Raw genomic sequence first — 57671 nt, forward strand, 5'->3', positions numbered from 1 at the left:
GTTAGGAACGAATAATCTGTTAACCATCATGCAGAAACCGGACGAACATCCGGAAATTATGAAACTGGTTGACGAATGGGGAAAATCGGTTCAGGCTTTCTTTAGAGAACACGGCGACGGAATTGTGGTAGGTGTTGTATGGGGCGGTATGGGAACTGTTTCTTTGGAGATGATAAGTTCATCCGGAGAAAGCAGCTGGAAATACGGCAGCAAAGGTAATTTTACCTATTCGGGAATAGGGAAAGCGATAACGGTAGAAGCAGCTTATGACGGAAGTAATTCCAAAAGAGAATCAAAAGTAGATGTATCAACCAGTTCGTGGTCAAGCGGTAAATGTGTAGAAGAACAGGTTAAGGAATGGAGTAAGGTTGTAGAAGGAAAGGCATTCGAGGCCATCAGTTCGATCAGTCTGCTCGAAAAAGCACCTCAGGTTAGTGCCGTGAAAGATCCTCCAAAAATACCTGAATTTAAAACACCGGCAAAAGATCCTCAGGTTACCGATAAAATAAAAGAAATAACAAATCTGGATAGTCTGGAAGCATTTGCCAAAGCATCTGCTTATGAACAGGCCAAGAAAACAGAAAAAGATCTGACATTAGATGAATTCTTAAAACGTTCTGAGAAAAAGGCTGATCCAAAACCTGTTGATGATCTTAAAAAAGACGTTGCAGCCAATAACCTGGATGTATTGAAAGATCCTGTACAGCCAAAGTCCGAGTTTATTGCCAATCTTAAAACAACAGTGGATCCGGAAATGCAAAAAAACGAAAAACTTGAAGGCTTAAAAAAAGACGAAAGTTATACCGTTCTTGGTGTATGGATCAGTAACTGGCCGGATTTGTTCCCGTGGATGGCTACCGGATACTTAAATGCCATCGACGATCTGAGTTCGACACAAGTACTGCTGAAAAAACAATCTATGATACAGGATTTTCTGACTCTTGGAAAAACGTATTATATGCTGGATGCCAGCGGTATTTCGAACACTGACTTTAAAATGTCTCCATTTAATCAGGTCGCAGCTTCTTTCAGCCAGCAGGCAGGATATATCAGAGATAATTTTGATGATGCAGATGTTATTCAGGCAGCCTATGATCTTTTAAGTAATGATGCACAGAAAATTTATAAAAGATGGAACGATATTAAATTTTTGCGCAGCGCAGAGCTGGGATTGGGTGTGATGTATAAAGGCGAAAAATCGATAACGCATACTATTTCAAAAACGGAACATAGCGGCGGTTATACAAAGGTTTGGTATAAGACAGAAGATTGTTCTTTTCTTCCTAAAAATTACAGCGCTTTCAGTACCTTTTTAAAAGTGCTTCCATTTATTACGCCAAACGGTGATGTTTATGGTTTTGGACCTTCTCAAATGCTTTTAAATCAGTTTAACAGCGAAGGGGCGATATTTTCGAAAAATCCGTTAATAGCAGCAAAACTGGAAGTAGATATTGAAAAACGCATTCTGAAAAAAGGGGATATGATTCTGTATCCTGTTCAGTTTTCTGCAGCTAAAGATATTGCGTCGACATGGCAGGGACAAAGCATAAGCACCAATATTGCTTCTATTAAAAACATTAACGAACATCTTGACAATGCCATAAAAAAGATGAGGGACTTAAATGTTTACAGTTTTAGCAGCAGCAGCTGGAAACCAAACTGGAAACCGGAAAGTTATTACAGCATTAACTCGATTAAAAAACAATATATTGGAATTGTAGAGGAACTGCACAATGTTTTTGGCGGTTAACCCCAATTTCTTTATCTAAAATTATCCCGTCAAAAACAGTATACCTGATTTTTTGGCGGGATTTTTTAGTTTGTTTTCAGCATATCGTTTATTTTCAGCACGACTTCCGGTTCCTGCTGTTCGTATTTTTTATTAAGTATTAAATAAGAGTTTTGTGCGGTGGAATAGGAGTGTATGAAATCTTGTGCATTGAAGAAAAACTCGGCGAAATGTCTGTAAATAAAAAGACGTTTGGTTTCTGTAAGATCTGTTTTGTTTAATTCAGCAATAGTAGGACTTGCCGTAAAAACAAACGAAGCAAGCGGATTTCTTTTATAAATAGATAATCCGATATAAACACAGGTTGCTATGACTTTTTTTGCTTTAGCAGGACCAATATTGGCAAGTACATTAAATTTATCATCATTATCCCGATGTTCTTCCAGGCAAAAGTGAAGGATATAAAGATTATGCTGATACTCCTCAAAAGTTACTAGATAGCGATTTTCATCGGCATTAAATTTGTAGACATGCACGGCTTTAAAATAATGGTCGGGATCATTCGCTTTAAGTACTTCACAATATTCAAACGGATAGGTTTGTAATTCAGATAATGACATAATGGGTAAATTTCAATATTTAAAATTGCTTCGCCTGTTCGCTGCGGCTCGGGTTCTTTTATAAAATTACATTCCACCGGAGCTCAACCATAGCCCAAGTTTTCAATTTTGAGGACACAATATTTTCAGAAATAGTAACCTCAGGGTTGAAACCTTAGACTATTTTATTTCTCATGAATGTTCAAAGAACCGCAATCTTTCCGGTTTGTACCCCGCCCGAATTGGTTATTATTTTATAAAGGTAAATTCCTGCAGAAGTAATCTTGAGATTAATGGTATTGTTTTTTGAAAGCAGTGGAGAAGTTACAATATTTTGTCCGTTGATATCGTACAGATAAAAAACAGCACTTTCCTCTTTGTGAGTTTCAATATTTAATTCTTCATTTTGATGAATCAGTGTTGGATAGACAAAAAATAATTCATCGCCAGAATAATTCGTATCAAGAATTGAAGAACTAACCACATTATCGTTTTCCAGGATTATATTTATTTTATAAGTATTTTTGCCTTTTACAGGAGTTTCATCCGAAAAAGAGAATGTTTTCGAATTGACATCTTGTATTGTTCCAATAACAGCTTCGGAGCCATTATTTAACTTTACCAGTTCGATTCTTTTGATATTGTACAAACTAAAAAGACTGGTCGTAATTTTTACTTTATCGTCTAAAATTTCTGCAAAAGCCAGTTCGAAATAACAATTCGAGTTTTGAGCATATTCTAAAGTTGATTCACTTTTAATTCCCTCGTTACTGTCAAATACAGCTGCGACAGTATAAATTTTTCCATCTGTGTATGTATAAACTGAATTTGTTATCTGTTCCTTAAACTCAAAACTATTTCCTGTGAGCTGATAAATATTAAAAGTTTCAACACCTGCAGGTTTATCCCAGTTAATTTCTGTTGCACCGCTGCAGACCAGACTGTTTCTGATGTTTAAATCGTACGAAATCGTAAAACTGTCAGAGATGTAATCAATACCTTGAATATTCATTTTTAATTTTGCTTTTGCGAATTTTTGTTCCGATGGCATATAAGTAAATTGTTCGCTTTTCAGCTGTATATTATCTGAAAGAATTTCCCAGGTTGTGCCATTGTTAAAGCTTATAGATAATTGTGCCGAAGCATCTGAGAAAGAAGACTGCCATTTAAAAGGCGAAATGGTTTTACCATCATAAGGGAAATTATCATGACTGACAGGATAATTCCATTCAAACTGATTTTCCAGTTCATATTCGTAGGCAATACTGTAATCCTGCGGCATATTAAAAATGTATGTGCCGGCTGTTTTTATAGTGTACAATCCTGATGATGGATTTTCAATAGTTACCTGTTCAATTGTATTTATCTTATCTTTTCCTCGTACCGCCGGCTGTTCAGGAATGTCAGGATTTAGGATCCACGGTAAAAAAGTATTGTTTTCAGGCGAAAGCACTTCCAGATCTAAATCATTTATCAGACAGATATTGCTGTTGATGGGAGCAGGAAGATCGTTCCAGACCAGGGTGATTTTTAAGTTTTTGGCATTTGGCGGAACTGTAATCTGATGTAAATTAGTCTGACCAGATGCTGCAGTTCCAGATGTAATTCGGTTTTCACTGATGGTTTTCAGGCATTTATCAGCATTAACATTTCCATAACCATAGATAAAATCCGGTCCGGATGTTCCTAAATCTTTGGCGCTGTTAACTAAAATCGCTTTTGTCAGCGCATTTGTCAAAGCAGTATGATTTATAATTTCATAATGCTGTTTCATGAGTGCGATAATTCCCGAAGTTAGTGCCGTAGAATTTGATGTTCCCTGCGAACTAAATGCTACCAGTTCCGGTTTTATACGACCGTCATAAGCCGGACCTCTTGATGAGAACGGCATAATTATTTCATTTTGGTCAATACAGCCCAATACAATACTATTTTTAGACTGTTTAAAATTGCCTGTAATAGATTTATAGCCTTCAAGTCCGTTGTTGCCGGAAGAAAAACAATGCGTCAAGTTTGGATTTAAAGATAATTGAGTATCATATGCATTGGCAAGCGAGCCGTAAAAGTTTTCGATGACGGTGCCGTAAGAATGATTCTGAGTCGATACGCCTTGTAAATCTGCTGTTTCATCAGGATAAATATTCATAAAATCAGAAGACTGTATTTTAGCATCTGGCGCGGCTCCTTTTCCTAATACCGAACTATTTCCCAGCCCGGAAACTATAGTAGCCATATCTGTTGCATGACTTGATACGATCGATGATTGTGTCTGTGAAGGAATGTGTTTGTTTAACAGATCTACATCCTTTACATTAAAAAAATCATCTTTTACAGATACAATCTGATTTTCGCCTTTTACAGAAGGAAAATTAATATGCGCTTTAGTAACAGAATTGATACTGAAATTTTGATCGATTATTTTAGAATCCCCTTTAGGCTGCAGTGATTCCTGCGAAACAGCCGATATACTGTTTAAACCGATAACCTCATTGATGATTTTCGCTGAACTGCTTTTTATGACTACAAAGTGATGGTCGAGTACTTTAAGAGCAGGAATGTTTAACAATTTTAAATCGGCGAGGAGTGTTTTAATTGTATCAGCTGCCAGAATGTACTGTCTGTTTTCTTTATGACTGGAAAAATCTGCCGGCAGTTTCCATAAATTGTTTACAGGAAGTATTGGGTTTAGGCGTTTATTGTTTTTTGAGCTGTTATTTTCGACAATGCAAAAGGAATTGTCAAGTTTCTTTATAATCTTCAATTGGTTTTGATGCGCATTTTCTAAAGAAGTGAAATAGTATTTTTCAAATTTCCTTTCGTTATCATTTTTTATGTATTTCTTCCATCGATCCGAATTTTGAGCCAGACTAACGGTTGTTATCATCAAAAATAGAAAAGTAATTTGTTTCTTCATTTATCCGGGGATTAGGGCAGTTGAAAACATCTATATAAAAGGATATTGTTTTTTCTTTTTGAAAGTTGGTAAATACTTTCTTTTCTGAAATAGTATGACGCATACAAATCAAAGTTATTAAATTGTTTGTAATAATTTTAGTATTTTTTTAGCAGCTGACTCAAATCTTCCGGCGAAGTCCTGCTAATTTGTAATTCACTTTCTGTTATTAACATAAATAAGTTAAATCTTGTATTTTTTGTAAAATATTAAGTTGTTAAGAATGTTTTGTTAATAATTTTTTATTTATTAAGTTAATATGTAGTGAATTATTGATTTTACTGGGCTTAACGAGGATAAATAGCTCAGTTTTGTTTAAAAATGAACGTAAATTAATACATAAAATATGTTAAATATTTAGTTTATAAGTATTTTAAGATTAATTTTTTCTAAATTTAAATCAGAAATATTACTAATATTTTGTAAAGACCCCTTTTTAGCAAACTTACTTTTTAACAACAAAAAAAATTATTATGGAAAACATTAAATCATTTTTAGCGCTTTCGTGTATAGCGCTTACATTACTTTCCTGTAACAAAGAAGATGAAGCAGTTCAAACCAATGCTGATACAGCATCTCTTAAAGTGACGCAGGATGTGTTAAATAAAATAAGTTCACTTTCACTAAATAACAAGGATGTTCAGGTAATTAAGAACACAAAGTTAGATGGTACTACAGAGGATGCATTTCTTATTGAAGGATGTATCGTTATGACAGAAGACCAATTAAAAAAAGCGGATCTTCATGGAGGTATCACAACAGAACAATACCGGACGACCAATTTAGTATCGGCACCAAGAACGATTCGCGTTGTTGGATTAACAGGAACCGGTACATCAGCCCTGAGTACCAATATGCGCAACGGGCTTCAGGCGGCAATTAACAGATACAATAATCTGGGATTGTCTATCAATTTTACACTGACATTTAGTTCCAGTACTTCCGGTGCCAATATCGTGGTAAGAAGACAAACCGGATCTGCCGGCGGTGTAGCTGGTTTTCCTTCGGGAGGAAATCCTTATAATTCAGTTACCTTATATTCTGGATTAGATTCGTATTCAACTAATGTAAATGCACACGTGGCTGCGCATGAAATTGGGCACTGTATTGGTTTACGTCATACAGACTGGTTCAGCCGTCAAAGCTGCGGGCAGAATTCAAATGAAGGAACTGCCGGTGTAGGAGCGGTACATATTCCTGGAACACCTACAGGATATGATGCTACTTCGTATATGCGCGCATGTTTCAGTTCAAGCGAAACCGGAGCATTCAATGCTAACGATATTACTGCCCTGAATTATTTATATTAATAGTTGAATAGGATCTCTTTACAAAATATAAAAGAGGCTGCTTCATTATATGGAGCAGCCTCTCTTTTATTTCATACCTTTTTAAACAGTTTCTGTTAATTTATTATACCATCTAAAAAACGTTTAGGTTCAATGGAAAGTTTTTCTTTAGTTATATCCAAAAAAAATAAACCACTCTTTACTTTGCAGTTTAGAGTGGTTTAAAAATGATTTTTTTATTGTTATTATTTACCGCTTGAAGCTGTAATTTTTCCTATTTGAAGTCTGTAATCCGGTCTTCTAGGGTTGTTTATATCAACAAAAGTTTCTTTGTTATCAGTATGTGAATACACATTAAAGAAAACGCTGTTTCCGTACCAGTTTTCTAAATCAGCATTGTCTGTATTGTTTGCTGAAAAGATGTTTCCGTTACATTGGTTAAAAAACATTTCTTCAAATTTGATTTTTTTCAGATTAGCCGCATTGATTTCTGTCTGGCTGTCTAATAAAACAGCAGGATTGAAACCAGAAACTACACTTCTTTTTAATTCTAAAGAAGCATTTTCTGCTACATAGACCGCCTCTTTTACCAAACCTGCCTGAATATCAGCTTTGATATTTTCACTGTCATTCAGCATTGTTATGTTTGTAGCAGCAACCCATGTAGATTTTTTAGTAAAATCAGTTTCGTTTTTCTTTTCGTATGCTTTTACCTCAATACATCTTGAACCGTCTTTGTTACTTGATAAGTAAGAAGATCTTACAGCAAGTGAGTTATATAGACGACACTGTGTGCCTTGTGTAAATTTAAAGTCATCGTTTATCGATTTGTAAGAAACTAACTGAGCAGCATTGACATCACCGCCATAAAAAGCAAACGAATCGCCTCCAGAGTAGCTTACCATGATGTTTTCTAAAACAGTTTTGTTTCCAACTCCTGCAATAGTAACTGCGTTAAAGGTATCTGATCCTTTTACTTTTTTACCAGCAAATTCAATTCTTACGAATTTTAAAACTCCTGAATTGGCAGCCACATTGTCTCCGCCATATAAAGTAAGAGCAGGATCAAGATCTAAGTTATAAGAACCCGCATTACCAAATTTGTTTATTGGAGCATCACCAAGAATTACTAGACCTCCCCAGTCACCTGCTTTTTTCATGCTGCGGTTAGAAGTAAAAACAATAGGGTCTGTTTCCTGGCCCTGCGCCATGATCTGAGCTCCTTTTGTAATTACAAGAGTTCCTTTTGACTCAGCATCTCCAATAATAACCGTACCGGGTTCAATTGTTAAAACTGCATTATTAGTCACATATACATTTCCCTGAAGGATGTATACATTTCTTTTTAGCAATTTTGTATTTTCGGTAATGTTTCCGGCTAAAATTTGATTTGCTTCTTTGGAATCAGCCTTATGAGGTTTAAATTCCGTCCAGTTGTCCAGCCAGTTGCTGTAGCCGATAATTCCTTTTTCTTGTTGTGCATTTACGCCGGCAGCTGTCAGCAGTAAACAAATCATTAAAGTAATTTTTTTCATAGTCTTGGGGGCTATTAGGTATTATACATATAAACACGTGAGGAACGAAGCGATAGTCAAAACAGCTGTTTTTGATCTTCGATGCCGCAACTGGGGAACATTTTACTTCAGGATTAATTAAAATAAAATACCAGTGGCAATTTCCTGCAGTGCCTTTTTACAAATCTAAGCAAATTGTTTGGAGTTTTAAGGGCTTTTACTGAGTTTTAACATTTAAAATAATTACGAATTTAACATTTTTATTTGTAAGTTGTTGATAATTAGTTTAAATCGGTTTTTTCTTTACAATAAAATATTTTTCAGGAAACTTAAAAGATACATTAATACCTTGTTTTTATGGCTCTGACGGTGAAAAATTGCAGATAAAAATGTGCGATATGTGTCATTCCAGCTTTGATTAAAGTGTTTTCATGTAAAATAAAGATTCGGAAACGTAACTTTTGATGATAAAGCAGTGAATTAGAAAGCGCAATTTTAAATCTATTTACGCAGCTTATATAAAAGGTCTTTGTTAGGAAACCGGAAAATAATCAGCTAATAGATTTAAAGTAGTATCATAAATGGGTTTCTGACGTACTTTCGCAAGAAGCCAGGCTATAAAGCTCATGATTAAAATATCCTTAGGTCCGTTCTGCGATGCGATTATAAAAGCTTCTATGTTTTTTTGAAATTTTTCTGTTTTTATAATTTCGGGTTTCATTGCATATTGTTCTACAAACATCAAATATTCTACAACCCGTTCTTCATTAACCGTTAAAAGATATTTTTTATAACGACGCTTAAAACTTTTTATTCGGGATATGGCCAGTTCTGTGTTTTCTTCCTGTACATGAAGCAGAATTTCTACAAGACATTTTTTTATAGCCCAGTCCATGCCCATTTTTTTCTCGTACCAGCTGTCGGTATGGTTTAATTTCGCCATTTCTTTTACGGCATTGCGTCCTGCATTTTGCTGTATATAAAAAACGATCAGCATAAGATGAATGTCATTGCTGTCGTTAGGATCTGCCTTTTTAGTCAGAGACAAAGCTTTTTGTGCAGTTTCGATTGCATTTTGAAAATTTCCTAGAAAATTTTCGTTGAAAGACAGTAATAAAAAATACCGCAGGCAAAATCGCTGATAATATTTACCGGATTGTTTCTGCATTTCTGTTGACATCGAATTTAGATAACTCAAAGATTCTGTAAACCGTCCGTTTCGAAAATAGAAATTCGATATAAAATACAATATATGAATGTGATAATATAAATGTTTATCAGTCAGATCTGCTCTTTTACTGATGAACCTATAGCTTTTAATAACAAAAGATTCTATAGGCGCGTAATTGTTGTTTATAGACGCATATTCATTGGCAATAAACAATATCTGATACAGCGATTTAAAAGTTAAGCCCTGTTTTAATGAGATTCCGTATGTTTCTATCGTGTTTTTAATCAGCGCTTCAAAATCTACAATTCGGCCTTCATGATAAATAGCGGTCAATTCACGACGCAGAACAGCATATCCCAGATTGAGCTGTTCCTCATATTCCAGTTGTTTTTTATTGACTTTGAATTTTTGTATTATTTTGTCAATTGGAAGGGAAAGATTAAAATGGGCAAACTGAATCTGAATCAGGTAAATTTCGTTTAACAGATTAAAATGTTCAATGTTTATTGCCAGTTCTTCGGCTTTAGCCAGACATTTAAAAGCTGTTTTTTCGAGTTTATGTTCAAAAAACAAACGACTTACCACTATAAGACGAAGTATTGCATTTTCCTGCGAGGTATCGTTTTCAAAACTTCGGTTTGCCATAAAGTCAATCATGTTGTCATAAAGCCTTTTTCTCAGGGCATGATATGCATCGGCGCTTTTTTTATCTTTTGAAATGTTTTTTTTGAAATTTATATCGTCAGTTTTTAAAGAATTGAATAATTCGATATTACCGGTGTCTTTTCTTTTGTTTTTCTTTGATAAATAATGAATAAAAGCTTTTGAATCATTTTCATTCATCATTTCAGCTATTTCCTGAAGCGCGTTCATAACTACGATTTTATGTTGATAAAAGTAATAAAAAATTACCCTTAACAATTAAAAATGTGTATTTATATCGTCAGTTATTCTGTTAAATTGATTTTTACATCTCGTGTTACATCCTGAAATTTGCTTCATAATTATAAAACATAAAAAATTATGGAACCGCTAAAATCAAATGAATCAAACAACAATTCAGAATCAAAAAATGCAAGATTACATATAGGACAGAGTCCTTTAAAACCAAGTGCCGCCTTTATTGGCGCTTCATGGATGACGTTACTTATAGGTATGACTTCATATTGTATTGGTCTTTACAATTCAGATATGGCTTACAACGAAAAAGGATATTATTTTACTGTTCTTCTTTTTGGACTTTTCTCGGTTATATCAGTACAAAAAAGTGTGCGTGATAAACTCGAAGGCATACCCGTAACCGATTTGTACTATAGTATAAGCTGGTTTAGTACAATTGCTTCTATAGTACTGCTGGTAATTGGTTTGTGGAATGCCGATTTACTGCTTAGTGAAAAAGGGTTCTTCGGAATGTCTTTTGTATTAGGATTATTTTCGGCACTTGCAGTACAGAAGAATACCCGAGACCTTAAACAATTTGAATCAAACGCTGTATAATATTTTAGCGGAGCCTCATTACTGTCACAACATTGTGCAGTTTTGAGGTTTTCTTTTTTTAATTGGATGATCATGAAAATGAAATACAAATCTTTTGTTTATAGTATTGCAGTCTCACTGCTTGCTATGAGTGTCCTGAATAAAATCTATTGGATTTATATGTGCGGACAATATACTGATTTTGAAGAAACCAAAACGGCTTATCTGAATCTGTTTCCTGATTTTCTTCAAGATGCTTTTATCTTAACTGTCATTGAAATAACGGCATTGGCAGCAGCGATAATTTTGTTTTTAGAATCTATAATGACAGGATATTTAAAAAAGACGTCTCAAATTTTAGTAATATTTTCTATAATTCTCTGCTGGTGGAATCTTTTTTCCCTGATGTAAAACAGGTATAACTACTGGTATAATTCTGATTTTAATTGTCTTAATTTACTTATAATTTTTAATTTAAAACAATTAAAAAATGGAAAACCCAAATCAATTTAACGGTCTGGACACATTTGACCATATCGTAGTACTAATGCTTGAAAACCGATCTTTCGATAATCTGTTAGGTTATCTTTATGCTAAAGAGGAAGTACCAGAGGGTAAAACCTTTGAAGGACTTTACAATCCTGCCGTTGATTATGCGAACCCTATTCCGGAGAGAGCCGTTAATGATTCCGGCGAAAAGACTATTTCGCCTTCACGCGCTGCAGATTATTCAATGCCATATCCGGATCCGGGAGAAGAATATCCTCATGTAAATACACAGCTTTTTAATACCATTATTCCTGATTCTAATATGGGCTTGTCGGATTATCTCATGACAGAACCATACAACCTGCCTGATCCCTTACCGGTGCCGGTTATGAACGGATTTGTCAACGATTACGAAAGCAACCTGAGATCAACTTATAAGATTGATAATCCCGCATACCAACAGTATCAGGTAATTATGCAGTGTTTTGAACCCGACCAGATTCCAACAATGGCTGCTCTGGCTAAGCAGTTTGCCGTTTTTGATCATTGGCATTGTTCGGTTCCCAGTCAAACTTATTGCAATCGCGCATTTTGGCATGCAGGCAGTTCGGGAGGCAAAGTCATTAATCCTATTGAAGAGGATGGACCCGGTGTTCCCGGTTTTGATGGTGATTTCAGAGATATGGATTCGTGGATAAAAAATGTCTGGTCACTGCCTACTATTTTTGACCGAATGAATGACAAAAATATTTCATGGAAAGTCTATGCACCTATTGCACCTTTGAGCATTACGAATATAGTGAATGGATTTGGAGAGGGCAGGGACCATACGCATAGCCATCTTGACTTTTTTGCCGATCTTGAATTGGGAATTCTCCCTCAATATTCATTTGTAGAACCGCAGTTTCTTCATAAGCACAACGATCAGCATCCATCGGCAGTGAATCACGAATTAGCTGTGGGCACTGTAAAATTAGGAGACGAATTAATTCTCGAATTGTATAACGCTATAAAAAGAAGTTCTCAAAGAGATAAAATTCTTTTTATTATCACACATGATGAACATGGCGGTTGTTTTGATCATGTACCGCCTCCGCAAGCCGTACCGCCTGCTGCCGGAATGAAAGGGCAGTGCGATTTTACCTTTGATCGTGCTGGAGTTCGTGTTCCTATGATTATGGTATCGTCTTATATTCAGCCGAATACTATAATTAACACGCAGTTTGATCATACTTCATTTATAAAAACCGTCTGTCAGAAATGGAATCTGGATCCACTGACTGACAGAGATAAAGATCCTGGTGTATTACCCTTTACAGAAGTCTTCTCTGATCAAAAAAGGACAGACTGGCCTGATCTGGGGTCGCACTTAGGTATAGAACAGCTGTTTCCTGATTTTGATACAAGCACAGATCCTTTAAACGGATTACAAAAGGCTATGTTAAACAGTTTATTGCATATCGAAAAAATGAGAGTTCTTGGTAACACCAAGAAAGAAGAAATACAAACAATTGGCGATATGATGGAGTTTATTAAAAGATTTCTTTGACGACAGTCCCTACTAAATAAATTCTATTATAGTTTCAATAAAATTGTAGTTAGATGTTTCAAATTTAGAATTTTACGTTTCCGGACTGTTTAAATTAATTTAGTCAATATTGATATTAAAAATTCGGATAAGAATAAATAGTTCTTCATTCTGAAACAGGTTTATATTTATGATTGTTATTTTTGAGTTAATTTCGCGGTCGGGATTTATTCACTGCTGTTAAATCTCTATTTTTAAAACCATAAACTATACACATAAATGATGATCAGGAAGTTCTTGAAAAAAGCGGCAATTTTTATTCTAACCTTATTTTTATTATTAATAATTACCCTGACAGTTGTTCCGTATGTTTTTAAAGATCAGATACGTGATAAAATAGAAAGTCTCGCCGATGAAAAGCTCAATGCAGAGGTACGTTTTGATGAAATCGGACTTTCTGTTTTCAAACATTTTCCCGCGTTAATTCTTTATACGAAGAACGTCAGCGTAGTGAACAAAAAATTCCAATCTGCTTCATCAAAAGTTGTGAATGCCAAAACCGCTGCAGTTGGAGTAAATTTTTATAGTTTACTAAAAGGTAAAATCGTTTTAGATGCGGTTTATCTGGATGAAGCAAATTTAAACCTTGAAATTGATCCTAAAGGAAAAGCCAATTTTGATATTGTAAAACCTACTGAGGATACTGCAGATACAACCCAGACCGAATTTAAAATCAAACGAGTTGTTATAAACAAAACCAACATATCGTATAATGATAAAAGTGCTGTTTTAAAATTTAAAGTTCAGGATCTTAATTATAAAGGTACAGGAGATTTAAGTGCAGATTACTTTGATCTTAATTCAGATGTAAAAATAAAAACATTTGATTTTAGTGTAGATGGTGTTGATTATGTACGTCATAAACCCATAAATGCAGAAATTGTTACCTACATAGATACTAAAGCGCTTAAATTTAAATTCGAACGAAATACAGTTCGTATTAAAAATTTTCCTTTCTCATTTAATGGTCATTTTGCGTTTATAAAAGGCGGCTATGATTTTGATTTGCGTATGCAGTCAAAAAACTCAACATTAGAAGAAATGCTGTCTATTATTCCGCCGGCCTATGACCAGTGGCGCGAACAGATGGATATTACGGGTAATATAGATTTTAAAATTTTCGCACGCGGTAAATACATGCAGGATCAGTCAGAAAAACCTATAGTTTCAGCCGATCTGGAGATCAATAAAGGAACCATTGCATATAAAAAAATAAAGGAACCTGTAAAAGATATCAATATAAGTGCTAAAGCTTTAATTAGGGATTTAGACATCAATAAATTAAAATTTGATTTAGATAACCTGTCATTTAATCTTGATAACAAGAAAACAGTACTTAATTTTCATTCAGAAGGTTTTAAAAAACTGAAAATTAAAACCGCTGTCAATGCTCATTTAGATGCCGCAAAATTTAAAGAAGCCTTAAATTTAAACGAGCATGATGTTCGCGGTGAAATCGCGGTCGACTTAAAAGCCGATGGTGTTTTTTTACGTGATTTAGGCTTTAGTGTCCGTTTAAATAAAACAGATACCATCATTAAGAGTATTCCAAAGTTTGACCTGAGAGTTAGCCTGAAAAACGGATACTTAAAGAATGTAAATAAAAACGAAGCGATAAGAAACGTTAATTTGGATTTGAGTTTAACGGCTAAAGACAGTATTTTGCGTAATGTTTCCGGTAAAATAACCAATCTGAATGCAGAGGCTCTGGATAATTTTGTCCGAGGACGCTTCGAACTTCACAAACTATATCCTTTTACAGTTGATACAGAATTAGATTCTAAAATTAATCTGGCCTCTATTCATAAATTTTATCCTTTGGACAGTTTAGAGGTTAAGGGAGATTTGAATCTAAAAGTAAGCATGCACGGGGTTTTAAACCGTAAACAGAAGAAATACCCTTCATCGAAATCAGAAATACATATTAAAAACGGGTATGTAAAATCGTTAAAATTTCCAAATATCCCTATAGAGAATATAAATGTAAACGCCGCTGTTACCAGTATGAAAGGTACAGGAGAGGATTTAAATATAAAATTACAGCCGGCAGAATTTCTGTTGGCAGGCTCGCCATTTAAAGTGCAGGGAGAAATTAATAATTTTTACGATTTAGTATATAATATCAGAACTCAGGGAACATTAGATATTGGTAAATTGACTAAAATATTCCCAATTAAAGATGTCAGCGTTTCCGGAATAATTCAGACCAATCTTATAGCCAAAGGTTCTAAAAAAGATTTAGATGCCAAAAACTATGACAATATCAAAAACGGCGGAAAACTCGAAGCCAAAAATATAGTAATCAAAAGCGTTTTGTTTCCGGAACCGTTTCAAATTTCTAAAGGAACATTTAAGTTTTTTAAAGATAAAATGCGTTTCGAGGATTTTAATGCCTCTTATGGTAAATCAGATCTTGTATTAAACGGTTCAATTCATAACGCTTTAAGGTATTTTTTTAACAGAAAGCACTTATACCAAAACAATGAAAAGCTTAAAGCAGATATTGATCTTGTTAGTAATCACATCAATGCGAAGGAGTTTTTCGACATGATTGCGGTTTATACAGACCAAAAAGCAGAACAGGAAGAAGGGCAGAAGGAAGGACAGAAAGCAGATTCTATAGTGGTTAATACTGCTTCAAAAAACGGCAGGGATGCAAATAAAAACTACGTAATCAGAATTCCAAGAACGGCTGATTTAAAAATTTCAGCCAAAGTGAACCTGCTTCAGTTTGATACTTATAAAATCAATGATTTTGTTGGAAATCTGGTTGTGAACGAACGAAAAGTTCAGGTTACTCAGGCTGCTTTTAATATGGCGGGAACCAAAATAGAAATGACTGGAGATTATAAAGCCCAGCATCGATTGTTGGCAAAATACAATGCGAATTTTAAAGCGAGTAATTTTGATATTCAGCGCGCTTACGCCGAGATTCCAATTTTTGCCGAAATGGTTACGATGGCTAAAGATGCCTACGGTTTAGTATCGGTTGACTATCAGTTTGCCGGAAGTATCGATCAGAATATGGATATTGATTTTAAATCGATTGACGGGGAAGGAACACTGACTTTGGAAGATATTAAATTTAAAAACTTCAAACTTTTAAATCACGTAGCCAAAAAAGCAGATGCCGCCGATTTAGAAAAAGCGTCATTTAATAAAATCGCCATTCACTCTGTTATAAAAAATAATGTAATGACCATTACCCCAACAACTATGAAAATGGCTGGTTTTAGAGGCAAGCTTGAAGGTCAGGTTACTATGGATGGTAAACTGAATATAGGTTTCCGATTAGGATTGCCGCCAATGGGACTTATTAATATCCCGATGAAAATTACGGGTACCGCAGATAATTTTGAAATTTCTACCGGCAAATTTAAAGAAGACGTTACTTTTGCAGAAGAAAGTGAACTTAAAAATCTGAAACCGGAATATCGCAGGTCGAGACAGAGAGACAGTTTAAGTGCATCTCGAGGAAATGTACGAATAAAAGATACGGTTAAATCCAGATAAAGAAAGAGAAAAATAAAACGGGATAAAATATTGATAGTATTTTATCCCGTTTTTTAATATGAAAAAATGTAAAGAAAGAACCGAAGGGCATTATTTCAACACATCACTATAATTAATTGAAAGCAGAGCATAATTAGTTTTATAATCGCAAAACTTATTTTTCAAGAACTACGGTTTTACCTGTAAAGTTTATTCTTCCTGTTTGAATATCCTTAGAGCCGTCAGGTTGTTTTCCTCCTGTAGAAATGGTAAACCAGCCCGGTTCTATAACACGCTCTTTTTTCTTGTTGATCATAGAAAGCTGTCTTGGCGTGATAGTAAAAGAAACAGTTTTAGTTTCGCCTTTTTTAAGATGGATTCTTTCAAAACCCTCTAATTGCCAGATCGGGCGTGGAGTAGAGGCTTTCTCATCTTTTAAATACAATTGGGCAACTTCATCTCCGTCACGTTCTCCGGTATTGGTTACATCAACAGTAACTTTAAAATCGCTTTGAGAATTTATATCTTTTGGAAGCTGTAAATTAGAATATTGAAAACTAGTATAACTCAGGCCAAAACCAAAAGGATACAAAGGTGTTTTACGAAAGTAACGGTACGTTCTGCCCTGCATATCATAATTCTCAAATTCAGGAAGCTGATCTGTAGATTTGTAATACGTAACAGGAAGTCTTCCAGCCGGATTGTAATCTCCAAAAAGAACATCTGCAATGGCATTTCCGCCCTGCTGTCCCGGATATCCCGCAGTAAGAATGGCAGGCAGGTTATCATTGGCCCAGTTAACAGAAATCGCACTTCCATTAATTAAAACCAAAATAACAGGTTTTCCTGCCGCATAAACGGCTTTCATAAGTTCCTCCTGATTAGATGGCAGATCCAGGCTGGTTCGGTCTCCGCCATCAAAACCAGCTGCTTCAACTTTCATTTCTTCTCCTTCCAGACGCTCGTTTAATCCCAATACCAGTATGACAGCATCGGCCTCACGGGCTGTATCAACCGCTTCTTGTACTAAGTTTTCCTGTGGTTCAGCCCATAACAACTGTGCAATGGCATCTCCGTAGAAATTTTGGTATTTAATTTCTATTTTATATTTTTTTCCTGCTTCTAAATCTATATTCTGTGGACGAAAGCGTGGATGGTGGTTGTTTTTTCCGCCTGTACTTTTTCCTCCTTCAATCTCAACAGTCATGAAAGGTTTTGACCATTCTGAAATAGTATAAGTTCCTGTTTTTGGAACCGTAAGATAACCAGTCCATTTTACGCTGTATCGGCCCATTTTCAAACGAGGATCTGGTGTATTGATATCCCATTGAAAATCAACATTATCATCTATACGCGTAAAAAGAGGTTTTCCATTCCATTCGGTATTATCATAATATTCTCCGGTAAGTCCCTGTCTGCCGTTTTCATTCTGAAAATAAACAGACGGTATAATTTTCATTGCCGGAACTCCTTTTGCCAGATCGGTTCCTTTGGCATACAGCACTTTGGTATTGGGTTCGAGTTTGTTTTGAATTCCCTTTAAAACAGTTACGGGATTAATTGGCACACCGCTGTAATTTCCCCATAAGGATTGAATGTCATCTGCATTTGGACCTATTACGGCAATTGTTTTGATATTTTTAGAAAGAGGCAGTGTATTGTGCTGGTTTTTCAAAAGAACGATACTTTTTTGCGAAGCTGTTCTGGCAAGCCAGTCGTGCGCCGGATTGTTGTTTACAGAATATGGAATTTGAGCGAAAGGGACGATCTGGTCCGGATCAAACATTCCCAGTTTAAAGCGTGCTGTAAATAAACGCTTGACTGCAATATCAATATCTGCTTCGGTAATTAATTTACGGTCAACAGCTTCTTTTAAAGATTTAAAACTGCTGCCGCATTCCAGATCCAAACCGTTTTTTACCGCTAAAGCAGAAGCACTTGCAGCATCATTTGTAATTTTATGATATTTCCAGATATCAGTTACGGCACCGCAGTCAGAAACAATGTAACCGTTAAATCCCCAGACATTTCTAAGAATATTAAAAAGAAACGGACTTGCGCTGCAGGATTCTCCCCTAAAACGGTTGTAAGCACCCATTACAGAGTAAACATGTCCCTCTTTTACCAGTGTTCTAAAGGCAGGGAGATAGGTTTCATAAAGGTCGATTTCACTTGTATTGGCATCAAAAAAATGACGTGAAGGCTCTGGTCCGGAATGCACTGCATAGTGTTTGGCGGTAGCAATTGTTTTTAAATATTTTTCATTTTTGCCCTGAAGCCCGTTTACGTAGTTAAGACCTAACTGGCTGGTAAGATACGGATCTTCTCCATAAGTTTCGTGACCTCGTCCCCAGCGCGGATCGCGAAAAATATTCACATTTGGCGACCAGAATGTCAAGCCCTGGTACATACCGTGCTGGCCTCTTCGCAAATATTCATGATGTTTGGCACGGGCTTCATCAGAAATTACATTGGCAGCATCAAATACTAATTGGCGGTCCCAGGAAGAGGCAATTGAAATAGATTGTGGAAAAACAGTCGCATATCCCGCGCGGGCAACACCGTGAAGAGATTCGTTCCACCAGTTGTACTCAGGAATTCCTAAGCGGTCAATTGCCGGTGCTGCATCCATCAGCTGGTTAATTTTTTCGTCTAATGACATTCTTGAAACGAGATCATTGACACGTTGATCTGTTGACAGATTCGGATTTTTAAACGGAAAATTTTCTTGCGCAGAGGTGGTTAAAGCAAAAAAATGAAGTGCAATGATAATGGAAATTTTTTTCATGGTTTTTTGGCAGTGTTAGATATATTCTGTCCTAAAACAGAACTTTTTAAGTTGTAGGAGTTTAGAGTTCTAAATGTAAGATAAATTGTTGTATAAAGTGAGCAACAGCGTTTTTTATTAATTATCGTGCAAGACAGTTTGTAAAGAACGAAAAAGAGTTTGCAAAATTTTTAATACCAGATATGTCATATCCCGGCAGGTTTGTCTGGAAAAAAAGCGAAACAATTTCTCCCATAAAAAATAAATACTACAAAGGCAGGGTTATTGTTTTGGTCGATGAAGATACACAAAGTGCTTCCGAATTTGCGTCTATGATGTTTCAGGCTGGTGATAAAGCAACTACCATAGGTTCTCAAACTTCTGGAGCAGACGGAAATGTCTCGCACAATGAATTTCTGGGATATCAATCGCTGATTACAGGAATAGGCGTGTTTTATCCGGATAAAACTGAAACGCAGCGAGTAGGAATTAAAATAGATCTTGTAATACGTCCAACCATAAAAGGAATGGTGGAGGGGAGAGATGAGATTTTGGAAAAAGCTGTAGAGTTTGCCGCCCTTAATCCTTAAAATATTTGGTAAATTAAGCAGAAGTACTCAAAAACTGCTGCTTATTTAAGGTCTCTTTTTTGGGTGACATTTAGTTCCTTATTAAAAGAATTTCTGTATTTTTTGATGTATTCTGAAGGTTTCATGCCAAACAGTTTTACAAACTGCTGACGGAAATACCGCTGATCTTCGATACCAACCTGAGGGCCAACCTGTGCTATATTGATGTTTTCGGTAAGCATAATTACAGCGGCTCTTCGGATTCTTATCGACCTGATAAAAACATTTACCGTTTGTCCTGAAATGGCTTTGATTTTTTTGTAAAGGCTGGAATGACTCATACCCATCGCAGTAGAGAAGCTCTTTAAGTTGAATTCTGTGTTTTCAAGATTAGCTTCGACGATTTCGATGCATTTATCAAGAAACTCTTTGTATTCAAGAGGAACTTTATTGACGTTTTCACGAAGTGTTATGCTGTCCAGGAAATACCTGCGCAGCTGCCCTCTGTTTCGAAGGACAGAATCAACCCTTGCCAGAAGCAAATCACTGTCAAAAGGTTTGGTAACATAATCATCGGCGCCTTCTGTAATACTTTGCAGATGAATGTCATTACTGCTCGCAGCTGTGAGCAGTATAACCGTAATATGACTCAGATCATCATTCTGCTTGATTTTTTTGCACAAATCCAAACCGTTCATGCCCTCCATAGAAATATCACTCAGAACAATATCCGGCATATGTTTTTCTACAAGTTTTAATCCGTCAAGGCCATTAAAAGCGGTATATACAATATAGTTTTTGGAGAAAAGCTTCACGAGATACTGGTTCATCTCAGGATTATCTTCAACAATTAACAAAACCCTTTTTGCAGTAACTAACTCTTCCTGTAGATTTTCCGGAAATGAAGATTCTGTTGTTTCAAATGTGTTTTGCTGTGCGGCAGGCATTCCTTCAAGAAGTTCTCCCACAAGCGTTGACATCTGCGGATTCTCATTTATACTCAGTTCTTCAAAATGACTGTTCCCTTTTGGAAGTATAATGCTGAAAGAAGTTCCTTCTCCAACTTTACTTTTACAGGTTAACGAGCCATGATGTTTGGTCACGAAATATTTGGCAATGTAAAGCCCTATTCCAAAACCATTACTGCTTTTGGATTGAAGCTGCTTGAATTTTTCAAAAATAGTGTCAATATCATTTTCATTAATACCGCTTCCGGTATCCGATATAATTATGGAAACATCAAAGTCGTTCTCAATTATTTCAATGGTTATCGATCCCTCAGAAGGAGTGAATTTGAATGCATTTGAAATTAGATTGAAAAGTGTGATTTCTATTTTTTCATAATCGCCGTATATTTCAGCCGGTGTTTCTTTTTCAATAAACCTATAGTCTAACTGTTTAGCTGCCGCCATTTGTGTAAAGCTTTCATAAATTTCACGGCATAGTGTATTTAGGTTAATCTTCGAAATTTTGAGTTGATCGAGATCTGTCTCTGCTTTTCTAAACAGCAGCAACTGATCTGTAAGACTCAGTAAACGTTTCGCATTTTTATAAGCCAGATTAAGGTCAAGATCGTCTTTTGAATGTTTTTTTCTTTGAATTGCACTTTTAAGCGGATTTATAATTAAAGACAAAGGCGTACGCAGTTCATGCGCCATATAGGTAAACATCGAGAATTGTTTCTCGGCATGTTCTTTGTCTTTTTTATGTTCCATTCGGGCAAGTTTTATCTCATAGCGAAGTCTTTCCTTATTTTTATGATAGCCTACATAGACATAGATTGCTGCCACAGCTGCGATTAAATAAAATGTATAAGCCCACCATGTTCTGTACCAGGGCGGCAGGATTTTTACTGCAGCCAGTGCCACCTCGTTTGTCCAATTGCCAAAAACATCCGTTGTCTTTACTTTAAAAACATAAGTTCCTTCAGTCAGCCTTGAATAATTTGCTCTGTTTTCTTTTGATGTATAATTCCAGTTTTTATCCCAGCCTTCCAGAAAGTAAGCCGTATTTATTTTTTCAGAATTGACATAATCAAGATAAACAAAATCAAAACTTAATGCCGATTTTTCATAAGGAAGTTCGACACCGCTTATCATTTCGAGATTTTTTTCTGTAATATACGGGCTGTTCAATTTTAGAGACTCATTGTTTACCAGCAGATCGTTTAATAAAAACCGTCCCGTATTTTTTTTGTCTTTTATACTGTCAGGATGAAAAACATTGAATCCGTTTATGCCGCCAAAAATAAACTCGCCTGTAGAAAGTTTCGTACCGGCATTCCAGCTGAATTGACTTCCCTGGAGCCCATCTGTGACGCCAAAATTTCTGAAAGTTTTGTTTTTAGGATTAAATCGTGAAATTCCATGGTACGTACTCATCCATAAATTCCCGTTTTTGTCTTCCAGCAGCCGAAGGATTGTATTACTTGAAAGACCATTCTCGGTTGTGAATTTTTTATAAGTTCTTGTTTTTCTGTTAAATAAAAGCAGACCGCCTTCGACTGTACCAATCCAGAGATTATTATTTTGATCTTCTGTAATACAGCGAATGTTATAATCAGAATGATAGTGTTTTACTTTTTTTGTTTTTGAATCTATTTCGAAAAAAGAATTGAATGTACCGCCCCAGATTTTTCCGTCTTTGGTTTCATACAAACAAGTTACATCACGCAGTGTATTGCTGTAGCAGACGAATTTGTTTTGTTTCCGGTCAAACTGATATAAAGCTCCTGCATTTGTTACAGCGAGCCACAGCGTTTTTTTCGAATCCAAAAAGAGCAGCCATGATTCTTGTTCTGCTTTTTTAGTGTATTGGTTATAGATTGAAAAATTTTGAATTGCTTTTGATTTTGGATCAATGCGGCACACACCGCCTTTCCACATAGCCACCCAAATCGCATTATCAGAATCCCTGACGATGCTGGTCACAAAATTGCTCTGAATTTTTCTGCCCGAGGGCGATGAAGCAGAGTAAACATCGTAAGTATTTTGTTTTCTGTTCCAGTATCGTATTCCCGATCCATCTGTGCCAATCCATATATTTTTCTTTTCATCTTCACAAAACGAAAGCATAAAGTTTGCAGCAGGATCTTCGTCTTCTTTATTCGTAAGCGGGTCCCTGCTTTTAAAATGATTAAAATAAAGTGGTTTTTTCCCCATCATGCTTACACCGCCGCGCAGGGTTCCAAACCACATTTCTCCGTTTCTGCTTTCGAAAATATCATATATGGATTTACTTTTAAGCAATGCAGCAGGACCGCTGGCAATATATAAAACAGGAGCAGTCTGATTTTTTTTAAGCGTATAAAGACCCGCACCGTCAGTGGCAATCCAGAGTCTGTTTTCCTGCTGAAAAAAATCTCTTACCACTGTTTTTTCCAGAAAGTAATTTTTAGAATACGTATTTAGCTTTTCATTATATAAGTAAGCCCCTTCGTCTGATCCAATCCAGAGGCCTTCATTTGTCAGTTTAATACAATTTGCCCCTGTTATGGCAGTGTTAAGAAGCGTTAGTTTTTTCGATTTGATGTCGTACTGGCACAGACCGGTTCCTGTTATAAAAACATAAAAAGTTTGTTTTTGAGCATTATAAGCTATTGATCTTGCAATATATTTTAGTTTTCCATTAAAAGGCACCGCAGTTCCGGTTTTTTCGCCTTCTTTAAAAATTACTACGGCTTCTTTTGTCGCAACGACAATGATGTGCAGGGAATGTACAGCAATTATTTCGTAGGCAGTAACGTTTAAAGGCTTGATTTTTTTGTTAATATCATAATATTGCAGCGGTTTAAAGGAGGATCGTTCTGCATTAAAAACAACAGGACCGGCAGTGGTGCCTATCCAGAGATTATTTTCAAAGTCACCTTCAATACAGCTTATGGCATTCCCCTGAATCGAATTGGGATCTGTGTGAATATGACGGTAAATTTTAAAATCGTTTCCATCATATCGGTTCAGCCCATCAAAAGTTCCAAACCACATATACCCATTTTGATCCTGATATATTGATGCAGCAGAATTATTAGAAAGTCCCGATGAAATATCAAGATGCTTTATTGGATAATTCTGCCCCAATGCACTTATAGAAAGAAGAATAATAAGAAAGGACTTTAGATTAACCATAGATTTTTTTTTAAACGCCTGCTTTGATATGAAAATAGAAAATCTAATCTCAAAACTCAATCAATTTTTAGATGGATGCCAAATCAGTATATTTTGCGAAAATAATGATTTAGTATATAAGGTGTAAAAGTAACATTTGTTTTTCAGATAAATTTCAGGCTCCTGTTTCGAACTGTTTTTTCTCATATAAAAATTAAGATTTTGATCTTTTTTAAATAAATTTTAGAAAAAAATGCACCAATTAAAAATTTCAATTTAAAGGATTATTAAATATAATATTTTAACGGCGATTCTTTTAGAGAGTCGTTTTTTTTGCTGTAAAAAATTGACAAATATGTTTTTATTCAGCTTTATAAATATGCTTTTACGAAATTGTCCCCTTTTATAAATGAATTTTTCCCTGTCTTAAAAACTTGTTGCAGCCTTAATTTGCAGTCTGAGTTGATAACTATAACGTTTGAATAATGCTATTCTAAATTTTGTTCAAAAAAAGTCAGCGAAAGAAACTAACACATTATGCTAACCTAAAACCAATTTTAAAAATGATCAGTACTTCAATTAAAACCTAAAGCAGAAATCCTTTTTCTCATTTTAAACGATAGTGTAAACCTTATCGAATACGCGCATTTATAATCTTAAGAATTGATTTCTGAAAAAAAACATCTGTAAAAGAAAGTCTCATTTTTTTACAGGTTATATTTCGGTGCAGTTATTTTGATAACCGTCACTAATTCACAAAAACTAACTTAAACCAGCCCAATTAAAAAAGTATGAAAAGAATTAAAACCAAATTTTTACTTTTATTACTCTTACTTCCTTTTTGTGTTTTCGCTCAAACCACAATCAGCGGAGTTGTCCTGGAAAATGGCTCTAAACAACCCATTCCGGGAGTAAACGTAAAAGTCTCCGGTGCAAATATCAGCACGACTACGGACTTTGATGGAAAATTTCAATTATCCGGCGTAAAATCAGACAGCCAGATAACGTTTTCCTTTACCGGTTATGTCAATAAAACTATTACAGTTGGAGGACAAAAAAATGTAAGTATATATCTTGCAGAAGATACCAATGAACTAAAAGAAGTAGTGGTTCAGGTAGGTTACGGAAGCGTTAAAAAGAAAGATGCTACAGGATCTGTTACCGCACTTTCTACAAAAGACTTTAACAAAGGAAATAATATTACGACAGAAAATCTGCTTAACGGAAGGGTGGCAGGTTTAACCGTAAACTCAACGGGTGCTCCGGGTTCCAGTTCTCAAATTAGAATTCGAGGAGGAAGTTCCCTTTTTGCAAGCAATGATCCTCTTATTGTTATCGATGGACTGCCCCTTGATAATGCTACAAATACAGGATCTTCTTCATTTTTGGCATCATTAAATCCGGCAACTGTCGAGTCGATTACAGTTTTAAAAGATGCATCGGCTTCTGCAATTTATGGTTCACGTGCGGCTAACGGTGTTATTATTATAACGACCAAAAAAGGAAGCAAAACATTATCTGTAGATTATAATGTGCAATATGCTGCAGGTACACTGACTAAAACGGTTGATGTTTTTAGTGCAGATGAATTTAGAAGTGTTATCGCTGACAGAAGAAGCGATGACCTTGACAAACTTGGAACTGCGAATACAGACTGGCAGAAAGCAATTTACAGAAATACAGGTACAATAGATCAGAGTTTAGCCATTAGAGGAAACTTATTTGATATTATTCCAACAAGTCTGACACTTGGAAATACAGATCAGCAGGGACTTCGTTTGACGAATAATTTTAAAAGAAACACTGTTGGTTTAGTAATGAATCCGGCCTTTTTGGATAATCATTTAAAATTGAGACTTTCGGCGAATTATACAGATGAGATAAACAGATTTACAGATGCTGTTGAAGGAGCAGCCATTGGTTTTGATCCAACGCAGCCTATAAGAGTCGAGGGAGCACCTTATGGCGGTTATTTTGAATATACAACAGGTGTAGATGCAAACGGAAATTATCCTTTGGTAGCTACTGCTGCAAGAAATCCTGTTTCGCAGTTGTTGAATACAAATGACAGAGGGACGAACAGCAGAATTTTTGGAAATTTTGAGATAGATTATAAATTTCATTTTTTACCTGCTTTAAGAGCCGTTGTAAATGTTGGTTTTGATGAATCGAATGGAGAAAGAAGAAGACTGGTTGGTGCAGATGCCGGATCAGCTCCTTCAAACAATAACATTCCGTACGGTACAAATGAATATACAGAACAAACCAGAAGAAATAAATTATTAGATACGTATTTAGTTTATAACAAAACTTTTAACTCATTGAATTTTGAAATGACAGGTGGTTATTCGTATCAAAAATTTCAAAGTTCAAAATTTGAAACCGGAAATGTTTTAAACCCGGATCTGCCATCAACATTTCCTGAAACAACTCTTGATACAGATGTTGTATTGTTAGGATTTTTTGCCAGAACAAATTTAAACTTTAGAGACAAATATTTATTAACGCTGTCTTACAGAAGAGATGGTTCTTCACGATTCGAAGAAGCAAATCGCTGGGGGAATTTCCCTTCTGCAGCCTTTGCATGGAAAATTAAAGAAGATTTTTTTAAAGACAACAACACGTTATCTGACTTAAAATTACGATTAAGTTACGGAATTACAGGACAGCAGGATATTCCGGAACCAAACGGATATTTACAAAAATATCAGGTTGGAAGCGGAAACTCTGAATACTATTTTGGAGACAGTCCGGTTCCGGTTGCACTTCCTTCAAAAAGAACAAACAACCTGAAATGGGAAGAAACGACTTCGTATAACGCAGGTATGGATTTTGGTTTCTTAAATAATCGCTTATCAGCCGGACTAGACGTTTATTATAAAGAATCGAAAGATTTATTGGTAAACGCAGCCATATCAGACGGAAGTAATTTTTCGAACCGTGTATATCAAAACGTAGGAAGCTTTACCACAAAAGGTATCGAGTTTACCATTAATGCAAATGCAGTTAAAACAGAAAATTTTAACTGGAATATGAATTTTAATATTGCAAAATTCGAAAGAAGAATCAAAAATCTGGTTGGCGGAACAGACATCTTTTTAGGAGATAATATAGCAGGAACAGGAACTCCTGGACAAATCTTTAGAGAAGGCTATACACCGTATTCTTTCTACGTGTACAAACAATTGTACAATAACGAAGGAAAACCAATAGACGGCGCTTTTGCCGATTTAAACGGCGACAACATCAAAAATGATTCAGATAAATACATTTATAACAATCCGGATCCGGATTTTACATTAGGATTTGCATCTAATATGAATTATAAAAAATTTGATTTTTCATTTAATTTAAGAGCCAGTATTGGTAACCGTATTTTTAATGCCGTTGATGCCAGCAGAGCACAATATGATGCTATGGAAAATGGAGGTGTTTTAAGTAATATTCCATCCCAGATAAGAGAAACTAATTTTCAGACTACTTCAAATGTTTTATTGTCAGATATTTATATAGAAGATGCATCGTTTTTAAAATTAGACAACATTACGTTGGGGTATACATTAAACAACTGGCTGAACAGCAAAGCCTCATTGAGAGTATCAACAGGAGTTCAGAATGTTTTTGTACTGACAAAATACAGTGGTCTGGATCCTGAAATTACAAATAATGGTGTAGATAAAACGATTTACCCTAGACAGCGCTCCATTTTATTTGGTGTTAATCTTAAATTTTAATAACGAAATCATGAAAAAATATATAGTAACAGCAGTAGTTGCATTGACTTTGGTTTTTCAGTCATGTACAGATGATTTAAATGTGGTTTCGAAAGATGACGACGTTTTGTCTTCTGATGTATTATTTTCTACACCGGACGGATATAAAAAAGCATTTGCAGGAGTGTACGGAAATTTAACTTTAACAGGTGTACTTGGTCCTGATAATTCTTCGCTTGAAGGTGTTGATGCAGGAACCAGTCAGTTTACAAGATGTTTATTGTACATGCAGGAATTAACGACAGACGAATTGGTCTGGAGTTACGAAAATGACGGAGGAACGGCAGAATTGCAGCGCAATATCTGGACAGCGGCCAATCCGGTTATTTTAGGAATGTTCAGCAGAACGATGGTTTCTGTTTCGTATGCAAACGAGTTTCTGCGTCAAAGTACGCCGGAAAAATTAAGTTCAAGAGGAATTAATGATGCTGCAACTTTGGCAGATATAGCGCTTTACCGTCAGGAAGTTCGTGTGTTAAGAGCGTATGCTTATTACAATATGATGGATTTATTTGGAAAAGCGCCAATGTATACCGAAAATGATCCTGTAAATTTTACCGGACCGGAATTTAACAGAAAACAGTTGTTTGATTTTATTGAAACGGAATTGAAAACCGTTTTACCTGATTTAAAAGCTGCCAGAACCAATGAATATGGAAGATTAGACCAGTCAATGGCACGTATGATTCTGGCTAAAATGTATTTGAATGCTCAGGTGTACATTCAGGCCGATCGTTTTGATGACTGTATTACAATGTGTAACGCGATTATTGACGGCGGATATATTTTAAAACCAAAATATCTGGATAATTTTAAAGCAGATAACAACACTTCTCAGGAAATTATTTTCGGAATCCAGTCAGATGGAGCGGTTTCTCAAAACTGGGGAGCAACAACAGTACTGACAAACGGACAAATTGGTGCGTGGGAAAATAATGGAGCCGACTTTGGAATTGGCGGCTGGACCGGTGCGCTTAGAATCAGAAAAGAATTTGCTCAGAAATTTGACGGAGCAAAATTTACTCAGGATACCAGAAATACAATTGGTAAAGGTGTTACGGGCGATCCCGGAAAACAAAGATCTATTGATATTGATGATATCGGTGTGAAAACACAAGGTTATATTTTATCTAAATTTTCTAATAAAACTTCGACAGGAGTTAACGGAATCAGCTCTACGTATGCAGATACTGATTTCCCGCTATTCAGATTAGCCGATGTGTATTTAATGTATGCAGAAGCCACTTTAAGAGGCGGAAACGGTACAACAAGTCAGGCATTAACCTATGTAAATGCTTTAAGACAAAGAGCGAATTCTAATTTGACTGTCGGCAACATTACTTTAAGTGATTTAACGCTTGATTTTCTAATTGATGAAAGAGCACGCGAATTACACTGGGAAGCACATAGAAGACAAGATTTAATTCGTTTTGGAAAATATACCGGAGGATCATACAATTGGGCATGGAAAGGAAATTCATCAAAAGGAATTGCGATCCCTTCTTATATGAGTGTTTTTCCAATTCCGGAAGCATCATTGGGTGCTAATAGAAATCTTACTCAAAACACAGGTTACTAAACTTTTTTTAACGTAAACGATATACAAAATGAAACTTATATATAAATTATTTATAGCAGTTGTAATGCTGACAGGATTCTGGTCTTGTGAAAATGAAGAAAATTTAATGATTTTAGAACCTCAGGAAGCTGCATTTGCTATCATTACTCCGGAAAGCGGTTCTTCGACCATCCTGAATAAAGATACACCAAACAATACAGCCCTGACTGTAACCTGGGAAAAGGTAAATTACGGTAATCCAACCATTATTACCTATACAGTTCAATTTGCAGCAAGTAATACCGAATTTGCAGCACCGGTAGATATTACAAGCACTACAAGTACTCATGCAACGGTTACAGTAGCTGAACTAAATGCAAAAGCACTTGAACTGGGATTAACCGCAGATGTTGAAGGAACAATCGATGTTAGAATTAAATCTACAGTTGGAACCATGCTTTCAGAACCAAAATTTTCTACACCTATTACAATTGCATTGACTCCTTACAGAGGAGTATTCCCTAAAATTAATTTATTTTTAGTAGGACCGGGCACCGCAGCAGGATGGAGTGTAACCAGCAATAACATGCCAATTTACAGAGATACAAAAGAGAATGCAAAGTTCTATTATACAGGATTCTTTAATAAAGACGGATTTAAATTAATTGAACAGATTGGTATGTGGGCTCCGGCTTACGGAACAAATGGCGCTAAAGTACAATACAGAGCAACAGAAAGCGATACTGATCCGGGAGTATTCCCAACAACTGCTGCAGGATATTACAGCTTTGAAATCAATCTGGAAGAGTTAACGTATAAAATCACGCCGTATACCGGACCAATGACAACGTACGCAACTATTGGTTTAACAGGTTCTGTGTTAACAGGCAATGATTCCGGATGGGATACAGAAGTTCCTTTAGTAAAATCTGCATTTGATGCTCATATCTGGAAAGTTACTCAAACGCTAAAAGCCGGAAAAATGAAATTCAAAGCAAACAACAGCTGGGATGTAAGCTGGGGAGATAATGGCGGCGATATTATTATTGAGGAAGCCGGAAAATACGAAATCTGGTTTAATGACTTAGACGGACGTTATATGTTTATACCAACACTATAAATTGAATTGAAAATAAAGAGAAGCCTCAATACGGTTATTTTGGGGCTTCTTCTTAAACTGAAAAAAATGTATTTTCAAATTTAAAATTTACTCACTATAACTCATAACATGAAAAAATATATAAAAATTTTGGGATTAATTGCCCTGACTGCGATTCAGTTTTCGTGTTCGGGTAATGATTCTGAAGATACAGAATCGGTTAACCCGCCAGATGCATCGGATACCTTTATCAGAGCATCAGATGTTTCTTTTCTTCCACAAATGGAATCTTTAGGAACTAAATTCTACAGTAACGGCAAAGCAGAGCCAATGCTTACCACATTAAAAAATGCCGGTTGTAATACAGTCCGCATTCGTTTATGGAAAGATCCTGTAAACGGGCGTTCCGGTTTAAACGAAGTAAAGCAGCTCGCTAAAAAAGCAAGACAGGCCGGTTTAAGAGTCTGGATTACCGTTCACTATTCTGATAACTGGGCAGATCCGGGAGAGCAGACCACTCCTAAAGAATGGAAAAATTTATCTTTTACTGATTTAAAAACGGCAGTTTCTAATTATACAACTACAATAATTTCAGAAATTAATCCGGATATTATTCAGATTGGTAATGAAATCAACAGCGGATTATTATGGCCGCAAGGAAATTTAATCAGTAACGAACAGCAATGCATAGCTTTATTAACTGCAGCAAGTGCAGCGGTTCGAAGTAAGGCACCAAACACAAAAATAATGATTCATTATGCAGGTGTAGAGAGCGGCGCGACAGACTGGTTTTTTAGCAAAATGAAAAGCATAGATTACGACTATATCGGACTGTCTTATTATCCTGTATGGCATGGTAAAGATTTAACAACAGTAAAAAATACCATTGATGCTTTAGGAAAGAAATTCAGTAAAAAAGTCCTGATTGCAGAAACAGCATATCCTTTTACCTTATTGCACAATGATCAGACGAATAACATTGTAGGAACAAATGATCAACTGGTACCGGGTTATCCGGCAACTCCTGCAGGACAGAGAACTTTTGTTACAGATATTAAAAACATCGTAAAAACATCAGAATTCGGACAGGGATTCGCGTATTGGGGAGGCGAGTGGGTTGCTTTTAAAGGCCCTCAGTCTACAACTGGTTCCACATTCGAAAATCAGGCCCTTTATAGTTTCGATAATAATGCCTTATCAGTAATGCAGGCTTTTAGCAAAGATTAAAACATGAAAAAATCACTTAAAATTGTATCTTTTTTAATGCTTACTGCCGTTCTGTTTACTTCCTGTAAATCTAAAATGGCAGAGGAAGAATATTCTTTTTCTAAAGGAGCAGATGTAGGCTGGCTGCCTCAAATGGAAGCAACAGGTTATAAATTTTATGATGCAGACGGCTCTGAGAAAGACTGTCTGCAATTATTAAAAGATCGCGGTATAAATACAATTCGCTTACGGGTTTGGGTAAATCCAAATGACGATAAAGCCAGCGGGCACTGCAGTCCGGAAGAAACCGTTGTCATGGCAGTTCGAGCACAAAAGATGGGAATGCGCATCATGATCGATTTTCATTACAGCGATTCGTGGGCAGATCCCGGAAAACAAAATAAACCAGCAGCATGGGCCAAACATTCTTTTCCGGAATTGCTAACCGATGTTTACCAGCATACTTATGATGTGCTGAAAATGCTAAAAAAAGCCGGAGTAACGCCGGAGTGGGTTCAGGTTGGAAATGAAATACCAAGCGGTATGCTTTGGCCGGAAGGTCATACAGACAATTTTAATCAGCTGGCACAATTGCTTAACAAAGGATACGAAGCCACAAAAGCAGTCGATCCAAAAATTAAAGTTATTGTTCATTTAGACGAAGGAAATAAAAGCGAAAAATTCAGATGGTTTTTTAACAAAGCAACCGAAAATAAAGTTAAATATGATGTAATTGGTTTATCCTATTATCCATTTTGGCTTAAAACCGATTATCAAAGCACTATCAAAGATTTAGAAAATAATCTAAAAGATATGGCTTCCCGCTACAATAAAGAAGTTATGGTAGTCGAAGTTGGCGGCGATTATACATTAGAACAAAATACCAAAGAAATGCTCGAAGCTACTATAAAAGCCGTAAAAAGCGTGCCTGATAATAAAGGTTTAGGTGTTATTTATTGGGAACCGCAAGGCGAAAAAAGCTGGAGCGGTTATCAGTTAAACGCCTGGCTTCCTGACGGAAAACCATCTCCGGCATTGGATGCTTTTAAATAATAAATATTAAAATTTACCATTAAGGCATTAAGCTTGACTTAATTAACCTAATGCCTTAGTGGTAAAAAAATTAAAACAGAAAATGAAACTAATTTTTAAGTCCATATCATTCTTATTTCTGATGCTTTTTTCATCTGGAAAATTGATGTCGCAATCAAGTACCGTTATTTTAAAAGACAACTGGCGCTTTTCTAAAGAGGTAAAAGAAGATGCTTATTCAGTAGATTATGATGCTTCAAAATGGGAAAAAGTCAGTGTACCTCATGATTGGGCGATCTATGGGCCTTTTGATAAAAAATGGGACATTCAGACGGGAATCATTGAACAAAACGGAGAAAAAGAAGCGACCGAAAAAACAGGAAGAACAGGAGCATTGCCGCATATTGGAACCGGATGGTACCGTAATACTTTTACTATTCCGGAATTTAAAAAAGGAAAAAAAGCAATTCTTCTTTTTGAAGGAGCAATGAGCGAACCTCAGGTATTTTTAAATGGAAAAAAAATTGGAAACTGGGGGTATGGATACAGCTATTTTTATATTGATATTACAAATGATCTTACTGCAGGATCAGAAAACGTATTAGCTGTAAAATTAACTAATTTACCATTTTCTTCGAGATGGTATCCCGGAGCCGGTTTGTATAGAAATGTGAGTGTTATTGTATCTGAACAGGAAAGTTTTGCACAATGGGGAACTTTTATTACAACTCCCGAAACCAAGAGCAATGATGCTGTTGTAGATATAAAAGCCGAATTTCATGGCAGTAACGTTTCAATGATAACCCAGATAAAAGATGCTGAAAATAAGGTTGTAGCCACACAAAAAACTACTGAAACAAAAGACGGGAAATTCCATCAGACGATTTCAGTTGCCAAACCTAATTTATGGAGTCCGGAAACACCTTATTTGTATACAGCTGTAACCAAATTATATGCAGCTGACGGAACGTTAAAAGATGAACAAAACATAAAGTTTGGTATACGATACATCAAATATGAACCGAATAAAGGATTCAGCCTTAACGGAAAAGTGACTAAATTTAAAGGAGTCTGTCTTCATCATGATTTAGGACCTCTTGGTGCAGCTGTGAACAAAGCAGCGCTTCGCAGACAGCTTACAATTCTTAAAGATTTAGGATGTAATGCCATCAGAAGTTCTCATAACATGCCTTCTTTTGAGCAGCTTGAACTGGCAGACGAAATGGGATTTATGTTTCTTGCAGAAAGTTTCGATGAATGGGCAAAACCAAAAGTAGAAAACGGATACAATCGCTTTTTTACAGAATATGCAGAAAAAGACATTGTAAATTTAGTGAGAGCTACACGAAATCATCCTTGTATTGTAATGTGGAGTTCAGGAAATGAAGTTCCGGATCAATGGGGAGCAGAAGGGGTAGAACGTGCCAGATGGCTTCAGGATATTTTTCACCGAGAAGACCCTACAAGACCCGTGACTGTTGGCATGGATCAGGTAAAAGCAACTATGGAGTCCGGTTTTGGGGCTTTACTGGATATTCCAGGGTTAAATTACAGAGTTCATCTTTACGAAGAAGCCTATAAAACATTTCCGCAAGGATTAATTTTGGGTTCAGAAACAGCTTCAACAGTAAGTTCAAGAGGAATTTATAAATTTCCTGTGGTTCAGGAAAAAAACAAACAATACGATGATCTTCAAAGTTCATCTTATGATTTAGAAGCCTGCAGCTGGTCCAATGTTCCTGATGATGATTTCGTGCTTCAGGACGATAAACCATGGGTTATTGGCGAATTTGTCTGGACAGGTTTTGATTATTTAGGAGAACCTACGCCTTATGATGAAAAATGGCCGTCAAGAAGTTCATATTTCGGAATTTCGGATTTGGCAGGACTTCCTAAAGATCGTTTTTATCTTTACAGAAGCAGATGGAATACGAAGGATAAAACGCTTCATATACTGCCGCATTGGAACTGGAAAGGAAGAGAAGGTGAGATTACTCCCGTTTTTGTTTACACAAATTATGACAGCGCTGAACTTTTTGTAAACGGAAAAAGTATGGGAATCCAGAAAAAGAGTAATGCAACGCCGCAAAACCGTTACCGTTTAATGTGGAATGATGTGAAGTATGAACCGGGAACAGTTAAAGTGGTTGCATTTGATTCGAATGGAAAAAAAGCGGCTGAAAGCGAGATTAAAACCGCTGGAGATCCTTATAAAATTGTTCTTAAAGCAGATCGTAAAACTATAAAAGCAGATGGCGATGATATCTCTTTTGTAACAGTTTCGGTAGTCGATAAAAACGGAATTGAATGCCCCGCAGCAACTGATGAACTGCAATTTGAAGTAACAGGCGCCGCAACATACAGAGCAGCTTGTAATGGAGATGCAACATCATTAGAATTGTTTCATGAGAATAAAATGAAACTTTTCAGCGGTAAACTTGTTGTACTGGTGAAATCAGTTAAAAAGGCAGGTGCGATCCAATTGGAAGTAACAGGTAAAGGACTGCAGAAAGGGAAAATAAATTTAAAATCAGAGTAATATCCGATTTAACAAAAAGAAGCCGTAATACTTATTGCGGCTTCTTTTTGTTTTGATATAATTTTAAAGCGTCAACCTTGTTTTTTCGGGCAAAATAGAAAACTACCATGAAATCAGGTATTTTTTTTTGTTTTTGATGTCTGTAAATTTGTTGCTGATCAAAATACTCACAATGAAAGATAATAGTATAGATAGTTTTTTTAAAAATAATACCTCAACTGTGGTAAAACAACTTTTGTATGTTTTTATCCTGTTTCCGCTTATAGTGTTCGGACAAAAAGAAATTATTCCGGGCAGTAAAGATATAAATACCAAATATATTAAACCCGAAAAGTCACTCTATACGGTATATTATGTTAAAGGCACTGAATGGAAAAATATGGGATCACTTACCTATGATATTGTTACTGCTAATAATCAATTAACTTTAAACAATACTTTCACTCCAAAAGATAACGGAAAGCCCACTACACGTATTAGTACAGCAGATGCCCAAACACTTAAAGCTGTAAGTTATACCGATGAAACTAAGAACGCAAAACTGAATCTGAACTTTGGTGAAACCATTACGGGTAATTTTTATTCGAAGAAAACTAAAAAAGACAAAAAGTTGAAGCTTAAACCTACTGTGGAATATTTTGATTTCAACTGGACCGATCATCTCATTGGAACACTTCCGCTGGATGTAGGTTATAAAGCCCGTTTTCCGCAGTTTTATTATAATGATGAATCAAATGTGCTTGTAGAGTATTATACCATCAAAGAAGTAAAAAGTTTTATTTACAATTCTCCAAGAACAGGTAAACATGACACATGGCTTGTTTCAGTTCTGGAAGAAAGCACAAAAGGTATTTATAATTATATTATAGATAAAAAAGACCGTCGTCTCTGGCAGCGTGAAATGTCTATGGCCAACGGAATGTGGGAAATTACAGTTAATGAAGAACTGGATTATCAGCCTATTAAAAACAAATTTAATAAAGAGGAAGCCGTGCAGCAAATCTCTAATGGTAATAGTGTTATAATAGGAACAGCTTATGCAAGATCAGATTCTGGTAAAAGATTAGGCGGACTTGTTAATACTGCTAAGAAACAATATGCGCCAAAAGGCACAGAGATTACACTTTTTCCAAGCTCAGCGTATTATGAGGAATGGGTAGAAGTGAACAAGAAAATCCGTAAGCAGAAAAAAATGCCGGAAGTGCCTTTGAATAGTGATTTTGGTTATTCTGTTAAAAAATCCAAAGTTTATGACGATCAGGGACATTTTGAGTTTGCAGATCTAATGCCGGGCACTTATGTCGTAATGGTCAGCTTTGATTTTACGAACTCTTACAACTATTCATACGTATCCGGATATACAAATTATTACAATTATTTTGGTTATCAGGGATCTACAACAAATTATGGTACAGCAAGACAGGCCTATACTGATAAAGCCAATATTGAAAAACGGGTAACCATAGAAAAGGACGGCGATAAAAAAGAAGTGAACTTAAAAGAAATGTAATACGATTGTAATGACAATAAGAGCTTATTTTCGTAAATAAACATACTCGTATCTCCCAAACTATTGGTAAAAGAATGAAAATTTCGTTAGATATGAGAAACAGTTAAACAGGAGTTTTATTTTACTGCCGGATATTAAAATTCGGCAGTATAATACCTCGAATTTTCAATTAATTACATTCAAAAAAAACTTTACTTATAAGCCATTTGCTGCTTTAAAGCTTTCGGCTGCAGTATGAAGACGAGCTTCCTTTTCATATACCGCATTATAAAGCTGCTTTTTTTGTCGTGTCAGTGTCATAAGACTATCGCTGGCATTCTTTGATTCATTGTTCTTTAGCGTTTTAAGAAGTGCCTGCTGCTCTATTTCTTTTTTATCGAATACATTAAGCGCTTTAAGCGCTTGATAATATTCAACAGAAGCCGTTTTTAGTGATTCCCCTTCTGGAACACCCTCGCTTGAAAGTTTCCTGATAGCTGCAATAAGCGCATCAAACTCTACAGCCTGCTGCTCTACAGCCTTAATGGCACCTTTATAATCCTCTTTTTCCAGATATTTCAGTTTCTCTTCTCCTGAACCTTCTTTTCCAACAATAATCTCAAAGGCTCGACGCTCCGATTGATCGAGTGATTCCTTAAAATCAGCAGCCCTAGATGATTTACAGGAACTTATTATTATAAACAGAAATGATGTTAGAAAAATACCAAACCTTCTCATTATTATGGTTTTATAGATGTTAATTTAATAGTGGAAATTATTCTTAAAAAAACAATTTCCGAAATAATTCAATCAGCAATTATGATAAAAAAAGCATCGGATTGAATAAAAAATAATAACTAAGTTACGTATTATAAATATTTTATGAAATAGATATAATTAGAAATGTAAATCTTCAGACGGTATTTATATTGCAGTCGATAGATTGCCGGAAATATTTTTAAAGTGAAAATTATAACAGACATTCTGTAATAATTTCATGTTTTACGCATTGTTGTGCTATTCATCAAGGGTTTTGAACCACCGGTCAAGAAAGTTTCTCTAAAGAATATTGTCCTGATAGCTTTGTCTTCATTAAGAATAAAAAGTAAATATGAAGGTAAAACAAATAATTCTGTGTGCATTGACATTTTTTGCAGCGCAGACGATACAGGGTCAGGTAAATATTTCAGGAAAGATAATTTATGATCAAAAACCTCTTTCGGATGTAAATGTGCTTGTTCTAAAAGAAGATTCTGGTTTTGCAGCCAGTGCTGAAACGGATTCTACAGGTACTTATACAATTTCCAATATAAGAGCAGGCAGTTATAAAATAGTATTTTCACTGATTGGTTATAACAAAGAAACACTGTTCATAAAAACAGCTTCAGAAGATCTGAAAATGCCGGATATCATTATGAAAATGGAAACTGTTGAAATGAATGAGGTAACGGTTCAATCGAAACGATCTGCATTTAAACTTGAACCGGGAAAAACCACGGTTACGCTTTCTGCAGCTTCATTAGGATCTAATGGTTCGCTTTTGAGTATATTGGAAAAAATCCCGGGAATATTAATTTTGAGTGACGGATCGGTTATTTTGAACGGGCAGACAGGTGCAAATGTGATGATAGACGGTAAACAGTCTTATTTAAGCGGCGAAAATCTCTTGAATATGCTGCGTTCTATGTCCGGCAGTACAGTTGATAAAATAGAAATGGTGTCCAACCCTTCTTCTCAGTACGATGCTGCCGGACCGGCAGGATTTATCAATATTAAAAGCAAAAAGAAAAGAGAAGAAGGGGTAAATCTTAATCTTGCGTCGAATATAGAAGCAGGAAAACGTATCAGACAGAATCAAAACTTTTCCTTACAGCTGGATGGTGAAAAATATACATTCTTTACCAATTATTCATTTAGAAGCGGACAAGATTATATTTTAGTCAATTCGTATAGGGAATATTTAAGAACCAAAACGGCAGATACAAGCGCCGCAGTTCTCAACATGGATGCAGACAGAAAATTCAGTTCGAATTCACATTATTTAAAAACAGGAATTGAGTACCGGTTTTCAGAAAATTTAAATTTAAGTACTGATGTATATCGAAATTGGTTTAAAAGAAATAAAGATGAAGCAGTTTTGTCTGAGCTTTTTCAAGGTTCTGGTTTTAGAGACTTTTCTCTTTATACTGATAATGAACAGAATTCTAATCATGAAAGTTTAGGAGGCGGGATTCGGATAGTATATAAATTCAGTCCCAAAATAAAATGGGAAAACTTATTTAATTTTCTTGTTTTCGAACAGAACGAAAAATTGGATCAGGAAAGCAGCATCTCTAATACATCAGAGCCAGATTCTGAGAAAGAGCTCCGCGGGAGAATGGGAGGTACTATACAAATAACAAATCTACAATCTGATTTTAGCTGGGATACAGATGAGAAATTTGTATTTTATTCAGGGCTGAAAGGTTCATCAATAGCTATTGACAATAATGCAATATATAATATTTTACAGCCGAGCGGATGGATTGAAGATGAAAAACTTAGCAGCAATTTTTTTTATAAAGAAAAAGTATTGGCAGCATATCTGCAGACAGAACAAAAATGGTCAGAACGTTTTTCAACCAAAGCAGGACTTCGTCTTGAATTAACAGATACCGAAGGACGTTATGTTTCAGGAGGGCGTGATTCGACAGTTGTAAGGAACTACCAACAGCTTTTTCCGGCCTTTTCGGCAAGCTACAATATCACAGATAAATACACTGTAGGACTGCAGTACGGAAGACGCATTGTCCGCCCAAACTACAGAGACCTCAGCCCCTTCACAGAAGTAAATGACAGGTATCTGCAGGAGAGAGGCAATACGGCATTACGACCGGAATTGATAAATAACATTGAATTGTCATGGCTGGTAAAACAGCAATATACATTGAGTATGTTTTACAATACACGTAAAAATCCCATCAGTAAAAGTTATCTCACCGAATCAGAAAGCGATATTACAATTGTAACGCCTTTAAACCTGACAAAAAGTTATGCTTTAGGAATAAAAGCAGGTGTTAATAATATCAGTCCAATGAACTGGTGGACATTACATTTAAATGGTTCTTTAACATATAAGAAATTCCAATGGCAGGAAATGGGCATTTTGTATACAAATAGTCTCTTGACGCCTGTACTTCAATTTAACAATCAATTTAAACTGCCTGGAAAATGGGCTTTTGAAGCAACAGGATATTATAGCGGTGCAATGGCCGAGGGACAGGCCGAAATTGGCACAATAGGTTCTGTATCATTTGGAGCACGAAAAAACTTCTTTGAAAACAAGTTAAGTTTATATGCATATATCAATGATGTCTTTTTGACTAATATTCAGAATATCAGACTCTATAACAGTCTTATTGCTGGATTTTACAAGGAAAGGAGGGACAGCCGTATGGCAGGGATTACTATTTCATGGAGGTTTGATTCAGGCAATTCATCAAAAGCGATGCGAAAAATAGAGAATATGGAAGAAAGTAACCGTATCAATTAGTAAATTAGAACCGGCAACATGATTAAAACAAATAAAATAGCAATTGAATATATTTACCCGGCTTTCTGGGGGATTCTCATGTTTAATTTACTGAGAGCTGTCACTGATTTAACACATCGTGGTATTTTCTGGGAAGGCGACATGAAGCTGCATGCTGTAGCATTAACACTATCAGTTTTTACCTGTTACGTATGTAGTTTTTTATGGAGAAGAAGACTTCGCAGAACAGCTGAGTTTAAAGATACAGCGAAGCATTATCTTTTTATTCTTGCAGAACTAACTTTTTTGCTGAATCTTTTGCTTATTACCGGTCAGGCACTGGGAGTGCTGTTTATGGGGTCAGGCTGGATCGATTATATGCTTATTAATTCAATTTATCTGCCACTGTTGTTGATTTTTTATGCACTGATCCGCAGTACCGTTATAGAGAAAAATGTAAATGAAAAAAATCTGACGCTCGAAAAATTGAAAACAGAAAAAAAAGAAGCAGAGCTTGAATTTTTAAAATCCCAGTATCATCCGCATTTTCTTTTTAATGCCTTGAATACTATTTATTTCCAAATGGATTCAGATACATTGCAGGCAAAAAAAAGTATCGAATATTTATCAGAACTACTGCGCTACCAGCTTTATGATGTAAATCAGGAAGTCGCATTTCATCAGGAAATAAATTATTTGCGTTCTTTTATTGCTTTTCAACAACTTAGAAAAACCGATAAACTTGTAGTAAATATTGAAATAGATCCGGCTTTGCACGAAGAGCGCATACATCCCTTACTATTTCAGCCGCTTTTAGAAAATGCATTTAAATATGTTGGAGGTTTGTATCAGATAGATTTTGTATTAAAGCTGGAGAATAATCAAATCTATTTTGAACTGAGAAACACTGTTTCCCAAAATTCCGGTTTTTCATATACAAAAAGCAGAGGTATAGGACTTAATAACTTAAAACGAAGATTGGAATTGCTTTATCCTGAAAAGTATGTGTTAAATATACATGATGAAGAAGATTTTTTTAAAGTTATACTGATAGTATCTTTAAAACAATAACGCTGAAAATTGCGCCTAAGAAATACTTTTATAATATGAAATTGAAATGTGTTATTACAGATGATGAACCCGTGGCCCGTAAAGGTATCAGGAGTTATATTGAAAAAACAGATTTTCTCTCGCTGGCAGGAGAATGCGAAACAGCAATAGAATTAAACAGTTTACTTAAAAAAGAATCTGTAGATGTAATATTTCTTGATGTTGAAATGCCCGGTCTCTCCGGTATGGAATTCTTGGCCTCTGCGGTAAATCTTCCTAAAATTATTATTGTTTCGGCTTATGAGCAATATGCCCTGAAAGGATATGAAATGAATGTTTTCGATTATCTCTTAAAACCGGTATCCTATGATCGCTTTCTCAAATCTGCTAACAGACTATATGATCAGCACGTTAAGGAATTTAAAACTGAAAATAAGGATTATATTTTTATTAAAGTAGATAAAAAAGCTAAAAAACTGAAATTCAAAGACATTTTGTTTATAGAAAGTATGGAGAATTATGTTTTAATTCATACTGTTGAGTCAAAAGAAATGATGTACTGTACTTTGAAAATGATGGCTGACAGTCTTCCATCTGATGTCTTTGTTCAGACGCATCGATCATTTATTGTCAATACAGAACACATTCAGTCAATAGAAGGCAATACATTAGAAATTAGAAACCATAAAATTCCTTTATCAAGAAGCTTAAGAGATGATATTTATAGTAAATTAACAGAAGGTTGCTTTATTAGAAGAAATAAAGGGTGAAAAGTAACTGCTTTAACTGTTGTTAAAACATTACTTTAACGCTCACGCAGGAAATCGCAAAATGAATGTATTAGTAGAGTAACCATTCGATGTATGTTATATACATCAAGAGAGTAAGTATAATCAGTAAAATGATCTTTGACATTTAATGTTTTGTTTTTGATGATTAAAAATGAGAATGTGTATTGAAATTGAATGTGTTAAAAAAAACATTCAATTCAAATTAAGGAATATTTAATCAAAAAGCTTTACTATACAAACCAGCTTAATCATTACGTTTTTTCTAATCCGCTGGTTTGTAATACTGAAACACTTTGTTGAAACTTAAAATCAGAACGTATGCTGTTAGGGATTGTTTTTAAGCCAGTCCAAACGTCTTTGGTCAGGGAGGTGCGTAATTTTAAAATCTTCAAAAGCAGCCGTAAACCCTTTGCCGTCTGGACTTGCTGCCATCATACCAACTTGTACGGTTTTAAATTCCGGAAAATAAACGGTATTGGTCATAGTGTAATTTATGCCGTCTGTAGAATAGAAGATTTCTAATGCATCCAGTCTTCGTACCGCTTTCATCCAAATGTTTTTTGGCTTATCCTTAAGGCCCAGAACGCTCCATGAACTTGTGTTTATAGTATGCACCGTTGATATATTATATATTCCATCTACATATTCAATACCAGTTTTGACATAATTGTTTTCATCAATTCTAAGCATTAGACACACCTGATCGAATCTGGTTTTATATACACCGCTCATTTTTAAAATTACTTCAAATTCTCCGCTTCTTTCTGTATAATAAAAAGGACCGTCGTATACTGTAAAACCATAGTGACTCTTATTCCAGTAATCAGATTGAGGAGTGACCTGCATAATAAGCTTGTTGTCTTTAATTTCCCACTCTTCCGGTTCATTTAACCAATGCATGGCATTTAGTTTTTGAGCACTAACTTTAAAAACATTAATACAGAGTACTATTAAGAAGATTTTTTTCATTTTGCTGAGTTTAAATAATTATTGTACAAAGTAGACAAATTGATTTTTTTTCAGCAATAGTCATATATAACCATATTTAAAAGTGATATTTAGAATATTTTAGCAGAGAATGCACTCAAAAAACGATTATGAATCCAATATCAAATTTAGAAGACCATTTTTTTTTAGAATCTGTAGACGGTCCGGAGAAACGTAAAGAGGCTTTAGAAGAAACTCTTTGCCAGCTTCAGGGGTATGTAAAGCTGGAACAGTCAGTGGCCGTATTATCTGATCTGGCAGATAATAAAAGCTATATTTTCGCAGGAGATTTTGGCAGCTTTTTTAAAATAAGCATTTCTGGTTATACCACAATTGATTCCATCTGGGAGGAAGATATTTACAAACGCATTCATCCTGATGATCTTTTTCAGAGACATCTTCTGGAATTGGAGTTTTTTAATTTTTTAAAAGAATTACCAACAGGAGAAAGATTGAATTACAGCACCAGATGCAGTTTAAGAGCATTAAATTCTGAAAATGAATATCAGCAGATTCTGCATCGCAGTTTTTATCTTAAAAACAGTTCTAAAGGAGGTCTGTGGCTTGCAGTATGTCTATATAATTACTTATTTGAAAAATCAGGAAGTGCAAACGGTATTCAAGGTATGATTGTCAATACAAAGACAGGAGAGGGCTTCTATGCTGATAATTATACAAACTGTATAAATTTATTAACATTACGCGAGAAACAAATTCTGGAGCTCATAAGTCATGGACTAATAAGTAAAGAAATCGCCTGCAGACTGAATATCAGTATTAATACTGTGAACAGACATCGACAGAATATTCTAGAAAAATTAAATGTTACCAATTCTATTGAGGCAGTCAGAACAGCAGAAGCGCTTCATCTCTTGTAATTGGTATTGTAACAGTTCAAATGTTTATTTTCCCTTTACTAATTTATAGGTGAACTCTGTTTTTTTATGAGTTAGGTCCCAGGTTGAGATTTCTTCAAGTACTTTTTCTTTATGTTTTTTGCTTATGTCCCGAAGTGCATTGCCTGCCGATTTTCTTACGTATTCACTATCGTGAGATTTATGCTGGCTGATTAGTTGTATTGCCGCCGTAGGATTTTCTGCAAAGTAAGGCCGGCTTGTCCAAATTCTAAGTCCTTCAATAACTGCTCGATTTAAGTTTGGATTTTTGTCATCCAGCCATTTTTTAATCATTGGCAGACTTTTTTCATAGCCGATAATTTTGCAGTAATGATCGAATGCCTTTGCCAGCATTTCCTGTACCCGCCAATTTTTGTCCTTCGAAACTTTTATTTCAAGCAGTTCCAGAGCTGCGGGATTCTCGGTCGAAAGCTGTCCTAAAAGATAAACAGCCAGCATTCTAACCTGATAAGCGTCATCAGATAAAAAAATCACTGCGAGATCAAAAGGATTTTTCGTTTTGTCTGCTAAAATACTGTCGCCTGCTTCAATAATATGCTTAAAACCATGTTCAATATTCTTGATGCTAGTAAGGAGTTTATCCATTTGTACTGGTGGTTATTTAGTTAGCTCACGTAAAATTACACAAATTCGAACCAAATAATTTTAAGAATATTTTATAAAATTAAATTGTGCGCAATTTAATTGTTTTGTATTTTTGCAAAGTGATTTTGATTCAAGAAAATTTAAGATTCAAAATTTTAATTTATAAAATACTAAACTATGTCATTACTAGAAGATTTAAACTGGAGACATGCCGTAAAGGCATATGACTCAACAAAAAAAGTGTCAGAACAAGATATAAATAAAATTTTAGAAGCGGCAAGATTAGCCCCGACTTCATCCGGCTTACAGCCTTTTCGAGTGATTCTGGTAGAAAATCAGGAACTGAAAGAGAAGATGGTAAAAGGAGCATTAAATCCGGAAGTCATGAGAGATTGTTCTCATGTATTGGTTTTTGCTGCTTGGGACAGCTATTCTAATGAGAAAATCGATAAAGTTTATGATCATCACACTGATGTTAGAGAATTACCAAGAGGTCGTTTCAGCAGTTATACTGATCAGATTAAGCAAATCTACGGAGCTCAGACTCCTGAACAGCATTTTGCACACACAGCAAGACAATCTTACATTGCATTAGGCCTGGCAATGGCTCAGGCAGCCGAACTAAAGGTTGATTCTACTCCGGCTGAAGGTTTCAGTAATGAAGTGGTAGATGAGATTTTAGGACTTAGAGAATTAGGCTTAAAAAGTGTTACGCTTTTATATCTGGGTTATAGAGACACCGAAAATGACTGGTTGTCTCATATGAAAAAAGTAAGGATTCCTATGGAGGAATTTATTATTAGAAAATAATTTTTATTCAATTTTTTGTCATCCAATTATGGAAAATCACCAACCGCTCCAATTAGGAAATCAGCTTTGCTTTCCAATTTATGTTATGGCAAAGGAAATTATCGGTTTGTACCGGCCATTTCTTGATGAACTTGATATTACATACTCGCAGTATCTTGTAATGATGGTGCTTTGGGAGAAAGATGGATTGACTGTAAATCAGGTTGGCGAAAAACTGTATCTGGACAGCGGTACCTTGACACCGCTTTTGAAAAGACTCGAAGTTAAGGGTTTCATTATCAGAAGAAGAAAAAAAGAAGATGAAAGAGCAGTTGAAGTTTTTTTATCTGATGAGGGAAGAAATTTGCAGCAAAAAGCATGTGAAATTCCCTTAAAAATGCAGGAGAAACTAAATCTCACAACAGAAGATCTATTTGAACTCAAAGAAACAGTCCAGAAAATTTTAAATAAAATTCAAAAATAAAATGAAAATACTATATACAACCGGCGTTACTGCAAAAGGCGGTAGAAACGGACAAGTAAAAAGCGATAACGGAATTTTGAATCTTGAGGTAAGAATGCCTAAAGCTTTAGGCGGAGCCAATGATGATTTTACCAACCCGGAAATGCTTTTCGCGGCAGGATATTCGGCGTGCTTTGACAGTGCACTGAATCGTGTTATTACTTTGTCAAAAACTCAAACAGGTGAAACTTCAGTAGATGCAAAAGTAAGTATCGGACAGAACGAAGACGGCGGCTTTGGTCTGGCAGTAGAACTGAACGTAAATATTCCTGGAGTTTCTATTGAAGAAGCACAGCAATTAGCAGAAAAGGCTCATCAGATTTGTCCTTATTCAAATGCGACTCGATCTAATATTGAAGTTAAGCTTTCGGTGACCAATAACTAAGATTAATTTCTTTAAATTTTATTATAAAAATCTGCTTCAATCGAGGCAGATTTTTTTATTTCATTTGAATTAGAAATTTGGTAATAAAAAAAGCTTGAGATTTCTCTGAAGCTTTTTTAGAATGTTTAAAACCCAAAGAGGATTTTATTTAGTTTTTGTCGGACGGACTTCTATTTTGCTTGGCAGCACATTAGGATTCATCTTTAAGAGATCTACAACCATTTGTCCGATATCCGAAGGCTGGATTTTCCATTTATCGTCTTCATTTGGCGTATGACCGTTAAAGTTTGAAGTAACTGAGCCGGGCATAATGGTAGTACATTTTACATCATAATTGCGCAGATCCAGCATGGCAGCCTGTGTAAAACCCACCAACCCGAATTTTGAAGCATTGTATCCGGCGCCGTTGGCAAAGAAATTGGCTCCGGCAAGCGATGCAATAGATATGTAATAACCTTTATTCTCTTTGAGTTGTCCACTGGCTGCTTTAAGCGTATGGAAAGCTCCTGTAAGATTGGTATCAATCATCGCGTTCCAGTCCTCGAGGGACATTTGGTCTATGGGGGCAAATTTACCAATTCCTGCATTTGCAATGACAATATCGAGTTTTCCAAATTCTGATACAATCTTTTCAACGGCTTTAAACTCGTCATCAAAGTTTCTTACATCCGACTGCAGCACAAGTACGTTCTGGTTTCCTAATGCCTGCTGTGCCTGTTTAAGTGCCTCTGTATCCCTTCCCGAAATTGCAGCTTTTACACCATTTTTCACTAAAGCTTCTGCAATCCCAAAACCTATGCCTTTCGATGCTCCGGTTATATAGGCTACTTTATTTTCTATGTTCTGCATTTTTTATAAAATTTGTTTAAGTTTTTTTGTCTTTCCTAAGTGTAATGGTTTGTCTTTTCCTTAAAGACAAACGATTTATAAAATTACGATAAATTACAGGATTTTTTCGAACCTTTTAGAATCGATAACAAATACTTAAGAATCAACTATCAGCAGAGGCAAAATTCAAAAGGCTGATGAGTTGTGTTTCCATCTGATATGTAAAGTGGCTAAAAGCCTCAGATTTTTGTAAAGAAAAGGTATTTTCTGCATTGCTTTTTTATTATATTTAAAGTATCAAATTTAATAATCATGATAAAATTTTTCGTTTCCGCTGTGCTGTTAAGCACTACTTTAGGATTAGCACAGAGCTCAAATCTCACTATCAGCATTTCTAGTTTAAAAGATAACACAGGAATCGTAATTGCAGAGTTGTATAATACTAAAGAAAGTTTCCTTAAAAAAACATACAAAACAAGTTCATCTGCAATAAAATCAAACACTGCTTTGGTTACTTTCGCAGGGCTTCCAAGTGGAGAATATACAGTTCTTGTCTATCAGGACAGGAATAGTAATGGTAAGCTTGACAAGTATTTTATAGGAATGCCGAAAGAGCCGGTAGCCTGCTCTAATAATGCCAAAGGGTTTATGGGGCCTCCTAAATATGAAGATGCAAAATTTATTGTAGGTTCAGAGGATTTAAAAATTAATATCAAGATGAGTACTTCTCATTAAAAATAAAAAAGCATCTGTCTAACGATAAAAACCGACGGCGTTTCGTATTAAATGGTTTTATAGAATAAGACAGAAACGAATTAAAAGAATATAAAAATGTAAATATTGACTTAAATAAGAGGCGGCCTGATCGCCTCTTATTTTTTTAGCCTTTTCACAAGCTCTCAGATGTTTTAGTCGTGCAGCGTTGTAAAAAGTAATCGTATTGGTTAAGAATTGTGAAAGGTAAGTTTAAAATCTAATGATAAAATTTACTTTTAATGGAACAATAAAACTATTTAAGGTTCAGTAAATTAATTGATTACAAAAATGAGACTAAATTTTTTCTCCAGTTTTTTGGTTATTTATCCTTTTCTAAGATCTATATGAGAAAAATCATAAACAGGTTAAGAATGTCTTAGTAATATTGTTACTTATAAAACAGCAGATTAAAATTTGTTTCAAAAAAATGATCTGCTGTTAATGTTTTGGGCTTAAAAGAATCTCAAAAAAATCAGAAATTCTGAATACATTATTTTTTGAAATGCAAGACAATCAAACATTTCAAATTCAATAAAGAAAAGGTATTTCGCCAGGCTTAGAAGACAAATTAGTGAGTAGAAATTTAGAATGATTTTCTCTTTAAGATGCAGTTATTCTTTGATTTTTATGAGACTTTACAAAAAAGATTAAATAATAATAACAAAGAAAATGCAGAAAAGAACCATTATCATCTATTCTTCGGTAGATGGCCAGACAAAGAAAATTTGTCAATTTATAAAAGAAGTTTTAACAGACAATAACCATTATGCAGATTTGTTTTCAATTTCTAATTTCAAGGAAGAATTTAAATCGTATGATAAAATAGTTATTGCTTCAAGTGTCAGATATGGGAAGCACAATGAGGAAATTGAGAAATTTATTGGGGAAAATTATGAATTTTTGAATTCAAAAAAAGCAGCTTTTATATCTGTTAATTTGGTTGCACGTAAAACTGAGAAAAATACAGCCGAAACCAATCCGTACGTAATAAAATTTTTAAATAGTATCGAATGGAAACCCTATAAAGTAGCTGTATTTGCAGGGACATTAAATTATAAGCTTTATACTCTTAAGGATAGAATTTTAATAAAACTAATTATGCTGATGACAAAAGGACCAACCTCTTCAAAAGCAGTATTAGAATACACAGATTGGAATAAAGTAGAGGAGTTTGCAGAAGAATTTGTTAGAATCTAAAAAAATGGGAATATTATACCGATGACTTATATAATCTGTAATATAAAAAGGTGAGATTTTCATCACCATTACCTTGTAAAGCGCAATTAAAAATTGATTTGTTTCGTTTGTTGTTTTACCGCGTTACAGAAATTTGTATTATAAAAATATTGAATTATTTCAGCTTAATTTTTGCGAAGATGGGGTAAATGATTTTCATTTTGCAGGTGCAGAAACGTATTTTGAAGCTTAAGACCTGAAAGGTTAACAGGACTGAAATGCAGCCTTTTTAGAAATGTCATCACAGAGATTTTTGACGGATGATGGTCTGCGATTAAAAATACTTCATCTTTGTTTTTATTATCGGCAGTATTAGCCGCAGTTATTTTTACAGGATTAAATAATTTTACCACATGCGCTTTTGGAAGCAGTGACGCTGTTATAGGGTAGGTAAATGAACTATAGATTCCCGACAGCAGTGTTTTGGGATTAAACAAAAGGCCGCTGGTATGAATAATGATCTTTCCTGTCATATCGGGCATATCTGCGATTATCTTTTCTAAATCATCCTTTGCTGCAAAAAGAATTATTATATCTGTATTTGAGGCCTCAGTCAGCAGCCCCAGTTTTGCGGCAGAACCCATTTTGCAGACAGCTTCTTTTATCAGATTATTGCCTCTTGGGTTATGTAATATAACTTCGATTCCTTCCGCGACTGCTCTTTGTGCGAGTTCCATGCTGAGACTTCCAATGCCGATAATACCTATTTTCATACTGCAGATTTAATTATTATTCGTCTGTTATTTTTACAAAAACCTGTTTGTAATACGTTGTAAAGGTAATATTCAATAGTCTGGTAATCTTTACGTATGTTAAAATTAAATAAAAATGATAGAACCCAAACACGTAATTTTACCTGTTTTGGGATTATAATAAATTGAAAATTTCTTTGTTTAATCAAACTACTATGTACTGTTATTTACGATATTTTTGAAGACTAGCAGACAATTCTAAAAGAAAAGCCCCAGATTTATCCGAAGCTTTTCAATTATTTTCTCTAAAAATTATCATTTAATTTTTTCAGGAAGCGGCATTTTCCACACATTGTTAATCACATTTGGCTGTGGTCCATAAATTCTCAACACGAAATTGAAATTTTGGTTTTTTGGAGTTGGCAGCCAATTGCTTTCTTTGTCTTTTCCCGGCGATTCAGGATAAAAATAAATAATCAAATCCCCATTAGGTTCATATTTAAGACCTTTAGATTTACCTCCAATAGAATATCTGTTTATAGGATTTGGAACCAAAAATCGTTTAGGAAGATTATACATAGTGATACTCCAGAAATATTTAGCGTCAGGAAGCTGGCCTTTTGGGAATTTTAAAATGTACTTATTATTTCCAGACAACGGCTGATTGTCCTTATCAGTGGCACTCCCTGTGTAAACAGCTTCTTCTTTAGTGTTTCCGTAAAGTCCGGTAGCCGCCGCGATTGCACGGTTCATGTAATTATTTTTAAGCGCTGCTCGTGTTCCAAACAGACTTCCGGAATCTTTTACTTCTTTTATTTTCGAATCCAATTCTGCTTTAGCTTCTGAAATTCCTTTCTCTATGGCTTTTAAAGTTTCCGGAGGATAGTTAGAACTGTCGAAAGGCTTGCCAGGCACAATTCCAATTTTTGCAAACTTTGCACGCAGTTCTTTTTCACTGCTGTCTTCGCTGGTGTACTGCAATAAGGAGTTCAAGACGTTAATAAATTCTACAGAACTATAATCAGCTTCTTTCCATGCAGGAAGAGGCATATCGTATTTTTTAACCGGCGGAGCTGCCTGCTTGGTAAATTCGTGCAGCGGAATCAGTTTATATTGATCTTGTATCTTTTTTAAATTTGGTACATCACTCGGGCTGTCCAATTCGGTACGTCCAATTAAGAAGATTAAATTGGTTTCTGAATGCAGCACCTTGTCTATGCCTTTAGGTGTTTCGCCTTTCCAATCCGGACCGGCAATCAGGTATTTTCCACCTTGATTTCCTGTCGCGCGCGAACCCACATATTCAAAATTAAAAGTATACAGATCTGTAAACTGCATGACAAAATACCTGTCGCCTTCAATTTTTGGAACCTGCAGAATTACCGGCTCGTCAGAGACATCAATTGCTGCACTAGAATAAGGAGTATCATTATTTATTGTTACCACTAAAGTATCGGCTGGGGTGGCACTGTTTGAATAGCTTTTAAATTTGTTAAAACCGACATACGTTTTTGCTTCTTTAGCAATGGCACTGGCATAAATAGTTTTATAATTATAGAACATTGGATATCCATATATCCAGGCCTGTTTTGCAATAGCTGTAATGGAGTCTGAAGCAATAGCTGCCTCAGCGGTTTTGCTGTCTGCAGACTGTTCTTTTTTACAGGCGGTTAAACTTAAAAATAAAAGAATCAAAATTGAGACTGGATTTTTCATAATTCAAAAGGAGTTAAGTTTTACAAAAGAGTCAAATTACTGATTTGATCTCTAAAATTATATTTTATGTCGATATCACTGTTCTTTTTTAGTATCTAAATGGTTTCATTTTATAATTTGAAACCTTTTTACTTGAGATGAATTTTCATTTTGTATTTTAAAGGACTGCTGAGGGAATACAAAATTTTACTTTTAATAAAACGAAAACACAAGAATTATATTACAAATATTTTGAAATAATTATTTTTTATAATTACAGAATTACTTCACTTCTTCAAAATCTCCCGGTTTCCAGCTTCCATCAAAAGCAGCTTTCTCCGGGCCATAAATTCGTATGTACACAAACCAGCCTTTATTTGGAATTGTTTTTATCCATTGACCTTCTTTTCCTTCCGGCGCTTTTGGTCCAAAATATAAGTCGACAGTTTTGCCGCCAATTTTGTCTTTAAGTTCAAAAAGAGAGCGCAAAGCGGCTTTGTTTTGATCGGTCGAAACTTGGCTTCTGGTCTCAGCATCATAAACAGTTACAGACCAGAAAAGTTTTGCTGGCACAGGAGTTGGAATAGTGAGTTTATAGGTTTTGGAGCCGTCTACATATTTACCGGAATTGTCTTTTAATCCAAGCCAATATAAAGAACCGGAACCTTCCTGGCGTCTAAACATTGCCGGCGAAGCACCAATTGCCTGATAAAACCATGTTTCGCGCGCATCAATATCAACATAATTTTCGGAATCAAAATCACCATTTTCATAACGTAAACCAACCCATTCCCATTGGCGGTCTTTCCAGACCACTCGGTCTGTACGACGATCTGCAAAAGATTGAACCCGCATTTGTTCATTGGCAATTTTTGCTGCTTTTTCCAATATGCCTTTCATACGTGTGTCAGGATTAAATGGTTTTCCTTTTGCGATTCCCAAAACAGCCAGTTCTCCGTAATAATTGCGATATCCGTCATACGAAGGTTCACGATCGATAACTTCTTTCAGCACTTCCCAATATTTAAACTTGGTTTCATATTCTAGAGGTGTTGTATTTTGTGGTTTGCTGCTTAATTCGATCCATGTTGGCTCTTTCCAATCCGAAGTCTTATTGAATGGATAAATTTTAATTGTTTTCAGACGCTGTAAAGCTGCTTCTACATCACCGCCAACAGGAAGTGAACGTGCTCCAACCGAAAGATTATCTGAGGAAGAATGCCAAATGTAATAACCAGATGATGGAATTGGTCCTTTGTAACCAAATGGCAGAATAAGATGTTTTCCGCCTTTTCCCGCATCAGGTCCCGGAATTCCCATATCGGCAACCCATCTTTGGTTTACATCAATAGCCGCTACAATTAGTGGTCCAGCCGGAATATCAACAACCATTGGTCCTTTTGATAAGTCCATCATAACAGGGCCATATGGTGTATCTGAATTTAATGTATAACCAACCTGAATAGGTTTTGTATCCATAGTACCAAACACAGTATTGGCTTTTACTCCAACAGCAAGATTTCCTAAACCAATTGCGGCACCGGAAACTGTTGGATAGAAAAATTTATAAGCTTGTATTGCGCGATTAAGATCGGCATCATCGTATGCCTTTTGTATCGTTGCTTCTGTTGGATAGCCGCCAACAAATTCATATCCGTCTGCAGAAGTCCCGGCTGGGGATGATATCACATCAGCTGTCTTCTTCTCACAGCTAAAAAAAACTAAAGAGCTGAAAATAAACAAAAAGAATTTTTTCATAGGATGTAATTTTAAATTAGAAGAGGATTTGCCTTGTTAAAATTACCAATAAATCGAGATCTGCTGCTTTATGAAGGTTTGAATCTGGTTTCATTTTATAATCTGCAACCATTTTTTCTTATTTCTGTTTCCTTTCATTTCAGTAATGGGAAGGCGGTTACTATAGTATTTCTAACAGCCGGGGATAATTTAAGTCTTAAAAAGTTTCCATTGAATTAAAACAGCAATGTGAAGAATAATGGTTTTAGACCAAAACCGGCGGGAAGTAGACCTTTTTAGTGTTAAAAAATCTTTAGAGATTTGTCAAGTCAGCCCGAACAGCTGATTTTAGGAAATTTAACGACCCGGTTATGAAACGTCTGAAACGATCACTTTGTTCTCTTACTTTGGCGCACTTGCGAAATGGTTACCAATAATGATGCTTTTTGAAGTAGAATGGTCAATATGATCATTCCTCTATTTAAACATGAGTCAGGGACATGTTTTTCCTAAAATAGGGAATTAAAATACAGAAATGGTGCTGTAATGTAAAATATCGTTTAAGCAGATGATCCTTATTTTAGGATAATATCGAATTTTATCACAGCCCCCTTTAATTTATTTAAAGAATTATGAAAATCTTAATTATAGAAGATGAAGGCATAAATACAGGTTATTTAGAGAGACTTTTTAAAGAACTTGAGCCCGGATGCGAGATTCTGGCTATTATAGGCAGTGTAAAAGCTGCGGTGGATTATCTGGAGGCTAATCCTGCTCCTGATTTAATTACCATGGATGTGAAGCTTTCTGACGGGCTTTGTTTTTCAATCTTTGATCAAGTAAATATTGCCTGTCCTGTTATTTTTACAGCAGATTTTGAGCAATATGCTATACGGGCTTTTAAGGTCAATAGCATTGACTACCTCTTGAAACCAGTTAAAATAAATGAACTTGAATTTGCAATTAAAAAGTTTAAAGCTTTATCTGAAATTAAGAAACCAACGGCAGGTTTTATTGAAATTCTAATGGACAAGATCCAGAAAAAGGTCTACAGGTCACGTTTCTTTGTTGCGGCGCGTAACGGCTATCAGACTATTAACGTTGCGGATATTGATTTTATATATTCTGAATTTAAAATTACAAATCTGTTTTTGAAAACAGAAGAGATCATACCGGTTTCGTATACTATGGAAAAAATTGAAAAAGAATTAGATCCTGATATCTTTTTCAGGGCTAACCGCCAGTTTTTTATCCGCGCTGAAAGTATTAAATCCGTAACCAATTCTTTCAATTCTAAGCTTAAGATAGTACTCAAAATGGATAAGGGACGTGAGGTTATCATAAGCAGAGAAAAAGCACCTTCTTTCAAGAAATGGATGGACTGCTGAAGATGAGAGATTTGGAAGAGAATGGTAATTGACAGTATTAAAATGAAATAGAATCTGTATCAGGTTTTTTGTCTGTCCGCAGTAAAAGTTATTCCGAAGTACTGATTTTACTGACACTGCCTCAAGTGCTCCCGTTTGATTACGATGTTTTTTTCACCCTGGGAACATTATATGGCACTTCGGATGTTAATTTACCAGTTTGGGTAAATCTTTGTTTCTGCCTCTGTATTTCCAATGTAATTTTGTTAGTGGATTTTTAAATTTCATCCTGTCCGTGTTAATTTATCTTTTTCATTTATTTTGGTTTCCCACGGGCAGGATTTGTTTCTGAAATAATAAACGGGCTTTTTATTTCTGATACATACAATAATGATTCCTCATAATTTATAAATAATAATTTTTCTGTCTTTACTGATTACCGATGAATGCCTGTTGGCTGCGTATTGCCTTTTTCGGAGCAGCAGGTTTTATCTCTCTCCTTAATATAATTTTCTACTTTCTAAATGAAACCACCTCTTATAATCAGGCAGCCTTACGGACGCTTTATTTCGTTTGTTTTGAGAATATGTGCATTATATGCAGCCTTTTTTCTTGTCCGCCTTTTTTTTATTGCCTGCAATACAGATACATTAGAAAACCTTTCATACTCAAGAGTATTATTTCTTTTGAGCAGGGGAATGTTTTTTGATACTGTTTCAATTGTTTATCTCAATATCTTTTTTGTTTTATTCTCATTGATGCCTGTTTACAGGACTATATTACAGGACCGGTTACTTATGGTAGCTTATCTTATACCTAATGGAGCAGGACTTTTACTGAGCATTTGTGATGCGTATTATTATCCCTATTCAAAGTCGCGCATTACCCTGACTGATTTTATTATGGTCAAAGACAGCAGTATTTCAAATCTCTTTTTAGATATTCTAATAGAGAGCCGTCTGGGAATACTTTTGTTTGCGTTTCTTCTGTTTTTTTTGTTTTTAGTATACAGATGCACTCGGTTTTTGTGGCTGCAGCGTATTGAAAATAGTTCCAGAGATCTGGTGTTATCCCTTTCAGCAGTACTGCTTACGGCAGTGCTTTCTGTTTATTTTCTGCGTGGGCGCTCATTTTCCGCCGGCTCTACGCCTTTAAGCATGAATGATGCCTTTATGTATACAAATGAACCATTGGAGGCATCCATAATACTTTCTAATCCGTTTTGTCTTATCAGGACTATCAGAAAAGGTGCAGGACTGCCGGCACATCGTTTTTTTTCGGATAAAACAGCATCTGATTTATATCCTACAACAGGCATGCAGCATAAGAATGCTCCTTTGCAACTGAAAGAGAAACCCAATGTTATGCTGATTATTCTGGAGAGTTTTGGAGCTGCGCACAGTCATGCCCTTTCTTCTTCTTCCGCCTATAATGGTCAGGGATGTATGCCTTTTCTTGATTCACTAATGACTAAAAGCTATAATTTTACTAATGCTTATCAAAATGGAAGAAGATCCGTAGATGCACTGCCTGCGATTTGGAATTCAATACCTTCCTTCAGCCATCATTTTCTTTCACTTCCCAATTCCATTGCCTCTTATGAAGGACTCCCTCTCATGATGAAAAGAATGGGGTATCGTCCTGTTTTTTTTCATGGGTCGGTACGAGAAAGCATGGGATTTGTTTCATTTGGGGAAATTAACGGAATCGAAGATTTCTTTATGCGTGAAGATTATGAAAAGATACTTGGTCCGGATGATTTTGACGGTAAATGGGGGATATGGGATCACAAGTTTTTTCCTTTTGTTCATGACCGGTTAAATAATATTGCGCAGGAAGGCCGCCCTTTTTTTGCCACACTCTTTACTTTGTCATCACACCATCCGTTTAAAATACCAGCGGAGAAATTATCTCAGTATAAGGAAGGGAATATGCCTATTCATAAAGTAATCCGTTATTCTGATGATGCTCTTCGGGATTTTTTTACCTCTGTATCCAGTGAACCCTGGTTTGATAATACGCTTTTTATTATAACAGCAGATCACTCTTCAGGCTCTGCAGAAGAGCTTTATCAGCATCAGCCTTATGCATTTCAGGTTCCGCTGCTGTTTTATTACCCTGGAGGAAATTGGAAAGCAGCAGACAATCGGGTTATGCAGCATATGGATGTAATGCCTACGGTACTGGATCTTCTAGGCTGCGAAAAGCCCTATTTTGGATTTGGAAGAAGTCATTTTGAAAAAATGAAAACAGATCATTTTGCTGTTAATTATGCTGACGGGCTTTATAACTGCACATTTGATGATTACAGTTACAGTTTTGACGGTGAAGCTTTTATTGGCAAGTATGCATACCATGGTGAAGCAAAACCCAGAGAGGTTCGTTTTACAGCTGGAGATACTGTTCGTTTCAGATATATTAAGGCTCTTTTACAGCAGTACAGCCTCCATCTCAAAAATAAAAATTATAAACCTGGTCTGCAGTAAGAAGTATATGCAGATTAATTTATTGCCGGGCATAGGATCATTCAAAAGTAATAAGGGGAGTTTTAAAAGAGCTGGAGCTTTATGCCTAACGAAAGAGTTAAATAGTCTTTGGGTTTAAGATATTTATTTCCCGCCGCACTGATAAGATAAAGATCAGAAGTGCTTATTTCGTAGAATATTGAAACAGCATTTAGATAATCACGTTGAGAATCTAATTTATATGTGATGCGCTGTCCGACAAAAATATTAACACGCAGCCGTGTTGAAAATGAATAATAATTACTTGGATATTTGTCAGGTTCGCTCAGCCAGAATTCGTTTCCAAAAACGGTATTTAAATATAGTCCGCTTAAAAGCGGTTCAAAAGTAATTTTTTCTCCGGCAGCAATTCTCCAGGGTATATAGTTCTGCTTCAGCGTAAATGTAATTTTATTTCTGTCTGTAGAGTATTTGGGTATAAAACCCAGAAAAAGATCTGTTTCCCAATGCTTGTTTTTTCCATAATCCCATCCTCCGCCCAAAGAAAGAAAACCCATGTTGCCTGCATACTGAACTTTGATATATTCAGGTAAAAGTACTCCCCAGCCAGTCTGGTGTTTTTTCTTCTTTTCCTGTTTATTGCTTTCCGGTTTTTCGAGATTTTCGGTTATAGTATTCTGAAATGTTTCTTGTGAATGAGTGAGCTGGGGCGAGGCAGTTAAAACTAAAATAAAAAGTATAGCAGAGCGTTTAAAAATAGACAACTTCATAGGAATATCGATTATCCGGAGTAAGGGTGAAAATAAGGTATGATTTTTTGTTAATGCTGGTAGAACCGTAGTACATAAGTCCGTCATTAAATAAATCTTTGGCTGTTATGCGGTGGTCATGTCCGTTGATGCAGAACTGAACGTTTGGGAAG

General features: G+C 35.5%; 40 protein-coding genes (2 of these 40 running past the window's edge). 25 read left to right on the forward strand and 15 right to left on the reverse strand.

Going from position 1 to position 57671, the window contains the following annotated elements; translation table 11 throughout:
* On the forward strand, positions 1-1750 hold the 3' portion of the coding sequence (locus OZP11_RS00390; protein ID WP_281233265.1) for a hypothetical protein. 455 nt of this gene lie to the left of the window's left edge; 1750 of the gene's 2205 nt are visible here — the last part of the coding sequence; the start codon falls outside the window, past its left edge; the stop codon is at positions 1748-1750.
* Between the two features lie 65 nt (positions 1751-1815).
* Here the strand turns inward: OZP11_RS00390 and OZP11_RS00395 are convergent, their stop codons facing one another.
* Positions 1816-2349: a hypothetical protein gene (locus OZP11_RS00395; RefSeq protein WP_281233266.1), complete on the reverse strand. Its 534-nt coding sequence runs from the start codon at positions 2347-2349 to the stop codon at positions 1816-1818.
* A gap of 181 nt (positions 2350-2530) precedes the next feature.
* Positions 2531-5242: a S8 family peptidase gene (locus tag OZP11_RS00400; RefSeq protein ID WP_281233267.1), complete on the reverse strand. Its 2712-nt coding sequence runs from the start codon at positions 5240-5242 to the stop codon at positions 2531-2533.
* A gap of 512 nt (positions 5243-5754) precedes the next feature.
* Here OZP11_RS00400 and OZP11_RS00405 point away from each other — a divergent pair.
* Entirely contained in the window at positions 5755-6591 is an 837-nt protein-coding gene (locus tag OZP11_RS00405; protein ID WP_281233268.1) for a M57 family metalloprotease, read from the forward strand.
* A 224-nt stretch (positions 6592-6815) separates the two neighbouring features.
* Here OZP11_RS00405 and OZP11_RS00410 read toward each other — a convergent pair whose 3' ends face one another.
* Together OZP11_RS00410 and OZP11_RS00415 are read right to left on the reverse strand one after the other, a co-directional pair.
* Positions 6816-8105 carry a hypothetical protein gene (locus tag OZP11_RS00410; protein ID WP_281233269.1) on the reverse strand — a complete coding sequence of 430 codons (1290 nt, stop codon included), beginning with the start codon at positions 8103-8105 and terminating at the stop codon, positions 6816-6818.
* Between the two features lie 511 nt (positions 8106-8616).
* Entirely contained in the window at positions 8617-10128 is a 1512-nt protein-coding gene (locus OZP11_RS00415) for a hypothetical protein (RefSeq protein ID WP_281233270.1), read from the reverse strand.
* Positions 10129-10278: 150 nt separating this feature from the next.
* On the opposite strand from OZP11_RS00415, the gene yiaA reads away from it, so the two are divergent.
* From yiaA to OZP11_RS00435, 4 genes are all read left to right on the forward strand, one after another.
* Positions 10279-10752 (forward strand): inner membrane protein YiaA, encoded by a 474-nt coding sequence (yiaA, locus tag OZP11_RS00420; protein ID WP_281233271.1) that lies wholly within the window; start codon positions 10279-10281, stop codon positions 10750-10752.
* A 72-nt stretch (positions 10753-10824) separates the two neighbouring features.
* Positions 10825-11142 (forward strand): hypothetical protein, encoded by a 318-nt coding sequence (locus OZP11_RS00425; RefSeq protein WP_281233272.1) that lies wholly within the window; start codon positions 10825-10827, stop codon positions 11140-11142.
* 79 nt (positions 11143-11221) lie between these two features.
* A complete protein-coding gene (locus tag OZP11_RS00430) occupies positions 11222-12769 on the forward strand; it encodes an alkaline phosphatase family protein (protein WP_281233273.1) in 1548 nt (515 codons plus the stop codon).
* Positions 12770-13027: 258 nt separating this feature from the next.
* On the forward strand, positions 13028-16321 hold the full coding sequence (locus tag OZP11_RS00435) for an AsmA family protein (protein WP_281233274.1): 3294 nt from the start codon (positions 13028-13030) through the stop codon (positions 16319-16321).
* 154 nt (positions 16322-16475) lie between these two features.
* Here the strand turns inward: OZP11_RS00435 and OZP11_RS00440 are convergent, their stop codons facing one another.
* The gene (locus OZP11_RS00440) at positions 16476-19088 is read right to left on the reverse strand and encodes a beta-glucosidase (RefSeq protein WP_281233275.1); all 2613 of its coding nucleotides are present in this window, start codon (positions 19086-19088) and stop codon (positions 16476-16478) included.
* Positions 19089-19270: 182 nt separating this feature from the next.
* On the opposite strand from OZP11_RS00440, the gene OZP11_RS00445 reads away from it, so the two are divergent.
* Positions 19271-19657: a S41 family peptidase gene (locus OZP11_RS00445; protein ID WP_281233276.1), complete on the forward strand. Its 387-nt coding sequence runs from the start codon at positions 19271-19273 to the stop codon at positions 19655-19657.
* A gap of 41 nt (positions 19658-19698) precedes the next feature.
* Here OZP11_RS00445 and OZP11_RS00450 read toward each other — a convergent pair whose 3' ends face one another.
* Positions 19699-23760 carry a hybrid sensor histidine kinase/response regulator transcription factor gene (locus tag OZP11_RS00450; protein WP_281233277.1) on the reverse strand — a complete coding sequence of 1354 codons (4062 nt, stop codon included), beginning with the start codon at positions 23758-23760 and terminating at the stop codon, positions 19699-19701.
* Positions 23761-24530: 770 nt separating this feature from the next.
* Here OZP11_RS00450 and OZP11_RS00455 point away from each other — a divergent pair.
* From OZP11_RS00455 to OZP11_RS00485, 7 genes are all read left to right on the forward strand, one after another.
* Positions 24531-27473, forward strand: a complete 2943-nt coding sequence (locus tag OZP11_RS00455) for a SusC/RagA family TonB-linked outer membrane protein (RefSeq protein ID WP_281233278.1) — start codon at positions 24531-24533, stop codon at positions 27471-27473.
* Positions 27474-27483: 10 nt separating this feature from the next.
* A complete protein-coding gene (locus tag OZP11_RS00460) occupies positions 27484-29091 on the forward strand; it encodes a RagB/SusD family nutrient uptake outer membrane protein (RefSeq protein ID WP_281233279.1) in 1608 nt (535 codons plus the stop codon).
* Positions 29092-29119: 28 nt separating this feature from the next.
* Positions 29120-30190 (forward strand): SusE domain-containing protein, encoded by a 1071-nt coding sequence (locus OZP11_RS00465; protein ID WP_281233280.1) that lies wholly within the window; start codon positions 29120-29122, stop codon positions 30188-30190.
* A 108-nt stretch (positions 30191-30298) separates the two neighbouring features.
* Positions 30299-31396, forward strand: a complete 1098-nt coding sequence (locus OZP11_RS00470) for a glycoside hydrolase family 53 protein (RefSeq protein WP_281233281.1) — start codon at positions 30299-30301, stop codon at positions 31394-31396.
* Positions 31397-31399: 3 nt separating this feature from the next.
* Positions 31400-32428 carry a glycoside hydrolase family 53 protein gene (locus tag OZP11_RS00475; protein WP_281233282.1) on the forward strand — a complete coding sequence of 343 codons (1029 nt, stop codon included), beginning with the start codon at positions 31400-31402 and terminating at the stop codon, positions 32426-32428.
* A gap of 82 nt (positions 32429-32510) precedes the next feature.
* Entirely contained in the window at positions 32511-34946 is a 2436-nt protein-coding gene (locus OZP11_RS00480) for a DUF4982 domain-containing protein (protein WP_281233283.1), read from the forward strand.
* A gap of 172 nt (positions 34947-35118) precedes the next feature.
* The gene (locus tag OZP11_RS00485; RefSeq protein ID WP_281233284.1) at positions 35119-36456 is read left to right on the forward strand and encodes a DUF3108 domain-containing protein; all 1338 of its coding nucleotides are present in this window, start codon (positions 35119-35121) and stop codon (positions 36454-36456) included.
* 195 nt (positions 36457-36651) lie between these two features.
* On the opposite strand, the gene OZP11_RS00490 is transcribed toward OZP11_RS00485, so the two are convergent.
* Positions 36652-37173, reverse strand: a complete 522-nt coding sequence (locus OZP11_RS00490) for a hypothetical protein (protein WP_281233285.1) — start codon at positions 37171-37173, stop codon at positions 36652-36654.
* Positions 37174-37546: 373 nt separating this feature from the next.
* Between OZP11_RS00490 and OZP11_RS00495 the strand changes: the two genes are divergently transcribed.
* Genes OZP11_RS00495 through OZP11_RS00505 form a run of 3 tightly spaced genes read left to right on the forward strand, consistent with a single transcriptional unit; the run spans position 37547 to position 41766 of the window.
* Entirely contained in the window at positions 37547-39967 is a 2421-nt protein-coding gene (locus tag OZP11_RS00495; protein ID WP_281233286.1) for a TonB-dependent receptor, read from the forward strand.
* A gap of 18 nt (positions 39968-39985) precedes the next feature.
* A complete protein-coding gene (locus OZP11_RS00500; protein WP_281233287.1) occupies positions 39986-41017 on the forward strand; it encodes a sensor histidine kinase in 1032 nt (343 codons plus the stop codon).
* Between the two features lie 35 nt (positions 41018-41052).
* Positions 41053-41766, forward strand: coding sequence for a LytR/AlgR family response regulator transcription factor (locus OZP11_RS00505; protein WP_281233288.1), 714 nt, complete (start codon positions 41053-41055; stop codon positions 41764-41766).
* A gap of 345 nt (positions 41767-42111) precedes the next feature.
* Here the strand turns inward: OZP11_RS00505 and OZP11_RS00510 are convergent, their stop codons facing one another.
* On the reverse strand, positions 42112-42756 hold the full coding sequence (locus OZP11_RS00510; RefSeq protein WP_281233289.1) for a DUF1349 domain-containing protein: 645 nt from the start codon (positions 42754-42756) through the stop codon (positions 42112-42114).
* A gap of 128 nt (positions 42757-42884) precedes the next feature.
* Here OZP11_RS00510 and OZP11_RS00515 point away from each other — a divergent pair, with 128 nt between their 5' ends.
* A complete protein-coding gene (locus tag OZP11_RS00515) occupies positions 42885-43652 on the forward strand; it encodes a helix-turn-helix transcriptional regulator (protein WP_281233290.1) in 768 nt (255 codons plus the stop codon).
* A gap of 24 nt (positions 43653-43676) precedes the next feature.
* On the opposite strand, the gene OZP11_RS00520 is transcribed toward OZP11_RS00515, so the two are convergent.
* Positions 43677-44276, reverse strand: coding sequence for a HEAT repeat domain-containing protein (locus tag OZP11_RS00520; protein ID WP_281233291.1), 600 nt, complete (start codon positions 44274-44276; stop codon positions 43677-43679).
* Positions 44277-44453: 177 nt separating this feature from the next.
* Here OZP11_RS00520 and OZP11_RS00525 point away from each other — a divergent pair, with 177 nt between their 5' ends.
* The 3 genes from OZP11_RS00525 to OZP11_RS00535 are packed head-to-tail and all read left to right on the forward strand — an operon-like array spanning position 44454 to position 45973.
* Complete coding sequence (locus OZP11_RS00525; RefSeq protein WP_281233292.1) at positions 44454-45086, forward strand: NAD(P)H-dependent oxidoreductase; 633 nt, start codon at positions 44454-44456, stop codon at positions 45084-45086.
* Between the two features lie 28 nt (positions 45087-45114).
* A complete protein-coding gene (locus tag OZP11_RS00530) occupies positions 45115-45549 on the forward strand; it encodes a MarR family winged helix-turn-helix transcriptional regulator (protein WP_281233293.1) in 435 nt (144 codons plus the stop codon).
* A gap of 1 nt (position 45550) precedes the next feature.
* Positions 45551-45973: an organic hydroperoxide resistance protein gene (locus tag OZP11_RS00535; RefSeq protein ID WP_281233294.1), complete on the forward strand. Its 423-nt coding sequence runs from the start codon at positions 45551-45553 to the stop codon at positions 45971-45973.
* Between the two features lie 144 nt (positions 45974-46117).
* Here the strand turns inward: OZP11_RS00535 and OZP11_RS00540 are convergent, their stop codons facing one another.
* Entirely contained in the window at positions 46118-46822 is a 705-nt protein-coding gene (locus tag OZP11_RS00540; protein ID WP_281233295.1) for an SDR family oxidoreductase, read from the reverse strand.
* Between the two features lie 291 nt (positions 46823-47113).
* On the opposite strand from OZP11_RS00540, the gene OZP11_RS00545 reads away from it, so the two are divergent.
* A complete protein-coding gene (locus OZP11_RS00545) occupies positions 47114-47536 on the forward strand; it encodes a DUF2141 domain-containing protein (RefSeq protein ID WP_281233296.1) in 423 nt (140 codons plus the stop codon).
* Positions 47537-48226: 690 nt separating this feature from the next.
* A complete protein-coding gene (gene hemG, locus OZP11_RS00550; protein WP_281233297.1) occupies positions 48227-48754 on the forward strand; it encodes a menaquinone-dependent protoporphyrinogen IX dehydrogenase in 528 nt (175 codons plus the stop codon).
* A 164-nt stretch (positions 48755-48918) separates the two neighbouring features.
* Here hemG and OZP11_RS00555 read toward each other — a convergent pair whose 3' ends face one another.
* The 3 genes from OZP11_RS00555 to OZP11_RS00565 all read right to left on the reverse strand — a co-directional run bounded on the left by OZP11_RS00555 (position 48919) and on the right by OZP11_RS00565 (position 52938).
* Positions 48919-49506, reverse strand: a complete 588-nt coding sequence (locus OZP11_RS00555) for an NAD(P)-binding domain-containing protein (protein WP_281233298.1) — start codon at positions 49504-49506, stop codon at positions 48919-48921.
* 294 nt (positions 49507-49800) lie between these two features.
* The gene (locus tag OZP11_RS00560; protein ID WP_281233299.1) at positions 49801-51201 is read right to left on the reverse strand and encodes a DUF1254 domain-containing protein; all 1401 of its coding nucleotides are present in this window, start codon (positions 51199-51201) and stop codon (positions 49801-49803) included.
* Between the two features lie 261 nt (positions 51202-51462).
* A complete protein-coding gene (locus OZP11_RS00565) occupies positions 51463-52938 on the reverse strand; it encodes a DUF1254 domain-containing protein (protein ID WP_281233300.1) in 1476 nt (491 codons plus the stop codon).
* Between the two features lie 611 nt (positions 52939-53549).
* Here OZP11_RS00565 and OZP11_RS00570 point away from each other — a divergent pair.
* Complete coding sequence (locus OZP11_RS00570; protein ID WP_281233301.1) at positions 53550-54305, forward strand: LytR/AlgR family response regulator transcription factor; 756 nt, start codon at positions 53550-53552, stop codon at positions 54303-54305.
* A 503-nt stretch (positions 54306-54808) separates the two neighbouring features.
* Positions 54809-56770: an LTA synthase family protein gene (locus OZP11_RS00575; protein WP_281233302.1), complete on the forward strand. Its 1962-nt coding sequence runs from the start codon at positions 54809-54811 to the stop codon at positions 56768-56770.
* 62 nt (positions 56771-56832) lie between these two features.
* Here OZP11_RS00575 and OZP11_RS00580 read toward each other — a convergent pair whose 3' ends face one another.
* Together OZP11_RS00580 and OZP11_RS00585 are read right to left on the reverse strand one after the other, a co-directional pair.
* Entirely contained in the window at positions 56833-57519 is a 687-nt protein-coding gene (locus tag OZP11_RS00580) for a hypothetical protein (RefSeq protein ID WP_281233303.1), read from the reverse strand.
* Positions 57500-57671 carry the 3' portion of a metallophosphoesterase family protein gene (locus OZP11_RS00585; RefSeq protein ID WP_281233304.1) on the reverse strand. 635 nt of this gene lie beyond the right edge of the window, so 172 of the gene's 807 nt are visible here — the last part of the coding sequence; its start codon lies off the right edge, out of view; the stop codon is at positions 57500-57502. The genes OZP11_RS00580 and OZP11_RS00585 overlap by 20 nt, the downstream gene beginning before the upstream one ends.

The sequence above is a fragment of the Flavobacterium gelatinilyticum genome, assembly GCF_027111295.1.
Lineage (GTDB): Bacteria > Bacteroidota > Bacteroidia > Flavobacteriales > Flavobacteriaceae > Flavobacterium > Flavobacterium gelatinilyticum.

Bases quoted from the DNA above. Each gene is read 5' to 3' on its own strand.
- OZP11_RS00395 (WP_281233266.1), bottom strand. From the start codon at position 2,349: ATGTCATTATCTGAATTACAAACCTATCCGTTTGAATATTGTGAAGTA.
- OZP11_RS00400 (WP_281233267.1), bottom strand. From the start codon at position 5,242: ATGAAGAAACAAATTACTTTTCTATTTTTGATGATAACAACCGTTAGT.
- OZP11_RS00405 (WP_281233268.1), top strand. From the start codon at position 5,755: ATGGAAAACATTAAATCATTTTTAGCGCTTTCGTGTATAGCGCTTACA.
- OZP11_RS00410 (WP_281233269.1), bottom strand. From the start codon at position 8,105: ATGAAAAAAATTACTTTAATGATTTGTTTACTGCTGACAGCTGCCGGC.
- OZP11_RS00415 (WP_281233270.1), bottom strand. From the start codon at position 10,128: ATGAACGCGCTTCAGGAAATAGCTGAAATGATGAATGAAAATGATTCA.
- yiaA (WP_281233271.1), top strand. From the start codon at position 10,279: ATGGAACCGCTAAAATCAAATGAATCAAACAACAATTCAGAATCAAAA.
- OZP11_RS00425 (WP_281233272.1), top strand. From the start codon at position 10,825: ATGAAAATGAAATACAAATCTTTTGTTTATAGTATTGCAGTCTCACTG.
- OZP11_RS00430 (WP_281233273.1), top strand. From the start codon at position 11,222: ATGGAAAACCCAAATCAATTTAACGGTCTGGACACATTTGACCATATC.
- OZP11_RS00435 (WP_281233274.1), top strand. From the start codon at position 13,028: ATGATGATCAGGAAGTTCTTGAAAAAAGCGGCAATTTTTATTCTAACC.
- OZP11_RS00440 (WP_281233275.1), bottom strand. From the start codon at position 19,088: ATGAAAAAAATTTCCATTATCATTGCACTTCATTTTTTTGCTTTAACC.
- OZP11_RS00445 (WP_281233276.1), top strand. From the start codon at position 19,271: ATGTCATATCCCGGCAGGTTTGTCTGGAAAAAAAGCGAAACAATTTCT.
- OZP11_RS00450 (WP_281233277.1), bottom strand. From the start codon at position 23,760: ATGGTTAATCTAAAGTCCTTTCTTATTATTCTTCTTTCTATAAGTGCA.
- OZP11_RS00455 (WP_281233278.1), top strand. From the start codon at position 24,531: ATGAAAAGAATTAAAACCAAATTTTTACTTTTATTACTCTTACTTCCT.
- OZP11_RS00460 (WP_281233279.1), top strand. From the start codon at position 27,484: ATGAAAAAATATATAGTAACAGCAGTAGTTGCATTGACTTTGGTTTTT.
- OZP11_RS00465 (WP_281233280.1), top strand. From the start codon at position 29,120: ATGAAACTTATATATAAATTATTTATAGCAGTTGTAATGCTGACAGGA.
- OZP11_RS00470 (WP_281233281.1), top strand. From the start codon at position 30,299: ATGAAAAAATATATAAAAATTTTGGGATTAATTGCCCTGACTGCGATT.
- OZP11_RS00475 (WP_281233282.1), top strand. From the start codon at position 31,400: ATGAAAAAATCACTTAAAATTGTATCTTTTTTAATGCTTACTGCCGTT.
- OZP11_RS00480 (WP_281233283.1), top strand. From the start codon at position 32,511: ATGAAACTAATTTTTAAGTCCATATCATTCTTATTTCTGATGCTTTTT.
- OZP11_RS00485 (WP_281233284.1), top strand. From the start codon at position 35,119: ATGAAAGATAATAGTATAGATAGTTTTTTTAAAAATAATACCTCAACT.
- OZP11_RS00490 (WP_281233285.1), bottom strand. From the start codon at position 37,173: ATGAGAAGGTTTGGTATTTTTCTAACATCATTTCTGTTTATAATAATA.
- OZP11_RS00495 (WP_281233286.1), top strand. From the start codon at position 37,547: ATGAAGGTAAAACAAATAATTCTGTGTGCATTGACATTTTTTGCAGCG.
- OZP11_RS00500 (WP_281233287.1), top strand. From the start codon at position 39,986: ATGATTAAAACAAATAAAATAGCAATTGAATATATTTACCCGGCTTTC.
- OZP11_RS00505 (WP_281233288.1), top strand. From the start codon at position 41,053: ATGAAATTGAAATGTGTTATTACAGATGATGAACCCGTGGCCCGTAAA.
- OZP11_RS00510 (WP_281233289.1), bottom strand. From the start codon at position 42,756: ATGAAAAAAATCTTCTTAATAGTACTCTGTATTAATGTTTTTAAAGTT.
- OZP11_RS00515 (WP_281233290.1), top strand. From the start codon at position 42,885: ATGAATCCAATATCAAATTTAGAAGACCATTTTTTTTTAGAATCTGTA.
- OZP11_RS00520 (WP_281233291.1), bottom strand. From the start codon at position 44,276: ATGGATAAACTCCTTACTAGCATCAAGAATATTGAACATGGTTTTAAG.
- OZP11_RS00525 (WP_281233292.1), top strand. From the start codon at position 44,454: ATGTCATTACTAGAAGATTTAAACTGGAGACATGCCGTAAAGGCATAT.
- OZP11_RS00530 (WP_281233293.1), top strand. From the start codon at position 45,115: ATGGAAAATCACCAACCGCTCCAATTAGGAAATCAGCTTTGCTTTCCA.
- OZP11_RS00535 (WP_281233294.1), top strand. From the start codon at position 45,551: ATGAAAATACTATATACAACCGGCGTTACTGCAAAAGGCGGTAGAAAC.
- OZP11_RS00540 (WP_281233295.1), bottom strand. From the start codon at position 46,822: ATGCAGAACATAGAAAATAAAGTAGCCTATATAACCGGAGCATCGAAA.
- OZP11_RS00545 (WP_281233296.1), top strand. From the start codon at position 47,114: ATGATAAAATTTTTCGTTTCCGCTGTGCTGTTAAGCACTACTTTAGGA.
- hemG (WP_281233297.1), top strand. From the start codon at position 48,227: ATGCAGAAAAGAACCATTATCATCTATTCTTCGGTAGATGGCCAGACA.
- OZP11_RS00555 (WP_281233298.1), bottom strand. From the start codon at position 49,506: ATGAAAATAGGTATTATCGGCATTGGAAGTCTCAGCATGGAACTCGCA.
- OZP11_RS00560 (WP_281233299.1), bottom strand. From the start codon at position 51,201: ATGAAAAATCCAGTCTCAATTTTGATTCTTTTATTTTTAAGTTTAACC.
- OZP11_RS00565 (WP_281233300.1), bottom strand. From the start codon at position 52,938: ATGAAAAAATTCTTTTTGTTTATTTTCAGCTCTTTAGTTTTTTTTAGC.
- OZP11_RS00570 (WP_281233301.1), top strand. From the start codon at position 53,550: ATGAAAATCTTAATTATAGAAGATGAAGGCATAAATACAGGTTATTTA.
- OZP11_RS00575 (WP_281233302.1), top strand. From the start codon at position 54,809: ATGAAACCACCTCTTATAATCAGGCAGCCTTACGGACGCTTTATTTCG.
- OZP11_RS00580 (WP_281233303.1), bottom strand. From the start codon at position 57,519: ATGAAGTTGTCTATTTTTAAACGCTCTGCTATACTTTTTATTTTAGTT.